Annotated in this window: 52 protein-coding genes (1 of these 52 running past the window's edge); 42 read left to right on the top strand and 10 right to left on the bottom strand. The window is 50.9% G+C overall.

Annotated elements, in window-relative coordinates:
- Positions 1–369 precede the first annotated feature (369 nt).
- From NFR55_RS06530 to nifJ, 3 genes are all read right to left on the bottom strand, one after another.
- Positions 370–1,221, bottom strand: coding sequence for a DUF3737 family protein (locus NFR55_RS06530; protein ID WP_251547474.1), 852 nt, complete (start codon positions 1,219–1,221; stop codon positions 370–372).
- Positions 1,222–1,259: 38 nt separating this feature from the next.
- Entirely contained in the window at positions 1,260–2,669 is a 1,410-nt protein-coding gene (locus tag NFR55_RS06535; RefSeq protein ID WP_251547476.1) for a hypothetical protein, read from the bottom strand.
- A gap of 96 nt (positions 2,670–2,765) precedes the next feature.
- Positions 2,766–6,296 (bottom strand): pyruvate:ferredoxin (flavodoxin) oxidoreductase, encoded by a 3,531-nt coding sequence (nifJ, locus tag NFR55_RS06540; protein WP_251547478.1) that lies wholly within the window; start codon positions 6,294–6,296, stop codon positions 2,766–2,768.
- 236 nt (positions 6,297–6,532) lie between these two features.
- Here nifJ and NFR55_RS06545 point away from each other — a divergent pair, with 236 nt between their 5' ends.
- The 6 genes from NFR55_RS06545 to NFR55_RS06570 all read left to right on the top strand — a co-directional run bounded on the left by NFR55_RS06545 (position 6,533) and on the right by NFR55_RS06570 (position 15,501).
- A complete protein-coding gene (locus NFR55_RS06545) occupies positions 6,533–9,388 on the top strand; it encodes an InlB B-repeat-containing protein (RefSeq protein ID WP_251547480.1) in 2,856 nt (951 codons plus the stop codon).
- 123 nt (positions 9,389–9,511) lie between these two features.
- Positions 9,512–11,785: a leucine-rich repeat protein gene (locus tag NFR55_RS06550; protein ID WP_251547483.1), complete on the top strand. Its 2,274-nt coding sequence runs from the start codon at positions 9,512–9,514 to the stop codon at positions 11,783–11,785.
- Between the two features lie 84 nt (positions 11,786–11,869).
- Positions 11,870–12,685: a GLUG motif-containing protein gene (locus NFR55_RS06555; protein ID WP_251547485.1), complete on the top strand. Its 816-nt coding sequence runs from the start codon at positions 11,870–11,872 to the stop codon at positions 12,683–12,685.
- 152 nt (positions 12,686–12,837) lie between these two features.
- A complete protein-coding gene (locus NFR55_RS06560) occupies positions 12,838–13,383 on the top strand; it encodes an RNA polymerase sigma factor (protein WP_251547487.1) in 546 nt (181 codons plus the stop codon).
- A 93-nt stretch (positions 13,384–13,476) separates the two neighbouring features.
- Positions 13,477–14,436, top strand: a complete 960-nt coding sequence (gene pfkA / locus NFR55_RS06565; RefSeq protein ID WP_251547489.1) for a 6-phosphofructokinase — start codon at positions 13,477–13,479, stop codon at positions 14,434–14,436.
- A 111-nt stretch (positions 14,437–14,547) separates the two neighbouring features.
- Positions 14,548–15,501 carry a DUF2238 domain-containing protein gene (locus NFR55_RS06570; RefSeq protein WP_251547491.1) on the top strand — a complete coding sequence of 318 codons (954 nt, stop codon included), beginning with the start codon at positions 14,548–14,550 and terminating at the stop codon, positions 15,499–15,501.
- A 142-nt stretch (positions 15,502–15,643) separates the two neighbouring features.
- Here the strand turns inward: NFR55_RS06570 and NFR55_RS06575 are convergent, their stop codons facing one another.
- Positions 15,644–16,525 carry an ArsR/SmtB family transcription factor gene (locus NFR55_RS06575; RefSeq protein WP_251547493.1) on the bottom strand — a complete coding sequence of 294 codons (882 nt, stop codon included), beginning with the start codon at positions 16,523–16,525 and terminating at the stop codon, positions 15,644–15,646.
- Between the two features lie 115 nt (positions 16,526–16,640).
- Here NFR55_RS06575 and NFR55_RS06580 point away from each other — a divergent pair, with 115 nt between their 5' ends.
- From NFR55_RS06580 to dnaA, 7 genes are all read left to right on the top strand, one after another.
- The gene (locus NFR55_RS06580) at positions 16,641–17,459 is read left to right on the top strand and encodes an amino acid kinase family protein (protein ID WP_251547495.1); all 819 of its coding nucleotides are present in this window, start codon (positions 16,641–16,643) and stop codon (positions 17,457–17,459) included.
- Positions 17,460–17,469: 10 nt separating this feature from the next.
- Positions 17,470–18,405 carry a YitT family protein gene (locus tag NFR55_RS06585; RefSeq protein ID WP_251547497.1) on the top strand — a complete coding sequence of 312 codons (936 nt, stop codon included), beginning with the start codon at positions 17,470–17,472 and terminating at the stop codon, positions 18,403–18,405.
- Between the two features lie 37 nt (positions 18,406–18,442).
- The gene (locus NFR55_RS06590) at positions 18,443–19,342 is read left to right on the top strand and encodes a YitT family protein (protein WP_251547499.1); all 900 of its coding nucleotides are present in this window, start codon (positions 18,443–18,445) and stop codon (positions 19,340–19,342) included.
- 52 nt (positions 19,343–19,394) lie between these two features.
- On the top strand, positions 19,395–20,495 hold the full coding sequence (recF, locus tag NFR55_RS06595) for a DNA replication/repair protein RecF (protein WP_251547501.1): 1,101 nt from the start codon (positions 19,395–19,397) through the stop codon (positions 20,493–20,495).
- Positions 20,492–21,646: a hypothetical protein gene (locus NFR55_RS06600; protein ID WP_251547503.1), complete on the top strand. Its 1,155-nt coding sequence runs from the start codon at positions 20,492–20,494 to the stop codon at positions 21,644–21,646. Before recF ends, NFR55_RS06600 begins: the two co-directional genes overlap by 4 nt.
- A gap of 74 nt (positions 21,647–21,720) precedes the next feature.
- Entirely contained in the window at positions 21,721–22,302 is a 582-nt protein-coding gene (locus NFR55_RS06605; RefSeq protein ID WP_251547505.1) for a TetR/AcrR family transcriptional regulator, read from the top strand.
- Positions 22,302–23,651, top strand: coding sequence for a chromosomal replication initiator protein DnaA (dnaA, locus tag NFR55_RS06610; RefSeq protein ID WP_251547506.1), 1,350 nt, complete (start codon positions 22,302–22,304; stop codon positions 23,649–23,651). Before NFR55_RS06605 ends, dnaA begins: the two co-directional genes overlap by 1 nt.
- A 99-nt stretch (positions 23,652–23,750) precedes the next feature.
- Here dnaA and NFR55_RS10590 read toward each other — a convergent pair whose 3' ends face one another.
- Together NFR55_RS10590 and NFR55_RS06615 are read right to left on the bottom strand one after the other, a co-directional pair.
- Positions 23,751–24,041 carry a helix-turn-helix domain-containing protein gene (locus tag NFR55_RS10590; protein ID WP_420851542.1) on the bottom strand — a complete coding sequence of 97 codons (291 nt, stop codon included), beginning with the start codon at positions 24,039–24,041 and terminating at the stop codon, positions 23,751–23,753.
- 20 nt (positions 24,042–24,061) lie between these two features.
- Complete coding sequence (locus NFR55_RS06615) at positions 24,062–24,262, bottom strand: helix-turn-helix domain-containing protein (RefSeq protein ID WP_251547508.1); 201 nt, start codon at positions 24,260–24,262, stop codon at positions 24,062–24,064.
- Between the two features lie 131 nt (positions 24,263–24,393).
- Between NFR55_RS06615 and NFR55_RS06620 the strand changes: the two genes are divergently transcribed.
- The 14 genes from NFR55_RS06620 to NFR55_RS06680 all read left to right on the top strand — a co-directional run bounded on the left by NFR55_RS06620 (position 24,394) and on the right by NFR55_RS06680 (position 38,655).
- On the top strand, positions 24,394–24,801 hold the full coding sequence (locus NFR55_RS06620) for a hypothetical protein (protein WP_251547510.1): 408 nt from the start codon (positions 24,394–24,396) through the stop codon (positions 24,799–24,801).
- 9 nt (positions 24,802–24,810) lie between these two features.
- A complete protein-coding gene (locus NFR55_RS06625) occupies positions 24,811–24,972 on the top strand; it encodes a hypothetical protein (protein ID WP_251547512.1) in 162 nt (53 codons plus the stop codon).
- Between the two features lie 265 nt (positions 24,973–25,237).
- A complete protein-coding gene (gene rpmE, locus NFR55_RS06630) occupies positions 25,238–25,444 on the top strand; it encodes a 50S ribosomal protein L31 (protein WP_251547514.1) in 207 nt (68 codons plus the stop codon).
- Between the two features lie 372 nt (positions 25,445–25,816).
- Positions 25,817–27,628 (top strand): peptide chain release factor N(5)-glutamine methyltransferase, encoded by a 1,812-nt coding sequence (gene prmC / locus NFR55_RS06635; RefSeq protein ID WP_251547516.1) that lies wholly within the window; start codon positions 25,817–25,819, stop codon positions 27,626–27,628.
- Positions 27,629–27,670: 42 nt separating this feature from the next.
- Positions 27,671–28,741 carry a peptide chain release factor 1 gene (gene prfA / locus NFR55_RS06640; RefSeq protein WP_251547519.1) on the top strand — a complete coding sequence of 357 codons (1,071 nt, stop codon included), beginning with the start codon at positions 27,671–27,673 and terminating at the stop codon, positions 28,739–28,741.
- A gap of 181 nt (positions 28,742–28,922) precedes the next feature.
- A complete protein-coding gene (locus NFR55_RS06645; protein ID WP_251547520.1) occupies positions 28,923–29,519 on the top strand; it encodes an epoxyqueuosine reductase QueH in 597 nt (198 codons plus the stop codon).
- 79 nt (positions 29,520–29,598) lie between these two features.
- Positions 29,599–31,422: an excinuclease ABC subunit UvrC gene (gene uvrC, locus NFR55_RS06650; RefSeq protein ID WP_251547522.1), complete on the top strand. Its 1,824-nt coding sequence runs from the start codon at positions 29,599–29,601 to the stop codon at positions 31,420–31,422.
- Positions 31,423–31,549: 127 nt separating this feature from the next.
- Positions 31,550–35,641: a M60 family metallopeptidase gene (locus NFR55_RS06655; protein WP_251547524.1), complete on the top strand. Its 4,092-nt coding sequence runs from the start codon at positions 31,550–31,552 to the stop codon at positions 35,639–35,641.
- Between the two features lies 1 nt (position 35,642).
- Positions 35,643–36,455 carry an HAD family hydrolase gene (locus NFR55_RS06660; protein ID WP_251547526.1) on the top strand — a complete coding sequence of 271 codons (813 nt, stop codon included), beginning with the start codon at positions 35,643–35,645 and terminating at the stop codon, positions 36,453–36,455.
- A gap of 4 nt (positions 36,456–36,459) precedes the next feature.
- Positions 36,460–37,455: an HPr(Ser) kinase/phosphatase gene (gene hprK / locus NFR55_RS06665; RefSeq protein WP_251547527.1), complete on the top strand. Its 996-nt coding sequence runs from the start codon at positions 36,460–36,462 to the stop codon at positions 37,453–37,455.
- 17 nt (positions 37,456–37,472) lie between these two features.
- The gene (locus tag NFR55_RS06670) at positions 37,473–37,706 is read left to right on the top strand and encodes a polysaccharide deacetylase family protein (RefSeq protein ID WP_251547529.1); all 234 of its coding nucleotides are present in this window, start codon (positions 37,473–37,475) and stop codon (positions 37,704–37,706) included.
- Between the two features lie 14 nt (positions 37,707–37,720).
- On the top strand, positions 37,721–38,038 hold the full coding sequence (locus NFR55_RS06675; protein WP_251547531.1) for a polysaccharide deacetylase family protein: 318 nt from the start codon (positions 37,721–37,723) through the stop codon (positions 38,036–38,038).
- Positions 38,039–38,079: 41 nt separating this feature from the next.
- Positions 38,080–38,205 (top strand): hypothetical protein, encoded by a 126-nt coding sequence (locus NFR55_RS10535; protein WP_275556918.1) that lies wholly within the window; start codon positions 38,080–38,082, stop codon positions 38,203–38,205.
- 117 nt (positions 38,206–38,322) lie between these two features.
- Complete coding sequence (locus tag NFR55_RS06680; RefSeq protein ID WP_251547533.1) at positions 38,323–38,655, top strand: EexN family lipoprotein; 333 nt, start codon at positions 38,323–38,325, stop codon at positions 38,653–38,655.
- 57 nt (positions 38,656–38,712) lie between these two features.
- Here the strand turns inward: NFR55_RS06680 and NFR55_RS06685 are convergent, their stop codons facing one another.
- Positions 38,713–39,303, bottom strand: coding sequence for a hypothetical protein (locus NFR55_RS06685; RefSeq protein ID WP_251547535.1), 591 nt, complete (start codon positions 39,301–39,303; stop codon positions 38,713–38,715).
- A gap of 264 nt (positions 39,304–39,567) precedes the next feature.
- On the opposite strand from NFR55_RS06685, the gene NFR55_RS06690 reads away from it, so the two are divergent.
- The 8 genes from NFR55_RS06690 (at position 39,568) to NFR55_RS06725 (ending at position 48,653) form a co-directional block, all read left to right on the top strand.
- A complete protein-coding gene (locus NFR55_RS06690) occupies positions 39,568–40,494 on the top strand; it encodes a homoserine O-succinyltransferase (protein ID WP_251547537.1) in 927 nt (308 codons plus the stop codon).
- Positions 40,495–40,738: 244 nt separating this feature from the next.
- Positions 40,739–42,157 carry a pyruvate kinase gene (gene pyk / locus NFR55_RS06695; RefSeq protein ID WP_251547538.1) on the top strand — a complete coding sequence of 473 codons (1,419 nt, stop codon included), beginning with the start codon at positions 40,739–40,741 and terminating at the stop codon, positions 42,155–42,157.
- Between the two features lies 1 nt (position 42,158).
- Complete coding sequence (locus tag NFR55_RS06700; protein ID WP_251547540.1) at positions 42,159–42,827, top strand: response regulator transcription factor; 669 nt, start codon at positions 42,159–42,161, stop codon at positions 42,825–42,827.
- Between the two features lie 16 nt (positions 42,828–42,843).
- Entirely contained in the window at positions 42,844–44,130 is a 1,287-nt protein-coding gene (locus NFR55_RS06705) for a sensor histidine kinase (RefSeq protein WP_251547542.1), read from the top strand.
- Positions 44,131–44,322: 192 nt separating this feature from the next.
- Positions 44,323–45,105: a nucleoside hydrolase gene (locus tag NFR55_RS06710; RefSeq protein WP_251547544.1), complete on the top strand. Its 783-nt coding sequence runs from the start codon at positions 44,323–44,325 to the stop codon at positions 45,103–45,105.
- A gap of 90 nt (positions 45,106–45,195) precedes the next feature.
- The gene (locus NFR55_RS06715) at positions 45,196–46,368 is read left to right on the top strand and encodes an NAD(P)-dependent malic enzyme (protein ID WP_251547546.1); all 1,173 of its coding nucleotides are present in this window, start codon (positions 45,196–45,198) and stop codon (positions 46,366–46,368) included.
- A 275-nt stretch (positions 46,369–46,643) separates the two neighbouring features.
- Entirely contained in the window at positions 46,644–47,651 is a 1,008-nt protein-coding gene (ilvC, locus tag NFR55_RS06720; RefSeq protein ID WP_251547548.1) for a ketol-acid reductoisomerase, read from the top strand.
- A 93-nt stretch (positions 47,652–47,744) separates the two neighbouring features.
- Positions 47,745–48,653: a tyrosine-type recombinase/integrase gene (locus NFR55_RS06725; protein ID WP_251547550.1), complete on the top strand. Its 909-nt coding sequence runs from the start codon at positions 47,745–47,747 to the stop codon at positions 48,651–48,653.
- Positions 48,654–48,669: 16 nt separating this feature from the next.
- Here the strand turns inward: NFR55_RS06725 and NFR55_RS06730 are convergent, their stop codons facing one another.
- Both NFR55_RS06730 and NFR55_RS06735 read right to left on the bottom strand, forming a co-directional pair.
- Complete coding sequence (locus NFR55_RS06730) at positions 48,670–49,803, bottom strand: hypothetical protein (protein WP_251547552.1); 1,134 nt, start codon at positions 49,801–49,803, stop codon at positions 48,670–48,672.
- 2 nt (positions 49,804–49,805) lie between these two features.
- Positions 49,806–50,195 (bottom strand): metal-dependent transcriptional regulator, encoded by a 390-nt coding sequence (locus NFR55_RS06735; RefSeq protein ID WP_251547554.1) that lies wholly within the window; start codon positions 50,193–50,195, stop codon positions 49,806–49,808.
- A gap of 148 nt (positions 50,196–50,343) precedes the next feature.
- Here NFR55_RS06735 and NFR55_RS06740 point away from each other — a divergent pair, with 148 nt between their 5' ends.
- The 4 genes from NFR55_RS06740 to NFR55_RS06755 all read left to right on the top strand — a co-directional run bounded on the left by NFR55_RS06740 (position 50,344) and on the right by NFR55_RS06755 (position 54,490).
- The gene (locus NFR55_RS06740) at positions 50,344–50,556 is read left to right on the top strand and encodes a FeoA family protein (protein ID WP_251547555.1); all 213 of its coding nucleotides are present in this window, start codon (positions 50,344–50,346) and stop codon (positions 50,554–50,556) included.
- Positions 50,557–50,764: 208 nt separating this feature from the next.
- Positions 50,765–50,989 (top strand): FeoA family protein, encoded by a 225-nt coding sequence (locus NFR55_RS06745; protein ID WP_251547558.1) that lies wholly within the window; start codon positions 50,765–50,767, stop codon positions 50,987–50,989.
- 18 nt (positions 50,990–51,007) lie between these two features.
- Positions 51,008–53,293, top strand: a complete 2,286-nt coding sequence (gene feoB, locus NFR55_RS06750; RefSeq protein ID WP_251547560.1) for a ferrous iron transport protein B — start codon at positions 51,008–51,010, stop codon at positions 53,291–53,293.
- Between the two features lie 48 nt (positions 53,294–53,341).
- Positions 53,342–54,490: an ABC transporter substrate-binding protein gene (locus tag NFR55_RS06755; RefSeq protein WP_251547562.1), complete on the top strand. Its 1,149-nt coding sequence runs from the start codon at positions 53,342–53,344 to the stop codon at positions 54,488–54,490.
- A gap of 8 nt (positions 54,491–54,498) precedes the next feature.
- On the opposite strand, the gene NFR55_RS06760 is transcribed toward NFR55_RS06755, so the two are convergent.
- The gene (locus NFR55_RS06760; RefSeq protein WP_251547564.1) at positions 54,499–55,320 is read right to left on the bottom strand and encodes a prolipoprotein diacylglyceryl transferase family protein; all 822 of its coding nucleotides are present in this window, start codon (positions 55,318–55,320) and stop codon (positions 54,499–54,501) included.
- A gap of 113 nt (positions 55,321–55,433) precedes the next feature.
- On the opposite strand from NFR55_RS06760, the gene hisH reads away from it, so the two are divergent.
- From hisH to NFR55_RS06775, 3 genes are all read left to right on the top strand, one after another.
- Complete coding sequence (gene hisH, locus NFR55_RS06765) at positions 55,434–56,063, top strand: imidazole glycerol phosphate synthase subunit HisH (RefSeq protein ID WP_251547566.1); 630 nt, start codon at positions 55,434–55,436, stop codon at positions 56,061–56,063.
- Positions 56,060–56,815, top strand: coding sequence for an imidazole glycerol phosphate synthase subunit HisF (hisF, locus tag NFR55_RS06770; RefSeq protein ID WP_251547568.1), 756 nt, complete (start codon positions 56,060–56,062; stop codon positions 56,813–56,815). Before hisH ends, hisF begins: the two co-directional genes overlap by 4 nt.
- A gap of 91 nt (positions 56,816–56,906) precedes the next feature.
- Positions 56,907–57,671 carry the 5' portion of an ABC transporter ATP-binding protein/permease gene (locus NFR55_RS06775; RefSeq protein WP_251547570.1) on the top strand. The gene runs 2,154 nt beyond the window's last position, so 765 of the gene's 2,919 nt are visible here — the first part of the coding sequence; the start codon lies at positions 56,907–56,909; the stop codon falls past the right edge of the window.

Below are 57,671 nucleotides of genomic sequence, written 5' to 3' on the forward strand. Positions count from 1 at the left end.
AACCGGGTTTTACATGTCATTGCGAGAAGCGGAGCGACGAAGCAATCTCAGCCATGAGAAAGCGGCAGATACTGTACATGTTCCATGTATGAGATTGCCGCGCTCGTAAACTCGCTCGCAATGACATTGAAACCGAGGGGGGAGATTGCCGCGGGTGCAAGCACCCTCGCAATGACAGGGGAACGAATATGCACCCTCGCAATGACAGGGGAACCGGGTTTTACATGTCATTGCGAGAAGCGGAGCGACGAAGCAATCTCAGCCATGAGAAAGCGGCAGATACTGTACTTGTTCCATGTAGGGGATTGCCACGCTCGTAAACTCGCTCGCAATGACATTGAAACCGAGGGGGGGGATTGCCGCGGGCAATTACTTAATTTTGCGTATCACGACTTCTCCGAAACAGTCCGTGGCCTCGTTGCCGCGGATTATTTCTCCTACGGAGTCGGCGACTATTTTGCCCGACTTGGGATTTTCCACCGAGTCTATGCGCCCTTTTATATCGGCGTAAACGTCGGAATATTCGAACGCGCGGTCGCAACCCGTCATGGTGCAATTTTCGAGCTTAAGATTTTTGCAGTAGCACAGCGGTTGCGTGCCTATAATTTCGCAGTTTATAAGGGTTAAGCCGTTCGAGTACCAGCCGAGATATTCACCCTTTAGCGTGGAGTTTTTCACGGTTATGTTGTCGCAGTGCCAAAACGCGTCTTTGGTGTCGAGATAGCTGTGAGATATCTCCACGTTTTTCATGTACTGAAACGAATATTTTCCCTGCATGCGCAGTCGGTCTATTTTTACGTTTTCGGTTTCGAACAAAAAGTACTGCGAGTCCATAACGCAGTTTTTTATTTCTATATCGCGGCAACGCCAACCGAATTCGGGGGAGCGAACCGAGCAGTTCTCCAAACTTACGCCCGAGCACTCGCGTAGGGTTTTAATTCCGTCTATTGTGCAATTGCGCATTTGTCCGCTTGTGCAGTACCAAAGCGGGGCGCGGGTCTTTTCGTCTAAAAAGCAGTTTTCAACGGTAAAGTTTTGCGCGTGCCACAGCGGATAGCGGAGCGAAAACGAACAGTCGGTAACCGCTATGTTGCGGCACTCTTTGAGCGCGGACTCGCCGTCGGCAGGGCCTGCGAAAATACAGCTTTGCACGTCGGCGTCTACGAGGTGATAGAGTGCGCGTTCGCAGTCGTAGGTGTTGTGTGATATCTTTTCCCTCATTTTTAAGTCCTCTTCGGTTTTTTGCTATTATACAATATTTATGCGGTTTTGTCAATCTCCGAGCTTTCGTTCGGTTGAGTGCGAGCAAACTCCGTAAAATATCTTCGCGCCGCAAAGAATAGCGAAAAAGCTATAAACAGCGGAGCTACGATAAACGCGTTTTTCATGATAAAGAACTTTTCGGGCGTGAACGCTCGCATGTATACCAGCCACTGTCCCGTTTCGAGCAGGCAAAAGGCGGCGAGCATATCTTTGTCGCGCTTAACCGAGAGATACACGGCGAGAAAGGTTTCGGCGAGGTAGTAAAATCTGTCGAGCATTTTGGGCATGAAGAATACCGATACGAGCGGCAAAAGAGCGCACAGGAAAACGGCTTGTTGCGCCGAGAGCGTGCGCTTGGAAACGCGGAGCGCGTAAACTATTATGAGCGAATCCGCCGCGGCGGTAAGGCACAAGAACAGCGCGAGCAGTGCGTAATAGGCGGGTGTGCCTTTGGGCACGTGGTAAAAGGGCAGGGAAAGATTTGCGCACATGCCGTTTATGTTGTGTACGGCGTTTCCCGCCGTGGATTGGTTTAGGTAAACCTTGATTACTTTGAAGAAACTTCCGCCGAACAGCGCGGGCAGTCCGCTTGCGGCAAAGAAAACTACGGGCGCGAGCCATATCCACCGCCACAGCAAGTACGGCTTTCCGCTTTGGTCTTTCGACAGCAAAATTACCAGTCCCGCGGGCAAAACGAGCAGGAATTGCATTTTGAAAGCGAGTCCCAAGCCTATGAAAACGTAGCAGGGTACGGATTTGTGCTTGAGCGCGAAATACACCGCCGCAACCGCGCACATGGTATACTGCGCGTCGCACTGCGCCCACTGCGAGGAGTTTGCGAGAAAGACGGGCAAAACCAAAAACATGCCGAGAATTACAAACGAAAAGTTTTCTTTGCGAACGAGCGCAACGAGTTTTACCGCGAACACCGCCGTTGTTATCTCGAAATAGAACGAAAGAGTTTTGATTAAATAGAGGTCGGATAGCGGCAGTCGGGAAAACATTATCAAAAAGTAGTTATAAAGCGGCGGATAGTTGCCCACTTGCTTTACGAAACAGTCTTTTACGGACAGCGTTTTATATTCCGCCACCCAACTCGTGAGTATGGCGTAGTCGCCGCTTTCGAAATTCGCGAACAGCACGCGCAAAATATAAGACGCGCCGAGCAAAACCGCAACAGCCGCGAGTCGTTTGCTTTTTCCGAGCGACTTTGCGGCAACCGCGAATATAGCCGCGAGCGGCAACAGAGTAGCCGAGTAAATAAACAGGCAGTCGGCAATACCGCTATGCGGAACGCGGAAAACGCGAAAGTTAAACAGCCAATAAACGGCGAACACAGCCGCGCACGCTATAATTATTATATTGCGCGGGTCGAGCTTGTTTTTTGTTTGTGCGGACAAATTCATACGCACAATTATACGCCATATCTTCGCAATTTGCAACTAAAATAAACGCAACGAAAAAGACTCCGACGTATCGGAGTCTTTCCTTTTGCGAGCCGATTAGTTGCTTGCTTTTTTCTTGTAGGTTTCGAGTCTTGCTTTGGCTTCAACCTCGGCGCGTTCGAAGAGTTGTTGCGCGATTTCGGGGTGAGTCTTTTGCAAGCTCTTGTAACGGGTTTCGCCGGCTATGAATTCCTGATAGTTGCCCGTGGGGTCTTTGCTGTCGAGCGAGAACGGGTTTTTGCCCTGCTCGGCAAGCTCGGGATTGTAGCGGTAAAGCTGCCAATATCCGGACTCGACCGCTTTCTTCATTTCCGCCTGACCGTTAGACATATCTATGCCGTGGTTTATGCAGGTTGCGTAAGCGATTATAAGGCTGGGACCGTGGTACGCCTCCGCTTCGGCGATTGCCTTTATAACCTGACTTTGGTTCGCGCCCATAGCCACTTGCGCCACGTACACGTAGCCGTAAGACATAGCCATCATGCCGAGGTCCTTTTTCTTGGTGCGCTTTCCGGAAGCCGCGAATTTGGCAACCGAGCCGGTGGGGGTGGACTTACTCGACTGTCCGCCCGTGTTGGAGTACACCTCGGTGTCTACAACGAGCACGTTAACGTCTTCGCCAGAGGCGAGCACGTGGTCGAGTCCGCCGTAACCGATATCGTACGCCCAACCGTCGCCGCCGAAAATCCAAACGGATTTTTTAACGAGCACGTCCTCGGCGTCTTTAACCGCGGCGAGAGCGGTTTTGAGCTCGCCTTTTGCGGATTTGATTGCCGCGGGAAGAGCCGCTTTGACTGCCGCCGCCGATTTCTTGCTGCCCTCGGCGTCGTCGCTGTTTTTAAGCCAATCTTCGAGCGCGTCTTTCATTGCGCCGTCCGCGCCCGCCGCGATAGCAGCTTTCACGTCCGAAACGAGTTTTTCTTTGCGAGCCTTGTAGGCAAGGTTCATGCCGTAGCCGAACTCGGCGTTGTCTTCGAACAGACTGTTCGCCCATGCCGGACCGTTGCCTTCGGCGTTTGTGGTGTAAGGGCAGGTGGGGGCGGAGCCGCCGTATATAGACGAGCAACCCGTGGCGTTGGCAACAACCATTCTGTCGCCGAACAGCTGGGTTATGAGTTTAACGTAGGGCGTTTCGCCGCAACCCGCGCAAGCTCCCGAGAATTCGAACAAAGGCTGACGGAACTGACTGCCTTTTACCGACTCGGGCTTGAACTTGGTGGACACGTCGCGAACGGGGAGCTTAACGGAGTATTCCCAGTTGGCTTCCTCGGTTTTGAGGCTTTCTTCGAGCGGTACCATTTTGAGGGCCTTTTCTTTGGCGGGGCACACGTTCGCACAGCTCGAGCAACCCGTGCAGTCGAGCGGCGAAACCTGCATGCGGTAGTTGAGCCCTTCGAGTCCCGTTGCGGGCTTGGTAACAAAGTTCTTGCCGCCTTTTGCCGCTTGCTTGTCGTCGGCGAGTACGGGACGGATGCAAGCGTGCGGGCAAACGAGCGAGCACTGGTTGCACTGTATGCAGTTTTCGGGTATCCACTTGGGAACTATGGGCGCAATGCCGCGCTTTTCGAACTTGGTCGTGCCGGTGGGTACGGTGCCGTCGGCTTCGAACGCCGATACGGGGAGTTTGTCGCCCTCTTGCGCTATTATGGGTTTAACGAAATTGTTGAAATACTTGTCGTCGGTGGTGTTTACTGCCGCCGCGCCGTTGTTTGCGGTTGCCCACGACGCGGGATATTTAACCTCTACGAGTCCGGCTATGGCGTTGTCTACGCAGGCGTAGTTCATGTTTACTACCGCGTCGCCCTTCTTGCCGTACGCCTTTTTAATCATCTGCTTCATGTAGTCGGCGGCTTGCTCGTAGGGAATGATATCCGCGAGCTTGAAGAACGCCGCTTGGCACACGGTGTTAACGCCCTTCTTCGCGCCGATTTCGTTAACTATCTTGAGCGCGTCGAGGGTGTAGAGCTTAATGTGCTTTTTGGCAATCTGGTTTTTCATGGACGCGGGCAGTTCGCTGTCGAGCTGTTCGGTGGTCCAGTTGGTGTTCAAGAGGAACACGCCGCCGTCTTTAAGGTCGGAAACCATATCGTAGCGCGTAACGTAAGATTGGTTGTGGCACGCAACGAAGTCGGCTTGGTCTATAAGGTAGGTGCTCTTAATGGGGGACTTGCCGAAACGAAGGTGCGAAATGGTTATGCCGCCGCTCTTTTTGGAGTCGTAGCTGAAATAACCCTGCGCGTACATGTCGGTGTGGTCGCCTATAATCTTGATGCTGTTTTTGTTCGCGCCTACCGTGCCGTCGGAGCCGAGTCCGTAGAATTTGCAACGAACGGTGCCTTCGGGGGAAGCGTTTACGAATTCGGTTACTTTGAGCGAGGTGCCCGTTACGTCGTCTTCTATGCCAACGGTGAAATGGTTTTTGGGCTGAGCCTCTTCGAGATTTTTGTAAACGGCGTTAACCATGCTCGGATTGAACTCTTTGCTGCCGAGACCGTATCTGCCGCCCACAACCTTTATATCGTTTCTGCCGTTTTCGTAAAGAGCGGAGCAAACGTCGAGGTAGAGGGGTTCGCCGAGCGCGCCCGCTTCCTTGGTGCGGTCGAGCACGGCTATCTTTTTAACCGACGCGGGGATTGCGGCAAGGAAATCTTTTACCGAGAAAGGACGGTAAAGGCGTATCTTGAGCAAGCCCACCTTTTTGCCGCGTGCGTTCAAGTAGTCAACCGTTTCTTCGGCGGCTTCGCAACCCGAACCCATCATTATGATTATTTCGGTTGCGTCTTTCGCGCCGTAATACTGGTAAAGCTCGTACTTTCTGCCCGTGAGCGCGTAAACCTTTTCCATCATGTTCTTTACGATTTCGGGAGTGGCGTCGTAATACTTGTTGGCGGCTTCGCGGTTTTGGAAATAGATATCGGGGTTTTGCGCAGTGCCCTTTTGCACGGGGTGCTCGGGATTGAGAGCGCGGGACTTAAAGTCCTTTATGTCTTCCATTATGCCCGCTTCTTCGGCGAGCTTTTTGATTTCGTCGTACTCTATTCCGTCTATCTTGCTGATTTCGTGACTGGTACGGAAACCGTCGAAAAAGTGAAGGAAGGGAACTTTTGCTTTAAGAGTGGCAAGGTGAGCCACAAGCGCGAGGTCCATTGCTTCCTGAACCGAGTTGCTCGCAAGCATCGCAAATCCGGTCTGGCGGCAAGCCATAACGTCGGCGTGGTCGCCGAATATGGAAAGCGCGTGCGCGGCGAGAGCGCGAGCCGATACGTGGAACACGCAGGGCAGCATTTCGCCGGCTATCTTGTACATGTTGGGTATCATGAGCAAAAGCCCTTGGCTCGCCGTGTAAGTGGTGGTGAGCGCACCCGCGGTCAAACTGCCGTGCACCGCGCCCGCGGCACCCGCTTCCGACTGCATTTCGGCAAGGCGCAACGGCTGCCCGAACATGTTCACTCTGCCCGTAGCCGCCCACTCGTCGGCGTATTCCGCCATGGGGGACGAGGGGGTGATGGGGTAGATTGCGGCAACTTCGCTGAACGCATACGCTACGTGCGACGCGGCGGTGTTGCCGTCGATGGTCATCTTTTTCATACATACCTCCAAATAATGATATGGTTATTGGTCAAACGTATATATTATAAAACTAACCGAAGAAATAGTCAAGTGATAAAACAAGGTATTGATTTTTGGCTGTGGGTGTGATATAATTAAAAATAAGGAAAAATATTTTTCGGAAATTCGGGACAAAATCGCGTTTTTAGGGGTATAACTTATGTAGAGAGTTGCTTGCTTGTAAAAACGCAGACAAAATTCGGTAAGGAGGGCGTATGAAATTCTTTAAGAGCAAACTGTTTGTTTGGTTAATCGGCGCGGCAGTGTTTGTAACAACGTTGCTTTTGTTGCTTCTTATTCCGTTTTGCAGACACGGCGGTTTCGAAGCGCAAGAAGCGGTGTATCGCGCGGGCGAACACGGAAGATTAAGAATAGAGCAAACAAACGGCGAAGCGGTTTCGGTCGTTTCGTTCGATAAAGGAAAGTCGCGCGACTCGGTAATTGCAATTCCCGACGACGGATACGAATTCGTTATGTGGTCGGACGGGAAAACGGACAAAGTTCGGCGCGACGACTTTAACCTCAGAATAGACGTAACGGCGCATTTCAAAATAAAGGAATATACCGTGGAATACGTTTTCAAACGTGGCGGTTACATAATTTCGGAAGGCGGGCACACGCAGAAAGTGCCGCACGGCGAAAATGCCGTTGCCGTAACGGCTGTGGCGGAATACGGCTATGAATTCGTACAGTGGAGCGACGGTGTAAAAGCTCAGTCGCGGTGTGAAACGAACGTGCGCGAGAATAAAACGATAACAGCCGAGTTTGCGCCAAAGAGCGTAAATCAAAAATTTGTGCTGGGCGATGGCGCGTATTTTTTGGTTTGCGAGAATATAAACGGAGTAATGACAAGTAGGGAAACAAAAGAGCTCGAGGAAATTTTGTATTATGACGGCAGGGGTAAGGATTTGCGCGTTTATCTCGAGACCGGTTACGAATTCGACAAATGGTCGGACGGCAATGCCGTTATGAACAGAACCTATTACTATAACGAAAGCGGCGAACCGCTTTACGGAACCGCGAAAAAAATATTATACAAAGCGGAATATTCGGCAAGCACGGGCGGATATATAGAGGGTAAAACTTTTCAGGAAACGTATTACGGCGAGCAGGCTACTTCCGTTACCGCGATACCGCTCGAGGGGTACAAATTTGTAAGGTGGTCGGACGGTAAGCCGAATGCCGAGCGCACCGACCTTATCGAAAAGAATTTGAAAGTAATGGCGGAATTCGAAAAAATCGAATATACCGTAAGGTATTCGGCGGGCGAGGGCGGGTATATTAACGGACGGGAAAATCAAATCGTAACGCATGGAAACTCTACAACCGAGGTTACGGCGGTGCCGGAAAGCGGGTATGCTTTTGTGTGTTGGTCGGACGGAGTTACCGAAATAACGAGAAGCGACAGCGAGTTTAACGAAGAAATAACCGTATTTACCGCAACGTTTACTGATTTGTTTGCGGGCGGCAACGGCACGCCGCAATTGCCTTTTGTGATTTCTACGTCTTCCCAGTTTATGAATATGCGCCGATATCCGAACGCAAATTACGTGCTTACCGGTGATGTGAACGGCAGGAACATAAAACCCGTATTCGACAGCGACGTGCCGTTCGAGGGCAATTTCGACGGGCGCGGATATGCAATAAAAGATTGTGATATATATGATGACCCAAGCGGCTATGCGTCGCTTTTCGGATACGTTGGACAAAATGCGACGATATCTTGTTTGAAAATAGAAGGTTTGCGTATTTCATTTTCTAATCGTAATAGAGACGGGGAGATATATGCGGGCGCACTTGCGGGCGTTTGTTTGGGAACCGTTCATAGCGTAAACGTTTCGGCAACAATCAACATTTACGGTAATGCGACTGCAAAAGCGATTGTGGGAGGTATGGCGGGCAAGCTATTCGGAGACGCAAGAAACTGCACAACCGACGTGAATATAAGGTTAACGGAGCATTCTTCGGTATATGTCGGCGGCTTTGCGGGCAAAGCGAGCGGAAACATAACGAGCTGCGAGAGCAAAGGCGAAATAACGCTTAGAAGAGAGGATATGGCGGCGGACGAGTGCAACGCCGTAGCGGGTGGTTTTATAGGCGAAGCCGACGAAAACAGCGCGGGCGATTATTCTTCGCATTCGTCGGTGAATATAACGTCGGAAATGAACGCTTGCGTAGGCGGTTTTATAGGCATAACCCGTGCGGCGGTTCGCTCGAGCCATGCAACGGGAAACGTAATTACCGAAATAGGAAAAGCGGGCGGATTTATTGGAAAAGCCGAGAGCGCGGCGGGCGGAATAATCGGCTGCTACGCAAACGGTAACGTTAGCGGAACCGATGCGGGCGGGTTTGCCGAAACGATAAACATAGCAAGCAGTGATAAAACGGTAAATTTGTGTTACGCTACGGGGGTGGTGGTTGCCGAAAAAGACGGCAGCGGTTTTTGCAATAATATAACGGCGAAAACCGTCGGTTGCTATGCTATGGGTAACGTTACTTCAGAGAATGCAAGCGGGTTTGCGAATATTTTCAATGGAGAAATCAGACAGTGCGGTTATAGCGGTCAAAGCGTTTCGGGTAAAGTTGCGAGCGGTTTTATATCGAACGCGAGCGGCACTGTGGAACGCTGTTATTCGCATGGAACCGTTACTGCGCACGCTGAGGGAGTCGGGTTCGTAAATACAAGCAACGCCGAGATTAAAAACTGTTATTCTCAATGCGATATTTTGTTTGAAGAAAACGTTTCGGGCGATTTGCGCGCTGCGGGTATTGCGGTTGAAAACGGCGGCGGAATTGTAAATTGCTACTTTTCGGGCAAAATAAGCGTGTCCGCAAGTTCCGCAATTACGGCTTACGGCATAGCGTTTGCGGGCGATATATATAACTGCCATTGGCTGTATTATAATAACGGCGCGGCGCAAAACGGTTATGCTGCGGATAGCGACGGCGCAGTTGATAAAGCAATGAAATACGAAATCGCCGAAGATATGTATTTTCTTGCCGATACATTGAATGAAGGTCAGTTGCCTTATTGGAAAAACATAGAGAACAATTTTCCGATTGTGCGCTAAAAACAAATAACAGAAAAAAGGAAATAATTGTAAATTACAAAAAATATCAAAAATATCGGGACAAAGACACTGTTTTTTCGGTATACGTTTATGTAAGTATTTACACATAGAGGAGGTAAAATTATGTGTACTAAAAGAAAAAACAGCACTTTTGTTCTATTGTTGTTTGTTTTGCTGCTTTGTGCGTGTTGTGCAACTGTTTTCGGAGTGCAAACCGATGCGTGGGCGCAAGAGTCGTCGGGGCTTGCTTTTGTGAAAACAAGCGAAACAACTTGTAGCGTAAAACTATTGGATAAAACCGTTACAACGGTAAGAATTCCTCGAAAAGCCGAAATCGACGGAAATGTTTGTACGGTTACGTCGGTCGCTACAAACGGGTTTGCAAAAGCGACCAAACTTGAAAAAGTACAACTCCCGCCGACTATAAAAGCAATAGGAAATTCGGCATTTTCGGGGTGCACGAATTTGCGCGGTATAATGTTGTCGGAAACCGAAAGCATTGCCGCAAACGCATTTAACTCTTGTAAGAGTTTGGAATATATAATTTTGCCTAATACAGTTACGTCTATAGGCTCTACGATTTTTCGCGGTGCCCCGCAAGTAAAAGTTTATGCTCGCGTTAATGTGGCTCAACCGGGTTGGGCAGCTAATTGGAATTTGGTTGCAAGCAATACTTATGCTGAGATTGAGTACGGCAGTTCTTTCAATCCGGAAATAGAATATAAAAAAGTAAACGGTGTACAAACTTATAGTGAGGAAGCTCCCGATTATCCATCTATGGGATTGGAGGGCGAACACTATGTTGTAGCGGATTTTCAATTATTTGAAAATGGGGACTGTGACGTTTATATTCCCGCCGGTTATAAAGGCGAAGCTGATACGCAGGCTTATCCGGTAATGAGAATAGCCGCAAGTGCTTTTAATCTAAACAATGTGAAAACATTGACTGTGGGATATTCGGAAGAACCTATCTATATCGGTACTGAGGCATTTATGGAATTTGCCGCAAATAGAGTAGTTATAAATCGCCCGGTTATTTTATGTGATGAAATAGCGCACGAGAATGTTGACGAGCAAGTCGACGAAGAACCGAAAGAAACATCGAAAAACGTTTTCGGTATGGCGTCAGTTGATACGATTGTGCTACCCGATAATATTGAAACTATAGGCGAAAGCATGTTTAATGGTTGCGCGGTGAAAGATATCTTGTTTGTAGAACCGTCTTCTGACGTTGTGGAAGAAGATATAACAAGTGAATATGCGGGCACGGGCATAGTGGTATTGCCTTTAGCGGTTAAGAAAATAGAAGATAATGCTTTTGACGGTGTGAATAGTCTTTCCGAGGTGCGTTTAACAAACAATATTACCGATGTGGGTATTGGAGTTTTTGCAGGTTGGACGAATTCGGAAACCGTAAAAAAACAAATAATAGTTCCTTACGATGCAAAAAGCGATTTGCCTGCGGGGTGGAATTCTTTGTGGGATACCGGCTGTGATTTTACTATTATTGTTTATAAGGCAACTTATAGTATTACATACGTATTGAGCGGCGGCGTGAATGCCGACAACCCCGTTTCTTATAAATCAATAGACGATATTCTGCTTAAAGACGCTACTCGTGTGGGGTATGTATTTGCCGGTTGGTATGACAATGGAGAATACAAGGGCAAACCGATAGAAAGAATAAGAGGAATGTCGGGCGATAAAACTTTTTATGCAAATTGGCGCGCTATAGAATATAGTGTGGAATATAATGGAAATTCTCCGATTGACGTTCCTGCGGAGTCCGCAACAGGAACAACAACGCATACATATGACGTGGAAAGAACGTTGGCTATGAACGGCTTTTCTTTAGACGGGTGGTTATTTGACGGGTGGAACACCGAAGCCGACGGAAGCGGTGTTCGGTATGAAAACGGCGCGACTGTAAAAAATCTTTCGGCTACACAAGGAGCGATTGTGAGTTTGTACGCGCAATGGACTCCCATACCTTATAAACTCACTTTTGAAACCAAAGGCGGGGATACAATAGCCGAAAAAATCGTACATAAAGGTTTGCCTATAGGCGACTTGCCTGTTGCCGTTCGTAAAGACTGCGAATTTATAGGTTGGAGCACGAATGAATACTGCGATTGTAATGTGAATGCAACGGATAAACTGAATAAAGCCGAAAACATGACGGTATATGCGCAGTGGCGGTATTGCATTACTTTTTACTATAATAACGGAAGCGGCACCGAAAAAGTGAAAGGGAAACATAACGATAAAATTACGTTGCCCTCTCCGTTTTTTGGCGGCCATAAGGGTGTTTGGCAATCGGGCGGAGTAAACTATCAATTCGGTTCGCAGTACACTTTTGATAATGCGTCGTTTAATATGATAGCGGATTGGACCTAAAAGACTTTTGAGGAGTCGCGTAATTCGGCAGGAGAATATGAGATATGGACCAAAAGACAGTTTCTGTGGTTGCGCAATTACGCTATGAATGGAATGAAATTCAGCTTGAAGACAGATTTGGAATATAGATTTCTTGCTAATTGGCAACCTATAGAGGAGTTTAACGGCACTTTATACGGCAACGGACACAAAATCACTTACAGTCATGTTGCGATTGAAAGTGATTTCGGTTTCATAACAACCAATTACGGAACTATAGACGGAGTGCGTTTTTCGCCGTCGATAGGAATGAGCGCAAATGCCGATAAAATGAAATCATTCATTATAGGCGGTGCGGTTGCCGTAAACAAAGGCATGTTGAGAAACGTAGAGGTTCTCAAAAATATCAATGAACCGACAATCTCATCTTCTTATGTTGAAACGGATATTGCGTTTAAGGAATGCCTTTACAATGTAGGCGGAGTTGCGGGGCATAATTACGGCACGGTGGAAAATTGCAAGAACTATGCTTCTATAGGCGGAACGGCTCATATAGGCGGAATAGCGTCACTTAATATGGAGGGTGCAAAAATAATCAACTGCGAAAACCACGGCAAGATATTATATAATAAAGCCAGCGCGTTGGATGCTTGCATCGGCGGTATTGCCGGCACTGTGCGCAAAAACGGAACCGTAACGGGTTGCAAAAATTACGCTGTAATTTCGTGGGCTATGCGTATATCCGCTTCTCGTTCTACCGCGCCCCGTATAGCTCAATGCGTGGGGCAGTTGAGCAATAGCGCAACTTATAGCGGAAATTCGGCTTTTGGCAGTGTAATTATAGATAATAATGTTTTGCTCTATGCCACGAATTACGAATTGCAATATGTTAAAAATGCAGACGTTGGGTATAGGTTTTAATTGAAAATTTCATTAAAAAACAGCGGGCGGGGAACACCGTCCGTTGTTTTTTTGTAATACTTAAAAATTCGGTGTTCAATTAACTTGATTTATGCGTGCGGATATGTTATAATATGTCAAATAAAATACGTTTACGGAAGAAGGGTTTTATAATGTCGAAGTATCGCAAACAGGTGAATAAATGTTTGGAAAAGATGCGTTTCGGCGACGAGAGCGGGCTTAAAGAATTGTTTTCGTGTACTTTGCAAAATTTGCTCGGCGTTGCCAAGTGGTATTTGTACGACAAGTCGTTTGCGGAAGACGTGGTTGCGGAAACTTACGAGAAAGCGGCGCGCAGTATAAGTTCTTTCGATTGCAAACAGGACGGCTACAATTGGCTGTACACGATTGCCAAAAACACGGCTTTTACCTACAACGAAAAACACGGGAAAATAACGCAGTCCGAGCTTTCGGCCACGGACGGAGTTGCTTTGCCCGAAAGCGAGGTTGCCGCCTCCGACTCTCGGCTTGACGCGAGAGCGGCAATTGAGTCGCTCGGCGAACCCGACGGGCAAATAATGTTTCTCCGCTTTTACGAAAAAGCCACTATAAGAGAAATTGCCGACTCGGTGGGAATGAGCAAATCGGCGATACAGTCGAGAATAAAAGACAATGTGAAAAAGTTGCGCGAATATTTCGAAAGGCTCGAACAAAAATAAATAAAAAATATATAGGTTAAAACGTTGTTTTAATTTATTTTTAATGGTATAATATAATCGGAGCATTTTGGTAAAGGAGTGTCTGGAATTAAAATGAAACGTATAGCAATTCTCACGTCGGGCGGCGACGCACCCGGAATGAACGCGGCAATTCGCGCCGTGGTACGGTACGGGATTTTCGCGGGCATGGAAGTTATGGGCATAGAGCGCGGTTACGCGGGGCTTTTGGAAGGAAAGTTTCTCGAGATGAACATGCGCAGCGTGTCGGATATAATACAGCGCGGCGGCACTATTTTGCGTACTGCGCGTTGCCTCGAAATGAAGACCAAAGAGGGGCAAAAGCGAGCGGTTGAACAGCTCAAAGAGCACGGGATAGAGGGCGTAATAGTTATAGGCGGCGACGGGTCGTTTATGGGCGCGAAAGCCATAAGCGAGCTGGGCTTTCCGTCTATAGGAATACCCGGCACTATAGACAACGACCTTGCGTACACCGATTACACGCTCGGGTTCGACACGGCTTGCAACACCATACTCGACGCAATCAATAAGATACGCGACACAATGAGCAGTCATGACCGCGTATCCATAATAGAGGTTATGGGGCGCAACTGCGGCGACCTCGCTTTGTACGCGGGATTGGGCGGCGGCGCGGAGGTAATAATCGTGCCCGAACACAAGATAGATATAGTGCGCGTTTGCGAACGGTTGGAGGCGAGCAAACAGCGCGGCAAACACAGCGGCATAGTGGTGCTCGCCGAGGGCGCGGGCAAAGCCGATGACCTTGCCGAAAAGATAACCGCACGCACGGGCTTGAGCATAAGGAGCACGGTGCTCGGTCACTTGCAACGCGGCGGAAGTCCGAGCATGAAAGACCGCTTTTTGGGTACGAGCATGGGCGTGTACGCCGTGCAACTGCTCGAAAAGGGCATAGGCAACAGAGTTGTGGGCATACGCAACAACAAACTGTACGATGAAGATATCGTCACCGCTTGTTCCATGAAGAAGAAATTCGATTTGGACCTTTACAACATGGCAAGCGTTGTTGCGAGATAGGCGCGGTGCGTTCGCAAAATTCGAATAATGAAATAAAAGAAGATGAAAGGTTTCGATTCATAAGAGTCGAAGCCTTTTAGTTCGCAAAAATCAAGCGGGAGATAAAAGGTAATGGAAGAAGAAAAGAAAAAGCTCAAAAAGGAAAAGAAGGAGAAAAGAGCCGAAATCGACGCGTCGCAACTCGATACGAGGGCGGTTCGCATCACGTACTGGGTGTTTCAGTCCATAATAATACTCAATATGCTCATATCTTTGCTCGGCATAATTTTCGGCAAGAGCGGGCGAGAAAAGAGCATAGCCGACTTTATGCTCGCCGCGATTGGGCTTATACTGTTGAACGTGCCCACATTCATGCAGAAAAAGTTCGGCTTGTATATACCGCCCGCCATATACATATTTATAATAGTGTTCATCTGGGCGCATTTCATTTTGGGCGAAGTGGGCGGCGCGTACAAAAAGAGCATGGTGTTCGATAAAATTCTTCACACCACGAGCGGACTCGCCATAGCCATAGGCGGCTTTTCGCTCGTCAACTTTTTGAACAAATCCTCTTCGGCGTACATGAAACTGAGTCCGCTTTTCGTTGCGCTGTTCTCCTTTTTCTTCGCGCTCGCTATAGCCGTGCTGTGGGAGATTTTGGAGTTTGCCTGCGACTGCATAATAGGCACGAACATGCAACAGTATCTGCCGCCCGCCAATCTCGAGAACATAGTGGGCAACCCGCCCGCGCAGGGATACGGGCTAATCGACACAATGGGCGACGTGATTGTTTCCACTGTTGCCGCCGCCGTGGTGTGCGTGATAGGATACATAACGCTCAAAAAGAAAAAGCCGGCTTTCAGCAGGTTTTTGTTCCGCAAGATAACCGACTACGACACCGCCATTAAAGAGGCAACCGAGGCGGGTGACGAAAAACTCGTAGTCGCGCTCGAGAAAGCCAAAGCCAAGTTCGAAAAGAAACACGCGGATTACGAAACCGAGGAAGAAGACAGCGGCATGGAGCAAACGGAGAACGCGGAAGAAGAAAAAGACCCCGAACAAAATTCGGGGGGGGGTACTGATTGACAATAACGGTACGGGTTCTATGTATGGGATTGGACTGCTCGTAAACTCGCTCGCAATGACGCGTCGTTTAACTTGTCATTGCGAGGAGGGCGTAGCCCGACGCGGCAATCCCTTACATGGAACTCGAGCAGTGTGAAATATTTCAGCAGCCTTCGTCGTATTCCACGGTGTAGCCGAGGTCTATGGAGTAATCGCCGAGGTTTTTGCCGAACAGCGCAAATCCCGAGTTGCTCGCGAGCGTAAAGGTTTTGAGTTCCTTTAGGGCGGCGAGCGTGATTTCGGAGATTTTTATGCCGTCCCAAAAACAGCCGCGGCTGTTCACCGAAAGGGTTTTCAAACTGCCGTATTGCGGATAAACCGTATCGAACCAATCGGGATTGAGCGCACCGCGCCTGTCGCGATTTTCGTCAGGCAGAGTTGCCGAGCCGAGCATGGTATCGCCTATATAAAAAGATATTCTGCCCGAAAGAGTGTCGCCGAGTGTGGCAACCGCGCTTATTTCGAAATGAAAACGAATTTCGGATATAACCGTTTGGGCGTGCGGCGGAGTGGGCAACGTATACGTGAGCGAGCCGCCCGAGAGCCACAGCCCCAGGCAATCGGCGTGTTCGGGATAGGTGAAATACCGAGGGTCGTCGGTTTCGCCTATAAAGCCGTGCGCACCAACGAGAGCGCAACGCCTGCCCGACGAAGCGTTTCGGTATTGCCCGACGGGAATGGTGAACGAGTGCGATTTTTCGGGAAGGAAAGAAGCTACGTCTATGAGTATTTTATCGAGCGCGATTGCGCAAACTTTTGCAGTGCCGCGCTTTCCCGGCTCTTCGGATATTCGTATGAGTCCCACGCTTTCCAACTTTTTCACGTGTGGAGTGAGCGCACCGTTCGTTAGGTGTAGATTGCGAGCGAGGTCGCTCAAAGTAATCGAGCGGTGCTCGAGTATTTCCGAGAGTATATCCATGCGCACCTGGCTGCCTATGGCTTCGCACAGCGAGTACGCGTCTTTGAGCGCGGAAAAGTGTTTCATGAATTAAGTATACCACACTTAAAGCGATTGCGCAACACGAATGAGAGAAATAGGCGCAAACAAATTATCCGCCTTGCTTGACACCGCAATTAAGGTGTGATATCATTATTAAGCTATGATAGAATTGGTGGGTAAGATAGGGTCTATGGCACTCGTCGACAGCGTGCATCACGATATAGACTACAACAAATTCGCAAGGCTTTCGGCACAGCTCCGCCCCGGCATGATATGGGTGTCGAGCGGCGCAACCGAGATAGGCAGGTTGGATTATATACGCCGTTCGGGCGCGGAACTGGACGGCTCGCCCGACGAGGTGAAAATGGATTACGCTTCGCAGGGTCAAACTATACTCATGCAGACTTACCGCAATTTTATCGACGCCAAATATTCGGTGCGGCAGGTGCTTGTGGAGCACGCGCATTTCAACGACTCCGACAAGCGCGAGAGCATAAGGCGCATGCTCATGCGCGCGCCCTCGCAAAACGCTATACCGATTATAAATTACAACGACGCCGTGTCGTTCGAAGAGAACCGCAAAATGGAGATACGCAAGTTGCGCGGCGAAAAGAGCGCGGTTGTGGAACTTGTGGACAACGACGAAACGGCGGCGCAGATAGCCTGTTTGGTGGGCGCGAAAACTTTGCTCATTTTCTCCACGCTCAGCGGCATATACGAGGACGTGCGCCGTCCCGAAACGCTCATAAGCGAAATATCCGCGCCTACGGCGGCGGAGGTGCTCGACAAAATAGAGAACGCGAAAAAGCTGTGCGAAGGGGCGTCGCGAGCGGGCGCGAACGGGGCGAAAGCCAAACTCGAATACGTAAAGCCCTGCCTAAGCCGCGGCGTGCGCGTAATAATAGCGAGCGCGGAGTACGATATAGCCGACGTGCTTTCGGGCAAAGCTCCCGCCACGCGCATATACGTGAAAGAATAGGAAACGCTTTATGGTTACGAAACAACAATTGAATAACGCCGAGGCGGAGCGCAGTTTGACAAACAAAAAAAAGCTCACGCCGCGCGATTTTGCTTTTACCGCCGCGGGCATATTGCTGTCGGGAATTTTGCAGGCACTCAGCGTGCAGTGTTTTATAGTGCCCAACGCGTTCGCGCCCGGCGGCATTACGGGCGTTGCCTCTATTTTGGAATACATTTTCAAATTCAACGTGGGCTACTTTTTGCTCGCGATGAACGTGCCGTTCATAATTTTGGGCGCGATATTCGTTAGCCCGAGGTTCGGCATAGTTTCGGGATTGTCTATAGTGTTATCGTCGCTTCTTACCGTGCTTATAGAAAAGACGGGATTTCCGCCTTTGTTTTTCGGCGCGGACGCGGGCGAGCGCACCATAGCCGCAATTGCGGGCGGCGTGCTCGGCGGAGTGGGTTCGGCAATAATGCTCAAGCTCGGCGGAAGCCGCGGCGGAACGGATATACTCGCCGCCATAATTCAGCGCAGGTATTCCGCCACCAACATAGCTTGGTTTATATTCGTGCTCGACGGAATTGTGGTGCTCGCCTCCGTATTCGTGTATCCCAACCCCATAGTGCCCATAATGCTCGCTCTTATAGAGATATACGTTGAAAGCAAAGTTACCGAAGTTATTTTGCAGGGCTTCCAATCCGCTCTCAAGTTCGAAATAGTCACCAAAGACCCCGAGGGGCTTTCGCGCGATATTATGGAAAATTTGGCTCGCGGCGTTACCATGCTTCCCGCAAAGGGCATGTATACGGGGAGCGACAGCGCGTTGCTTATATGCGTGGTGCGCAAGCGGCAGATGACTCAGTTTAGAGAAATACTCAAGCGGCACGAGGGCACGTTTGCATACGTGAGCGGCGCAAACGAGGTAATGGGCGAGGGCTTCGGCTCTGCTCACAAGCTGTGATAAAATCAAATGATAAACAGGGAAAAGAGGTAAAAAGATGGATAAACGCTTGGTGCGTACCGAGGTAGCCAACTACGTTATAATTTCGGTGTTGGCTGTGGTGATGGCTTTTAATTACAAACTGTTTATAGTGCCCAACGATTTCGCGCCTGCGGGACTGAGCGGTATAGGCACAATGATACAGTACAAACTGCATTTCAGTATAGGCTGGTTTTCGCTTATCATAAACGTGCCCCTTTGCTTGCTTGCGTTTTTCTTTGTAAACCGCGAGTTTTCGGTTAAGTCGCTCGTGTTCGTGGTGGTGTATTCGGTTGCGTACCTTGTGCTTCAGCAGTTCGACACCTCGCGTTTCGAGTACGACGCGGGCGGCGTGGACACCATTTTTCCCTGCCTTATAGCCGGCATAATAAACGGATTTTTGTTCGGCGTGTGCGTGCGCAGAAACGGAAGCACGGGCGGCACCGACGTTGTGGCAAAGTTCGTTAACGTAAAAGTGCCGCGGCTCAACTTTTTTTGGGTGACGTTCGCGATTAACGCGGCGGTTGCGGCGGCGTCGTTTTTCGTGTACGCCGAGTCGGGCGAAAACGGGCAACTGATTTACGATTACCGACCCGTAGTGCTTTGCATGCTCTACAGTTTCACCACGAGCTTTGTGGGCAACTTTATGCTCAAAGGCTCCAAAACGGCGTATAAATTCGTGGTTATAACACAGCATGCCGAGGATATAGAGCAGGAGATACTGCAAAAGCTCAACCGCGCGGCGACGAGGTTGCACGGCACGGGCGCGTACACCAAAGCCGAAAAAGAGGTGCTTATTTGCGTTGTGGGCAAGCATCAGGTTATAGACTTTCAGAATATAATAAAGAACTATCCCGACACGTTTTCGTTTGTGGAAACGGTAAACGAAACGATAGGCAATTTCAGAAGGAGCAAGTAAACCGCGCGCAAAAATTTGCAATCGGGCGAGCCTTGTGATATAATTAGGATATATGATAGTCAAGCGCGTCGAACTGAACGACTACAGAAACTACGGGCGGTTGCTCGTGGATTTTTCGCGCGGCATAAACGTGCTGTGCGGCGACAACGCGCAGGGCAAAACAAATCTCCTTGAGTCGGTGTATTTCGGGAGCGTGGGGCGCAGTCCGCGCACTCCTCGCGATAAAGAGCTTATAAAGAAGGGGTGCGACCGCGGAAAAATCAAGCTCACTCAAGAGGACAGGGGCGGCGAGAACACGGTGGAAATATACCTCGACCGCACCGAAAACAAGCGCGTGGCGATAAACGGCATGCCCATATCGCGCATGGGCGAGCTTATGGGCGTGATAGCGGCGGTGTATTTTTCGCCCGACGAAATGCGCATTATAAAAGACGCTCCGGGCGACAGGCGGCGGTTTATGGATATTGCTTTGTGCCGCATGAGCAAGGCGTATTTTTATCTTTTGGGCAGATACAACAAAATACTCGCTCAGCGCAACCGTTTGCTCAAAAGCGGCAGGGCAACCGACGACGTGCTCGACGTATGGGACGCGCAACTTGCCGCCGAGGGCGCGAAGATAGTAAAAACTCGGCGCGGATACGTGGAGCGGTTGGGCGCATACGCCAACGAGGCGCACGGATATCTCACCGACGGCAAAGAGGGCTTGATTTTGGAATACGAGGGCTTTGCGGGCGAGGACGCGGACGAGATAGAAAAGAACTTTTCGGCGGAACTTATGCGCAACCGCGAGCGCGACAAAGCGTTGTGCTTTACCTCCTGCGGCGTTCAGAAAGACGATATCGCCGTAAAGATAGGCGACGTGGACGTGCGGGCTTACGGTTCGCAAGGGCAACAGCGAACCGCCGCGCTCAGTTTTAAGCTCGCCGAAACCGAACTGCACTATGCGCAAAGCGGCGAGTATCCCGCGCTACTGCTCGACGACGTGTTGAGCGAACTCGACCCCTTTCGCCAGCGCAAGCTCATAGAGCGGAGCAAGAGATATCAAACTATAATAACGTGCACGCATCTGCCCGCCGAAATATCTTCGGCTCTGGGCGAATTCGCGCTTTATTCGGTGCGCGGCGGCACGGTGGAGAAAACGGGCAAATTATGAGAATAGATTTTTCCAAACGCTCCCGTTCGTTCAAAACGGACGAGCGACCCGACGACCTCGGCAAACTGATTTACGAATTCGACGACAGCCACACCGCGTACGATATGTCTAAAGACAGGCGAAAGCGCATACCAAAATCGCCGGGCGGGATATTTATGCTGTGCATTCTCGCGTTTTTGGCAGGGTGGTTTTTATACAGCTTTATAAACGTAACTTTAAGCTCGGGATTTTTAATGGCACTGTTGACTCATTTGTCGGGGTTTTTCGTGCTTTTCGTTGCGGGCGCGATAATAGTGCTGTCGGCGTTCGGGCTGTGGGGCAAATTTGCGAGATTTGCCTTTAAGCACAAACTCGCTCGCGGCAAAAACGCCGCCGACCGCAGGCAACTCGAACAGCTCAAAGAGCAACTCGAGGAAGCGGACGAACGCAAGCCTTTGCGCAACGCGATAAGCATATACGAAGACTACATAGTTATAGTAAACAACGGCAACGAAAAAATTTACGACCGCAGCAGACTCAGGGGCGTGCGCCTTACAAAGTACGGGTACGGCAAAAAGGTCACCTTTACGTCCGAGCTCGGGGATAGCGCGTATGCCTCGGCGGTGCTCAATCGCGAAGCGGTAACGGAAATAAACCGAATATTTCGCGATTATATTATTAAGCCGATTAAGTACAAGTACAAAGAGCCCAAAGACAGATACAAGCACGAGCGGGTGCGCAAAGTGCGCGACTGGCAGTGCAACACGAGCGCGGGCACACTCGTGGGTCTTACCTTTTTTATGCTCGTTATTATGGGCGTAGGCATAACGCTCATTTTGCTCCACTGCTACGTTACGGCTCAAATACCCGTGTTTTTGGGCATATTCTTTTTGGCGGGCGGCGTTTTGGGAATGTTTACGGTATACGAGTTCGTGCCCATAATAAAAGCGTTCTTCATTCCGTTCGGGTTCGGAGTTTTGCTGTCGGTATGCCCCATGGGACTCTTGTCGGCTATATTCGGAGCGCAGGGCATAGCGTTTACGCTTAAGAGCGTATTCGGAATTTTTTCGCCGCTCAGCGCGGGGATTGTGTTTTTGAGTTTGATGGGGCTTCTCATATTGCTGTATTCGTTCGTTGCGCTTTATAAGTACATAAGGTACGGCGATTACTGAGCGCGGCGGATTTTGGATTGACAACTTGCGGGTATGTGTGGTATACTGTAGCTTCGTTCGAGGAGGGTTGATTTGTGCAGTACAAAAAGGACGAAGTGCGCGACAGAATACTTAACGCGGCGCGCAAAGAATTTCTTGCGCGCGGATTTCGCGGCGGCAACATAAGCGCGATAGCCGAGGCCGCGGGCGTGCCCGTGGGCAATTTGTACCGATATTTTAACGGCAAGTCGGGCGTGCTCGACGCCATAGTCAAGCCCGTATACGAAGCTCTCCCCAAACTGATAGGCGAGCTTCAGCAGGTTGAAACGCTCGACTCGGTTACTCTCGGGCAGATAATGCCCGTACTCAGTCACGGACTGCTCGGCTTTTTCAAAGAGTTCGGCAAAGATATGCTCATACTTACCGACTGTTGCGAGGGAACGCGTTACGAGGATTTCGGCAAGGAGCTTTCGAGCAAGGTTGCTCGCATTATAAAGAGCAAACTGTATTCGGAGAAATGCGACGCGCAAGAGGAGGCGTTTACCGAAATTTTGGGCAACGCGTTTTGTTGCTCGCTGTTCGACGCGCTCCGCATGGATTTGAACGACGCGCAAAAGCAGTCGGTGGTGGAAAAACTTTTGAAATTCTATTTCTACGAAGTGGATAAGAGGAAATAATGAAGGTAAAAGAACTTTGGGACAAGATGCTCACCAATCTCGAAATAGAGGTGAGTGCGGTGAATTTCGACGTTTGGATTAAAACGCTCGAGCCTATAGGCGTTATAGACAACCGAATGGTGCTCATGGTGCCTGCCGAGGGAAACAGACAGTTTGTTGCGGACAAGTTTTCCGAACAGCTCACTTTTGCCATGCAGGAAGCCGACCCCGCGATGACGGGCATACTCATAGTCCGCCCCGAAGACGCCGACATATACCGCGAAAAAGACGACAAAGAATATACGGTGGAAGAAGAGTCGGAGCCCGTTCCCAAGGTGGAAGCCAACGTAATCAATCCCAAGTACAATTTCGAAAATTTCGTTGTGGGCAAATCCAATCAGTTTATGTACGCCGCCGCTCGCGCGGTTGCCGACGAGCCGGGCTCGAGATACAATCCGCTGTTTATATACGGCGGGGCGGGACTCGGAAAGACGCACATTATGCACGCCATAGGCAACAGCGTGAGAATGAGTCATCCGCACTTAAAGGTGCTTTACGCCTCGAGCGAAAAGTTCGTTAACGAATTTATAGCCTCTATCCGCACCACAAAGGGCAAAAGCACCAATTTCCGCGACAAGTACCGCAGCGTGGACGTGCTCATGATAGACGACATACAGTTTATCGCCGACAAGTCGGGAACGCAGGAAGAAATGTTCCACACCTTCAACGACTTATACAACAACAACAAGCAAATTATTCTCACCTCAGACCGCCCGCCCAAAGAGATATCGCCGCTCGAGGAAAGGCTTAGGTCGCGGTTCGAGTGGGGGCTTATTGCCGACGTTCAGCCGCCCGACCTCGAAACCCGCATAGCGATACTGCAAAAAAAAGCGCAGGCGGAAAAGTGCAATATTCCGTTCGAGGTGCTTTCGCTCATGGCGGAAAAGGTGTTCAGCAACATTCGCGATATGGAGAGCATACTCAACAAGGTTATCTTTTTGAGCCGCCTGTATAACGCGCCGCCCTCTTGCGACCTTGTGCGCGAAGCGCTCAAAGACTACAGCGAGGTTGCCGAAGACAGCGTTACCGCCGACCGCATAACCGAGTGCGTGTGCCGCTACTACAACGTAAAAAAAGAAGATTTGGTGGGCAAGAAGAAAACCAAAGAGATAGTGGAGCCGCGGCAAGTATGTTTTTACCTCATAACCGACATGCTCGCGTTGCCGCTCAAAACCATAGGCGAAATGTTCGGCGGCAGAGACCACACCACCATAATGCACGCCCGCGACAAGGTTGCCGAAAAAATGCAGACCAACCAAAAAACCAAAGTGGAAGTGTCGGATATAAAAGACATGATACTTAAAAAGTAACGCAAATCCCGTTTGCCTTAAGCAAGCGGGATTGTTTTATTCCGTAATTTCAATTAAATCGTTTGGCGAGTATAAAACATTTCAAATTTAATATGGTATTTATTTAGTATTTTTCATCAAGTCAATAAAAGAATTTTTTCTATCGGCAGATAAATTGCTTAGTAAATTTATAATTTCTTTGTCTTGTTTATAGTTGGTGTAATTTTCCGCGAAAAATTCAGCGCAAGAAATATCGAGCGCGTCTATAATTTTCAAAAGCATAGGGAGCGACAGCATAAAATTGCCGCTCTCTATTTGGTTTATATAAGTACCGCTTTTTTCTATCCGTAAACTCAATTCTCTTGCGGAAAGTTTTTTTCGTTTCTGAAATAACCTATCCGCTGTATCAATTCATGTAACGTCATGATTTTTCATTCCGTAATTTCAATTAAATCGTTTGGCGAACACTGTAAAAGTTGGCAAAGGGCTTCAAGCGTTTCGAATTTAATTCCTTTGGTTTGCCCGTCTATCATGCGCTTAAGATTGTAATAGCTCATGCCGAGTTCTTTACTTAGCCAATAGCGTGATTTTAATTGCTTTTTTAACAGTTTATCAATATTTAATTTAATCATATGATTTCCCTATATAGTATCTACAAGTATTATACTTATAAAAACGCTTGCTATATTATATGTATATGTGGTACTATCTATAGGTGATATATTGATATAATTTTGCGTATGCGTATTTGAAGGAGAAGTTCATGCTTAAAAGGTTGTATGTTGGTCTTGTAATAATTAGTTCGTTAGCATTATGTTCTTGTAGCGTTGGTCCGCAACCTCCGTATCTTATTGAACCGGGAGTTTATGGTTTACAAAAGGCTATAATTTCAGATTTGACTTTACTGGAACGATATGAAATTGTTTCCGATGATATTTTTGGCGATAAGGAAATATGGGATAAATGGTATTGGATATTCAATTTATCTATGCCGGTTAAAGAAAATGCCGAATATGCAATCAGTAATTCGAAATGGTATTATATTTATAAAGGAATTGCGTATGAAATAGTGGGAAACAATTTATTCAAGGTGAGTTTTATTGATTGGCGCGGTAATATTCATGATTACAATATTGAAGTAATATTGGAAAAGCAAATTGTTTACGCGTAAATATTTTGTATGAGGGTATGTGCTTTTATAGGTCATAGAACCGTTAAAGATATAGAAAAAGTTTCTTTTGCTATAGAAAACACGGTTGAGAATTTAATTGCGAGCGGAGTGACGGAGTATCCGCACATAATGCGGGAAGATTGTCGTATGTTAAAAGAAATCAAGAAATGATAGATAAAAGCGATATATGCGTGTTTTATTATAATGAAAAATTAACATATAAATATCGTTCGAGCGGGACAAAGTGGGCGTACGAGTATGCAAAAAGAAAAAATAAAAAGCTAATAAATGTCTTTGAACCTTGAAAATTCGAAATTTAAGAATATTTATCCATAATTAAGGCAAGGCGCAGTTTTGTATTGAAAAAACACTTGACATATGGTTTGCGTAGTGATAAAATAGATAGGCTAAGATAATTCAAGGAGAAATACGCGGAATGAAAGAGAATATACATCCCGATTATCACGAAGTTACAATGGAGTGCGCTTGCGGCGCAACCTTTGTGACCGGCTCTACCAAAAAGGGCGACGTGGTAAAGGTTGACGTTTGCAGTAAGTGCCATCCTTTCTACACGGGCAAGCAAAAGCACGTGGATACGGGCGGACGCATAGATAAATTCAACAAACGTTATAACAAGAAATAGATAACGAATACAAAAAGCGGAAGAGAGCATTGTTTTGGCGTGCTCTCTTTTTATATAGTTTTCGAGTTATGCGTCATTGCGAGGCACGTAGTGCCGAAGCAATCCCAGTCATGAGGAAGGCAAAGCCGCTGTACATGTTCCATGCGGGGGATTGCCGCGTCGGGCAAAGCCCTCCTCGCAATGACGGGTAGTATGTCAATGTCATTGCGAGGCACGTAGTGCCGAAGCAATCCCAGTCATGAGGAAGGCAAAGCTGCTGTATCTGTTCCATGCGGGGGATTGCCGCGTCGGGCAAAGCCCTCCTCGCAATGACAGGGAATACCGAAACGCTTTCGCAATATCAAATAGAAATCAAAAAAAGGACAAAAGGAATTGTCGGATAAAAAGCAAAAACAAAAAAACGTGAAGCGCACCATGATAGGCGGTCAGGCTCTTATGGAAGGCGTAATGATGCGCGGCAGTACGAGCATGGCAATGGCGGTGCGTTCGCCCGACGGGAGCATTATGCTCGAAACTTCGCGGCTCAAGGGGCGCAGGTGGTACTCCAAAGTGCCCATTGTGCGCGGCGTGGTGAGTTTCGTTTCGAGTTTGGTTACGGGCATGGGCACGCTCATGCGCAGTGCGGAGGTGAGCACGCCCGACGAAGAAACGCCCGGCAAGGGTTGGATGGCGTTTGCCGTGATAGTGGGCGTTTTGCTCGCGGTGGGGCTGTTTATACTGTTGCCCGGATTTTTGGGCGACCTCTTGTTCAAAGAGCTCATAAACCTCAAGAGTTTGGTGGGATACAAAACCGCCATACTGCTCGAAAGTTTGTTTGAGGGCATACTGCGAATACTCATATTCGTGCTCTATCTTTTGATAGTTTCGCGCATGAAAGACATACGCCGCACCTTTATGTATCACGGCGCGGAGCACCGCACAATCAACTGCTTTGAAAAGGGCTACGATATGACGGTTGAGAACGTGCAAAAATGTTCCACCCGCCACAACCGTTGCGGCACTACGTTTTTGTTTTTCGTAATGGTAATATCCATACTCGTGTTTGCGCTCGCGCGTTGGGCGCTAAGCTATATTAAATTATCCGACGGCACGAGTTGGAGCGACAATCGCTGGATACTCACGGGAACGCGGCTTGCGCTGTTGCCGCTTGTGGCGGGACTGAGTTACGAGCTTTTACGCGGTTTGGCAATGCTGCCCGACAATTGGTTTACGAACGCGTTGCGTGCGCCCGGGCTTGCGCTTCAGCGTTTAACCACCTATCCGCCCGAAGACGATATGGCGGAGGTTGCGCTCAAGAGTTTTCTCGCGGTGCTCGAGATGGACGCCGACCAAAGCATAAAGGCGGTTAAGTTCGGCGAGCACGAGCCCGACGCGGTGCGCAGAGAAACGGTTACCGCGCTAAAAGTTTACGGACTCGACGAGCGGGAGGCGCAAGCCGAAACCGACTGGATACTTTGCGCCGCGCTCGGCATGAAACGCAACGAGTTGCGGGCGGTTAAAAAAATCGGGCACGCGGACTACAAGAAAGCGACGGATATTCTCGAAAAACGGCTTGCGGGCGAACCGCTCGACTACATTTTGGGCGAAAGCGAATTTTACGGCAACAAAGTAAAGGTTACGCGCGACGTGCTCATACCTCGCATGGAAACGGAGATACTCGCCGACGAACTGATAAAGCGGATAGGGGAGCGCGAAGTTCGCGTGCTCGACCTTTGCACGGGCAGCGGCTGTATCGCGCAGGCTATCGCCAAAGCCACGAGGGCGCACGTGGTTGCCGCCGATATATCGGAGTCCGCGCTCAAAACGGCGGCGCAAAATCTTGCGGGACTTAACGCCGAAACGGTGCTTTCGGATATGTTTTCGGGCATAAGCGGAAAGTTCGATTACATTGCGAGCAATCCGCCGTACATTCGCGCCGCCGATATGGAAACGCTTGCGCCCGAGGTGAAGGCGCAGCCGCACATCGCGCTTTGCGGAGGAGAGGACGGGCTTGATTTTTACCGCAAAATCAAGGAGAGTTACGCCGAGTTTCTCGAGCCGAACGGCGAACTCATAATGGAAATAGGGTATGACCAAGCCGAAGACATAAAGAAGATATTCGGCTCGGAGCATGTGCAAATAATAAAAGACCTTGACGGCAACGACAGAGTGGCGATATGCAAGTGCCCTCGCAATGACATGTAAACCGAATACCGACATCCGAGAGTTAAAAAAGAGTAGAAAGAAATGAATATAGAAAAGTTAAAAAGCATTAAAGAAAAATACGTTGCGCTCAGCGAGCAGATAGTAAAGCCCGAAATTATAGCCGATAACAAAGAGTGGACTCGGCTCGTTAAAGAGCACTCGCAAATTGAGCCCGTGGTTACGGCTTACGATAAGTATGTAAAAACCGAATCGGATATAGAGGGGGCGAAAGCCATGCTTGCGAGCGAGCGCGACCCCGAAATGCTCGAGCTTGCCAAAGAGGAGTTCGAGGAGAAAAAAGCCGAGCTTGAAAAGATAGCCGAAGAACTTAAAATACTGCTGTTGCCCACCGACCCCAACGACGAGAAAAACGTAATCGTGGAAATTCGCGGCGGTGCGGGCGGCGAGGAAGCCAACCTGTTTGCGGCGGAACTCGTGCGCATGTATAAGATGTGGGCGGATAAGCACCGCTTAAAGGTGGAGGACGTGGACGTGAACGAAACCGAGCTGGGCGGCATAAAAGAAGCCGTGTTTCAGATTTCGGGCGAAAGCGTGTACCGTAAGCTCAAGTTCGAGAGCGGAGCGCACCGCGTTCAGCGCGTGCCCGAAACCGAAACGCAGGGCAGAATTCACACCTCTACCGCCACCGTTGCCGTCCTTCCCGAAGCCGAAGACGTAACGGTGGAAATAAACGAAAAAGACCTCAAAATAGACACCTACCGCTCGGGCGGCGCGGGCGGTCAGCACGTAAACAAAACCGACTCCGCCGTGCGCATGACCCATTTGCCCACGGGCATAGTGGTGCAGTGCCAAGACGAGCGCAGCCAAATAAAGAACCGCGAAAAGGCAATGCGGGTGCTCAAGAGCAAACTGTACGATTATTATCAATCGCAGGCGGACGCGCAATACAGCGAAAACCGCCGTTTGCAAGTGGGCACGGGCGACCGCAGCGAACGTATTCGCACTTATAATTTTCCGCAGGGCAGAGTTACCGACCACCGCATAAATCTCACCACCTACAACATAAACGCGTTTATGGACGGCAACATAGACGAGATGTTGGAGGCGTTGAGAGTTGCCGACCAAACCGCAAAACTCAACGCCGGCGAATAAGGGTGCATCTTGCCGCTGCGTGTTTTTCAGCCGCACAGGGCAGTACCCGAAGTACAGCCCGTGCGCGGCTTCAAAACCAGCTGCGGCAATCTGCAACCCTTCTTCGCCGGCTCGGCATTATTGTCATTGCGAGGGCACTTGTGCCCGCGGCAATCTCTTGCACGGAGCATGTAAAGCAACTGTGAACGCGAACTACAACAAACTATTCAGCGAATATCCGCGCGGCGGCAAACTGTTGCTGCACGTTTGTTGTGCGCCGTGTTCGGCGGGCGTGGTGCATAGACTTCGCGGATTTGACGCAATACCCTACTATTACAATCCCAACATGGATACGGCGGAGGAGTACGAACTGCGATACGCGCAGTTTTGTAAGCTCGGCTTAAAGCCCGTAAAAGAAATTTACAGTCACGCGGAATTTTTGCGCGTTGCGGACAAGCTCGAGAACGAACCCGAGGGCGGGGCGAGGTGCAGGGCGTGCATTGCTTTGCGGCTCGAGCGCACGGCGCAAAAGGCGAAAGAGCTGGGTGCGGACTTGTTTTGTTCCACGCTTTCGGTAAGTCCGCACAAAGACGCCGAGTTTATAAATCAAACGGGTTTCGCGCTCGAAAAAAAGTACGGCGTAAAATATTTGCCCAACGACTTTAAGAAAGAAAACGGATTTGCGGTTAGCACGCGGCTCAGTAAAGAGCTCGGGCTGTACCGTCAAAATTATTGCGGTTGCGAGTTTGCAAAAGCAATTAAGCATGAGATTGCTTCGTCACGTTGTTCCTCGCAATGACAATGCCAACCGCCCATCGTTGCGAGCGGCGTAGCCTAATCCCAAACATTTGAAACAAAACTTTCCAAACGGTGTAAAAATGCGGAGCGAACTTCTTAACGAAAAAATAAAAGGCTTGCCCGAAAACCCCGGCGTGTATATAATGCGAAACGCCGTGGGCGAAATAATATATATCGGCAAAGCGGTGGTGCTTAAAAACCGCGTGCGCCAATATTTCAACAATTCGCCCAAACTGCCCAAAGTTCAGGCTATGGTGGATAACATAGCCGATTTCGAGTACGTGATTACGCTTACCGAAAAGGACGCGCTCACGCTCGAGGCAAACCTCGTTAAAAAGCACAAGCCCAAATACAACATACTCTTAAAAGACGACAAGCACAGCCCTTATATAAAGATAAACACCGCGCTCGAGTTCCCCGCGCTCGAGGTAACGCGCAAGCTCAAAAAAGACGGCTCGAAATATTTCGGACCGTACTTTAACGGCATAAACGTGCGCGACGTGGTAAACATAATAAAAACCGCTTACGGAATGCGCACTTGCAATCCGCGCATGAAGGTGAACAAAAACAGCCGCGAGTGTTTGGACTGGTTCATAGGGCTGTGCAAAGCTCCTTGCACCGCGCGGGTAACTGCGGAGCAGTACCGCGAAACTGTGGAAAAGGTGATAGCCTTTCTTTCGGGCAAAGACGATACTGCGGAGTCGTTGATAGAGGAGCGCATGAACCGCGCCGCCGAAAACGAAGATTTCGAACGCGCCATAACGTATCGCAATCAGCTCGGAGTGCTCAAAAAACTCAACGAGCGCACCGTTGCCAACCTCGGCAATATCACCGATATTGACCTGTTCGGATACGTTTCGGACGGCTCGGGCGCGGCGGTGAGCGTGTGCATAGTTCGCGGCGGCAAAATGATGGGAGTGCGCAACTATTTCGTTACCGACGCGGGACTGGGCTACTCGGACACGGTGACCGGCTTTATGGGTCAGTATTACCGCAAAGACTCGTTCATTCCGCCGCTCGTTTGCCTGCCCGAAGAGATTGAGTCGGCGGAGGCAATCGGCGAGTCGCTATCGCAGTTATCGGGAAAAAAGGTGGAAATCGCGTTCCCCAAAATAGGGGCTAAGCGTTCTCTCATTGTGTGCGCCGAGCAAAACGCCGCCGACTTTTTGGAGAAATCTTCGGCGGACTACAAGCGCAAAGAAGATATGACTTCGGGGGCGTGCGAGCGGCTTGCGGGCATACTCGGAATAGCGAGCGCGCGAAGAATGGAGTGCTACGATATAAGCAACATAAGCGGGGTAGACAAAGTATCGAGTCAGGTTGTTTTCATAAACGGTGAGCCGAGCAAAGCCGATTATCGCAAATACAAGATTAAAACGGTGGAGGGAGCGAACGATTTCGCGAGCATGGAAGAAACGCTCAAGCGCAGATTTTCGCGAGCCAAAGAGGGCGACGAAAAGTTTGCCGAGCTTCCCGACCTTATAGTGATAGACGGCGGCAAAGGACAGCTTTCTTTTGCGCACGAAGCGATGCTCTCGCTCGGTTACGACGTGCCCATGGTGGGACTCGCCAAGCGCGAGGAAGAAATTTTCACGGTGGGTTCGAGCACGCCCATATTGCTCTCAAAGCAGGATAACGCGCTCAAACTTTTGCAGAGAATACGCGACGAAGCGCACCGCTTCGCAATCACGTATCACCGCACTTTGCGCAAAACCCGCTACGTTTCCATGCTTGAAAAGATACCCGGAGTGGGACCCAAAAAGGCGAAAATACTGCTTGCGGCGTTTGCCGATTTCAACGATATCAAAGAGGCGGACGAGGAAACGCTTTGCGCGGTGGACGGAATAGACAAGCGATGCGCCCGCAGTGTGTGCGAATATTTCAAGAACAAGGCGGAGGAGTAAAAATTCGCCTTTTTCCGAGCAAAAATTTCCTTTGAAAAACAGTCGTTTATAAGTTTGCAAAAATATAATAATATGGTATAATTGTTTCGTATGAATTCGAAAATTTTTTCATAGGAGATTTTTTTTCGTGCAAGAAAATAAAAACGCGTCCGAGAAAAATATTACGCCGGCGAGAAGAGTTCAGCCGGCGACTAAACCGAGTCCCGTAGCTCCGAGAGCGGCGGGCGCTCGCGTTGCGCCCGCGCCCAAAGCGGCTACGGCAAAACCCGCGGCAATGAGACCCGCCGCGCAACCCGTGACTAAACCCGCGGCGAACGTAAAACCCGCGCCCAAAGCGGCGGCAAAACCCGCCGCGCCTATGCCGCGTCCCGCGACAACCGCCGCTCGCGTTGCGGCTTCTTCGCGCCCTACGCCAGCGCAATCCAAACCCGCACCCGCGCAAACCGCGCCCAAAGCGGCTACGGCAAAACCCGCGGCAATGAAACCCGCCGCGCAGGCAAAACCCGTGCAGTCCGCAAAGCCGTCGGGTTCGGACGGGCACATAAACGATTTGAAGCAAAAACTTGCGGCAAGAAAAGAAGCCGTTGCCAAAAGACCGGTGAAAGCGGCGGACGAAAATCCGTCTGCGGAGGGCGGTTTTGCGGCTTCGGTAAAGAACAACGCCAAAAAGTACGCCGTTGCGGCGTTTGCGCTTATATTCGCGGTAATAGTCGTTTGGATTATGGTGGCTCGCGGATGCGCCGACAGTGCGCTTGCGGGCACTCCGTTCGAGGCGCAGTATAAAGTTATAACCAAAGTCGGGTACGAAGCCGACTACAAAGGCACGGTGAAAAGGAACATACCCGCCGAAACCCGCGACGAAGGGCTTGAAAGCGGTTATCCCACTTTCGGCTATACGTTGCGCGACGTTTTGGGAATCGGCGACGACAAAGTGGCAATGCGCAACGCCCTTATCGCCGAGGCGAATTATTTGTGCTCGGTAAACACCGCCAATGCGGGCGGAGGCGGCGGCTACAACCGCATGGACGCCGAGGGCTACTTATACATGAACGACGAGCCTGCGAGATACGCGAGCGGCGAGCACCGCAAACTGTACAAACACACCTCGGCAACGGGCATGTATTTGGGCGACGTTTCGGACGACGAACCTGCCGTGATAAAAGAAATAACCATGAAAAAGCGCGGTTACAACGGCTATGCCGTAACCGGCTTGTACGCGCCCGCAGGCGAGGTTATAAAGGTACAGATTAGCGAAAAAGACATGGAAGCCACGGGCGGCATAGTCGTGCACATAGGGCAGGCGTTGTATAACGGGCAGGCGAACAATATTTGGGCGGCTAAAAACGCCATGAACCGTTTTCCCGTGATACTCAACACCATGGTTATAAACAAGAGCCTCGCCACACTTTCGGACGGAGTTTACACCGCATATGTGGGTTCGTTCGTGGGCGGACCGATTTACGTGCGCAACACCAACGCTCCGCAGTTTTCCGTTACCATATCGGGCGGGGTAAAATATCCGCATTTCATTTTGGGATACACCACCCCCGAAGATTACGCCGACAGCAAAAAGAGTTCCGCGCCTTATTTCGACCTCGAAGTGTGGGATTACGGCGTGTTGCATTCGGGACCGAGAAAGTACGCCGACGCGTTCACGTACGACCAACTTTACGACGCGGCGATTTTGTGGGACAAAATTTCGCTCGTTTCCACGCAGGTGTCGTCGCAGGGTATCGTGTTTTTGTACGACTCTTTCGTGGCGGCGGGAGGCGCGGTTGCTTTCCCGGGCAGGCGTTCGGTTAACTGCCCCATGGACTGGATGCGAGGCTCGCTCCACTATCAGTCGTTCGTAAACTCGGGCTCGTGGGGAAACGTGCACGAATACAACCATAACTTTCAGGGTTGGGGACTGGGCAACGGCGGCGAGGTGACCAACAACGCGCTCAGCCTTGTGGAATACAGCCTGTTTACCCGCATTTCGGCTTCCCGCAAGCTCGGCATGGCGGGCGACGGCATGGGCGGATGGAACCGCTACACGAGCGCGCCATGGGCGCTCGACCAAATCACGGCTAAGCATTTTTCCAACGGCAGGCGGGGGCTTGCCAACTATGCCGTTATGTTGCACAGCTTCGGGCAGGAAGCGTTTATTCGCGCGGTTAAGTCGTCGGGCGGTCAGTCTATAGACAAGTGGTACAACGCGTGCGTGAAAGCCACGCAGTACGATATGACCCATTTCTTCACGGAGGTTTGCGGGCACGCAGTATCCGACGCCGCCGTGGAAGCGGTGCGCGAGAAAAACTATCCCGCGTTCGTGCCCGTTTCGTCAATTTATCAAACGGGCGGCAGTTATATCTACAACGGCGAAAGAGAATATTTCACAACCATGCAGCCGTACGTGATAGCGTTCGGCAAAGATTTCGAGCTCGATTTGGGCAGATACAAGACCACGGGCGGAGTGAACGCCGCGGGCATGTACGAGAGCGGCAGCATAGTGCTTCCCAACGGGTTTAGCTACAATATTAAAAACATATCCGCGCCAGAGCACGGCTCTATAAGAAAGAGCGGCGAAAACAAGTATATTTACACTCCCGACGAAAACAATTTGCGTTCGGGCAAGATATACGTAACAATAGAGATAACCAAAGACGACGGAGCGTTCGAGGTGGACGACGTCGAACTCGTGTTCGAATTCGTGCAGTCGCACGAGCTCAACAAGACCGTTTTGGAACACACGATTTACGATTACACGCAGGACGAATACCAAACCGCGACCGAGGCGTACGAGGCGGGTTACGCGGGCTATACCCAAAAGCAGTCGGGCGACCACGCAAACCCCATAAATCCCAACAACAATAAAGTGGTGCAAAACTCCAACTCCGAGGTTTGGTATATAGATAAGATAAGCGCGGACGGCACGCACGAGCAAGACGGCGTTGTGGACGAGGGCGTTGTGGCTCAGGCGATAGAATTGCGCGGAAAGCTGTACGCCGAAGAGGCGGCAAAATACCGCATATCGGTGCGCGGCAGAAGCACGGTTGCGCTTTACGTATCTTTGGACGGCGGCAAAAACTACGAGAAAGCGGCGTGGTACGAAAGTACCAATTCCGCGTTTGTGGGTTTCCCCGTAAACGTGGACGGCGGATACAAAGACTACGAGTTGCCCGCGCAAAGCTGGGTGTATTTCAAAGCCGTGCTCTTGCGGCGACCTCAAGAGCCGCGAGGCGCGTTCGTGGGCGTAGGCTGGGGAAAATTCGTGCCGAGCACGGGCATATTCGATGAAAACGGCGAACTTATAGGCGAAACGCCCGAAACGGTGTCGGTAGACTACGCCAACGCATACCGCAGTTCTTACGAGTTCGACTCCTCGGAGTTCGAAACGGAGTATTTCTATACGAGAAAATACGCATACAATTATTCCGACGTCAGGCAGTACGGCGACAAGCAAAAAGTGGTGTCTTCCAACTACGTGCCGTGGGACAACAACAACGAACTGTTCAACATAAACAATTTGTTCGACGGCAATCCGCAGACAAATATCCATTTCGGGCAAAAGTTCGGCGTGTCGGCGTCCAATCCCGGCATACTCAACGTGGATATGGGCGAAACGGTCAAAGTCAATTCCATGACTTTGTACGGATATACCGCTTCCAACTCCAACAACATAGGCATGCCGCGCGACTTTGTGTTGCAGGGCAGTTTGAACGGCGAAGAATTCTTCGAGGTGGGCAAATTTACCGACTGCTGGAGAAGCGGCAAAAATCTCACCGTTACTTTCGACGAAGCCGAATTCAGATATTACAGGCTTTACATTACCGCGTCGGACAACGGCAGAATTGCGCTCAATCGCATAGATTTCGCCCACACGTTCTCGCTAAACGGAGCGAGTCAGTACGCGCCCGGAAACAAAATGTTTTCTTATAAAGGCGATTGGCGCACCGAAGTTACGTTGTCTTCGTTCGGGCACGTTTACGCGGGCAGAAAGAACGCTTCGGCGGAATTCGAATTCGAGGGCACGAGAGTGGCGGTGTTGTCGTCTAAGCGTTTCGGGTCGGCGTTCGAGGTTTATATAGACGGAAAACGCGTAAATTCCATATCGCTTAAAGAGGACGACAAAGACACGGCGGTTACCTTTATTTCGCCCGAACTGAATGAGGGCAAGCACAAAGTGCGCATTAAGTGCACGGGTAACGCAAACATAGATTCGATTTTGGTGTGGTGACATGCGATACAAACTTGCGGTAAGCGATTTCGACGGAACTCTGCTTAGGGGCGACGACACGGTTTCGGAGCGCACCGTGGCCGCCATAGAGAGCTTCAGGGCGGCGGGCGGCATATTCGGCGTTTCTACGGGAAGGGCGTTTGCGTCTATAAGGCAAAGACTGGGCGAGCTGGGGCTTAGCGGAAACTTTCCCGTTATGTGCTGTCAGGGCGCGCTTTCGGCGGACTACGAAACGGGCGAAATCATAACGCAAACGGGCATGGACCGCGAGTCGGCGGCGGAATTTTTGCGCAGGGCGGAAAGGCGCGGACTTACGGGACAGTTTTACACGGCAAAGAACGTGTACGTGCCCGAGCTAAACGAAACCAACAAAGTATATTTCGAAACAAACCGCATAGAGCCTGTGGAGGCGGGCGTGCTCAGCGAGTGCGCCGCAAAGTGTAACGAGCCCATACTCAAAGTGCTGTGCTACATAACGCCTCAAATCAGGGAGGAAATGTTTCCGCTCTATGCGGGCATAAAAAAGGTGAAAATGTTCACGTCGGGCGCGTACCTTTTCGAAGCGGTATCCGAAAACGCGGGCAAGGGCAACGGGCTCATAGACGTTTGCCGCAGGCTGGGCGTGCCCGTTTCTCAAAGCGTTGCTTTCGGCGACGAACTCAACGACGTGGATATGATACAAGTCGCGGGCTTGGGTGTGGCGATGGGCAACGCTCGCGCGGAAGCAAAAGCCGCGGCGGATACGGTAACCTCGTCTTGCGAGCGGGACGGAGTTGCCGAAATACTCGAAAAAATAGTTGCGGGAGAGTTATAAAACAATGGCTAAGATAACCAAAATGGCAAAGATTTCGCACCGCGAGGTTGACGAAAACGAAACCGACTTAAACATAGACGAATTTTGCCGTCAGCTCGGTTTGGAGGTTTTGCGGAGGGGAAAGAACGAAAACATTCATTTTTCCACCTTTAACATCAATCGCCCCGGGCTTCAGCTTGCCGACTATTACGACCACTTTGTATACAAACGCGTGCAGGTGTTCGGCGAGCAGGAATCGGCGTACTTAAACGGCATGGAGCCGGATAAGCGCATGCGCGCGTGCGACAGGCTGTTCGGCTACGATATTCCCTGCGTGGTGATAACCTCCGCGCTCGAGCCTTGCGCCGAACTTATGGCGTGCGCCGAAAAGTACGACCGCATAGTGCTCAGGAGCAGACAGCGCACCACCATGTTTATGAACGAGTTGAGCATATTTTTGAACCGCTTGCTCGCTCCCACCCAAACCATACACGGAGTTTTGGTGGATTTGTACGGCGTGGGCGTGCTCATAATAGGCAAGTCGAGCGTGGGCAAATCCGAAACCGCGCTCGAGCTTATTCAGCGCGGACACCGCCTTGTAGCCGACGACGCCGTGTGCATTAAGCGCGTTAACGACAAGCTCATAGGCATGGCTCCCGGCGTGATACGCTACTTTATGGAACTGCGCGGCATAGGCATTATAGACGTGCGCCAAATGTACGGCGCGGGCGCGGTAAAGCTCACAAAGGCGATAGACCTCGTGATACGGCTCGAAACCTGGGACGAAGAAAAGGAATACGACCGACTCGGCAACAAAAAAGAGCTCCACAACATTTTGGAGGTGGAGCTTCCCATGCACACCGTTCCCGTAAAGCCGGGCAGAAACCTCGCCATAATTTTAGAGGCGGCGGCGAGAAACTACAGGCTCAAAAGCATGGGCTTCGACACGGTTGCCGAACTCGACAGCCGCATGCGCAACCATGACGAGCGCGAAGACATGGATATGTTTTTGGATTTGTAATACGGAGATAAGCAAAAATGTGGAATGGAAAGAATAAAGCTATTACGTTCAGTTTCGACGACGGCGTAACGCAGGACAAACGACTTGTTGAAATGCTCGATAAATACGGGCTCAAAGCTACGTTTAATATAAATTCGTCTATACTCGGTTTTCCGGGCGAATTACAGCTCGACGGCAAAGCCGTAAGGCACGATAAAGTGCACGCGAGCGAAGTTAAAAGCATTTACGCGGGGCACGAGGTGGCGGAGTAAACAACGACGAGCGCGTGGCGAAACTCGTGAAAGAGCATACGGGAATAAAACTTGCCCGTACCATAGTTTCCACATATAATTTCGATATGCAAACCGACTTGATAAGATTTAATCCCTCGGTGCATTGGTGCGAGGCGGACAAAATGTTCGAGCTCGGCGAGAAATTCCTCGCGCTTAAAGCCGACAAGCCGCAACTTTATTACGTTTGGGGTCACTCCTACGAGCTTGACGGCGGCACGATAGTTTGGGATAAGTTCGAGGAGTTTTGCAAAATCGTTGCGCATAAAGAAGATATATTTTACGGCACTAACTCCGAGTGCCTGTTCGAGTAGCCCGAAATCTTTTTGAAAAAATTTTTCAGCAAATTTCGAACATGTACAATTACGCCAACGTGCAAAGCGCGGCGGGCGTGGGCATGACAATCCCCTGCGTTATCCTGTTCTTTATATTCCAACGCACTCTTATAAACGGCATAACCGTAGGCGCGGTTAAGGGCTGATAAAATAGCATAGGGGTAAAATTCGAAAAAAAGTTCAAAAAAACGCTTTCATTCGGTTGACAAAGTCGGGGGGGGGTATATAATGTCCTTACCAAAAAAGGGAGGACGTATAGTCAAATGAAGAAAGTGGCAAAAGTGTTGTGTTTGTTGGCGGTTGCGCTGTGCGTGGGATTTTCGCTCGCGGCGTGCGGCGAGAACGCGGAAGGCGTGTACGAGTATTCCGCCAATGGCATGACGATGACGTTGGAACTTAAAGAAGATAAGTTCACGATGAAGATGACGGCGAATGAGGAAACCAAAGATTTGGGAACGGGCACGTACAAGGTTGACGGCGACAAAATCACTCTCACCATGGGCTCGACTTCCATAACGGGCACTCTTAAAGACGGCAAGATAACCATTGCCATGGAAGGCGAGGGCAGCACGGAAATAACGTACACCAAGAAATAAACCGAGCTAAATAAAAAGAACGGAAGGCGATTGCTTTCCGTTCTTTTTCTTTTGGAGTTATAAAGTTTCTCTTATGCGCTGTTCGAGCATGGCGCGTTCGTCGGTTTTGATTTTGGCAACGTAAGCGAGCAGTAATTGCGAGAGTTTGCGCGGCATCTCCAACTTTTTGGAAGGGTTCTTTTTGAGTATTTCTATAAACAGTCTTTCGAGCGCGGTTTTGAGCGTGGGGCCGTATTTTATGCGTTCGTTTTTTACGAGGCACTTTAATATATCGTCGGCGGCGTCGGTCTTGTTTGACGAAAGCAGGTCTACCAAAATATTAAACGCAGTGCCCGTGCCTGCCGACGGCGAGTATTGATAAACCGCGCGGCGAACGGCGGGAAGGTCGGATATTGCCTTTACCGTTTTTTGAGCGGCTTTTTTGTAAAACAGGTCGAGCGCGGCGGCGCCGATTGTTTGGGCGGCTTCTTTGTCCGATGCGAGCGTTTGTTCGCGAGTGGACGCGAGATAGTCCCACACGTCGAGCGCGAGCGCGTAATCGTGGTTTATGAACGAGGTGAGGTGTTTTTTCACGTTCGCTTCGGTGAGGCTGTCCGCCTTGCTCATGGCTTCAAACAGCGAGAGGAATTTGAGTTGTTTGGGCGTCATGTTCTTTGTTCTCCTTTGCGTGATATCATCTTTATTCTTACGTATATATTATACGGTTTTTTATGATTTTTTGCAAACTTTTAATAAGGGTTTTTGCATAAATACGTTGTAAAATCACCGTTTGAGGGCGTTTTTTACCTCGATTTGACATATGCGCATGCGTTGCCGCCGAATTTCGGGCGATTTTTGTGCGTTTGTCGGCGGCAAGTTTGTTGACAAAACGCGCTTCAAATGGTATAGTAAACTTATAAAAAGGAGATAAGAATGCCCGTAAAAGTGCCTCGCGGATTGCCGAGCGCGGCTGCGCTCGCGAGCGAAAATATTTTCATAATGGACAGCGACCGCGCCGAGTTTCAGGAGATACGCCCGCTTAAGATTGCGGTGCTTAATCTCATGCCCAACAAGATAGACACAGAAACTCAACTTTTGCGACTGCTTTCCAACAATCCGCTTCAGGTGGAACTCACCCTTCTCAAAACGGCGTCTTATTCCTCGAAGAACACGGCTCGCGAACATTTGGAAGCGTTTTACCGCACTTTCGACGAAGTCGTGCGCGAGGGCATGAAGTTCGACGGACTGATAGTTACGGGCGCACCCGTGGAAAAACTGCGATATGAAGACGTGACATACTGGGACGAACTCAAGCGCATTATGGACTGGGCGGAACACAACGTGTACTCGTCGATGTACATTTGCTGGGCGGCGCAGGCGGCGATATATTATTTGTACGGCATAAACAAGCACGTGGTATCGAAAAAAATATTCGGGATATTCCGCGCTCGCGTGCTCGACAAATTAAATCCGCTCGTGCGCGGTTTCGACGACGCGTTCGACGCTCCGCACTCGCGGCACTCGCAGATAGCCGCATGCGATTTGCACGCCTGCCCCGATATAGACGTGCTTGCCGAGAGTGACGAGGCGGGCGTATATCTCGCCGCCGACAAATCTTTGCGCAAGGTGTTCGTTTTCGGGCACGGCGAATACGACGCGGACACTCTGCACAACGAATTCGTGCGCGATTCGGCGGGAGGGCGGATAGATACCGACTTGCCGCGGCATTATTACAAAAACGGCGAACTCGGCAATCTGCCCGATATGACCTGGCGGGCGCACGAGTCGCTGCTTATAGGCAACTGGCTGAACTACTGCGTATACCAAGCCACGCCTTTCGATTTGGAAAGCATAAAGTAATAGTACGGGTATCATGCGGGGGATTGCCGCGGGGCAAGCCCCTCGCAATGACAAAGCAAAAACACGTCATTGCGAGAAGCGAAGCGACGAAGCAATCTCAGCCGAAAGAAAGGAATAGCCGCTGTACGGGTTTTGGCGAAAGAGATTGCCGCGGGGCAAGCCCCTCGCAATGACAAAGCAAACCCGCAATGACAAAGCAAACCCGCAATGACGATAAAGCGAAAAAACAAACAAGGAGAACAAAATGCGTAAAACCAAAATAGTGTGCACGCTCGGACCTGCTACCGACAACTATCAAACTCTCAAACGGCTCGTGAAAGCGGGCATGAACGTGGCTCGCATAAATATGTCGCACGGCTCGTACGAAGAGCACGCCGCGCGTATCGAAATGGTGCGAAAGGCTCGCGAAGAGCTGGGGCAGGCGGTTGCCGTAATGCTCGACACCAAAGGACCGGAGATACGGGTGCGCACGTTCGAGGGCGGCAAGGCGTATCTTACCGACGGCAACTATTTTACGCTCACCGCCGAGGAGTGCGAGGGCAACAACGCCCGCGTATCCATAACCTACAAAGACCTGCCCAAGTTCGTCAAGAGCGGCGACGTAATACTTTTGAACGACGGGCTCATAGAGCTTAAAGTGGATATGGTTGCCGAAAAGGAGATAGTATGCGTGGTAACGCACGGCGGGGAGCTTAGCAATCGCAAGAGCATTAACCTGCCCGGCGTGTTTATAGATATGCCGTACGTTTCCGAGGTGGACCGCGCCGACCTGTTGTTCGGCATAAAACAGGACGTGGACTATATAGCCATGAGCTTCGTTCGCAACGCGCAAGACGTTAAACTCGTAAAAGAGCTTATGAACGCAAACGGCGGCGAGAAAATACAGCTCATAGCAAAGATAGAGAACCGCGAGGGCGTAAACAACATTAAGGAAATTACCGACGAGTGCGACGGCGCAATGGTTGCGCGCGGCGATATGGGCGTGGAGATACCCTTCGAGGAGTTGCCCGCGCTTCAAAAAAAGATAATAAAGTTGTGCTACAAGCAGGGCAAAAAAGTTATAACCGCGACTCAAATGCTCGAAAGCATGATAAACAATCCCCGACCCACCCGCGCGGAAATAAGCGACGTGGCAAACGCCATTTACGACGGCACTTCGGCTATAATGCTCTCGGGCGAAACCGCGGTGGGAAAATACTGCGTTGAAACGGTAAAGACCATGGCGAAAATCGCCGAAAAAACCGAGAACTCGATACACTTTAAGAACCGTTTCAAAACGCTCGACCCCGAAATCAAGACCATAACCGACGCTATCAGTCACGCTACCGTTGCGGCGTCGTTCGACTTAAACGCAAAGGCTATAATCGCTCTGAGTCAGTCGGGATTTACCGCTCGCAAAGTTTCGCGCTTTCGCCCCGACTGCGTTATAATAGCCGCCACGCTCAGCGAGAAGGCGTATAATCAGCTCGCCATGAACTGGGGAGTCGTGCCCGTGCTTACCGAACTGCAATCCGATTACATGAAGATGATTTCCCACTCGGTACAACGCGCCAAAACCACCGGCTGCGTGAAAAACGGCGACTTAGTGGTAATTACGGGCGGTATTCCCGTAGGCTTAACGAGCAATACCAACACCATGCGTATAGAGATAGTTGGAGAATAAGATGAAGATACTTATAGTCGAAGACGAGGCGAGCATAGCGCGGTTCGTGCAACTCGAGCTCGAGCACGAGGGATACGCCACCAAATGCGTTGCCGACGGCAGAGAGGCTCTCGACGAGGCGGTAAACAACGAATACGACCTAATTGTGCTCGACGTAATGTTGCCGTCGCTCAACGGCATAGAGGTGCTGAGAAGGCTAAGGCAGGTAAAGCAAACGCCCGTGATAATACTTACCGCCCGCGACCAAATAATGGACAAAGTGGCGGGGCTCGACCTCGGCGCAAACGACTACATGACCAAGCCGTTCGCCATAGAGGAGCTTTTGGCGAGGATACGCGCAAACGTGAAAAAGCGCATGACTCCGAGCGGCAACGCGCTCGAATACGGCAAACTCAAGATGGATACGGAGGCGCACACCGTAAGCTACGGAAGCGACGCCATAGACCTCACCAAAAAGGAATTCGATTTGCTTGTTTACTTGCTCGAAAACCGCAACGTGGTTATATCGCGCGAGCAGGCGTTGGACGCGGTGTGGGGTTTCGATTTTTACGGCAACACCAACGTGGTGGACGTATACATAAGATATTTGAGGAGCAAGATAGACGACGTTTACGGCGTGAAAATAATTCAGACGGTGCGCGGCTCGGGCTACGTGATACGCGACGTATAATGCGGCGGCAAGCGGTATGAACAAATCCGAACGCAATAATAAAGGCAGAAAACAGGCGCACGACGGAGCCGTAAACGCAACGTCGGTTTTTCCGAGCGAGGAAAACGCGGGCGACGGCGCGGACGTAGAGCGCACCATAAGCTCCATAAAGAAAGAGAAAGAAGAGGCGGCGAACGTTTCGAAAAAGAAGAACGGATTTATTACCGCCGTTAAGATTATCTTCTTTCCCGTAACGGGCATAGTTTGGTGCGTGCGCAAAATGTTCCGCACCATAAACATGCCGCTCACCGCGAAGATGACTCTTATATACTCGCTCATATTCGCCATAGTGCTTGCGGGCTTTACGGTGTTTTTCATAGCGAGCATGGATAAAACCGCGGGCGAAGAAATGAAGGGCTATATAAGCACTTTGATTATAACGGCTTCTGTGCTTGTGGTTGTGGTGAGCGTTTTGTACGCCGCCATGGTTTGGATTACGAGTCAATTTATGCTCAAGCCCATACGCACCATTACCGAGAGCATAGACGAGGTGACGGGCGACAATCTTTCGGCTCGGCTCGAGCAGGTTGACAGCCAAGACGAACTGATGGAGCTTACCAACCGCATAAACGATATGCTTAATAATCTCGAGCAGTCGTTTTTGCGGCAACAGAATTTCGTTGCCGACGCGAGCCACGAATTGAAAACGCCCATATCGGTTATACAGGGCTACGCCAACATGTTGCGCAGGTGGGGCAAAGACGACCCCAAAATTTTGGACGAGGGCATAGAAGCCATAGCTCGCGACAGCGAGAACATGAAGCGCATAGTGGAACAGCTTTTGCTCCTTGCCAGGCTGGGCAATTTTAATTTGAACTCGTCGCGTTTCAATCTCTCCGAGGTGGTGGAAGAAACTGTGGAGAGCTACAAAATGGTGGACTCCGCGCACGAAATTCTTTGCGTATGCGACGAAAACGCCATAACTGTGGAAACGGACAAAAATCTGTTCACCGAATGTTTGCGAGCCATAATAGACAACGCCATTAAGTACACGCCCGAGGGCGGCGGCATTACGGTGGGTTGCCGCATGCGCGAAAAGTTTGCCGAGATAACCGTAGCCGATACGGGAATAGGGATATCGGCGGAGGATTTGCCGCACATATTCGAACGGTTTTACCGTTGCGACAAAGCCCGCGGCAGAGCGAAAGGCTCTACGGGCTTGGGGCTTTCGATAGCCAAGAGCATAGCCGAAACCATGGGCGGAGAAATAGAGGTTTCGAGCAACGTGGGCGTAGGCACTACGTTTACTATAAAGTTATACTAACGGGTTCAAAGTAAGAGATTGCCGCGCTCGCAAAGCTCGCTCGCAATGACAGGAAAACGCGCAACCCGTCTGATTTAAGTAAGGGATTGCCGCGCTCGCACGGCTCGCTCGCAATGACAGGAAAACGCATAACCCGTCATTGCGAGGAGCGTAAGCGACGAAGCAATCCCATACGGTAGAAAGGAGTGAAAAATGAAACTTGTTGTATTTGCCGATTACGGGCTTGACGACGCGTGCGCAACCGTGTACGTGCTCGAAAACCGCGAGCGTTACGAGGGCGTATATATTGTGCCCGTGGGCGGAAACGTGGAGGCGGCTCGCGCTCTTACCAACGCGAAAAAACTTCTTGCGGCGGCAAAAGCCGACGGGATATCGCTCGATGGCGTTTGCATTGCCGACACAACGGCGTGCGCCCAACCTTTTTGCAGGCTTCCGTCGGTGCACGGAAACGACGGCATGGGCGATTTGTTCGCCGACTGCGAGTCGCCCGTTTCGGTTGTGCCGTATGAAAAACTCGCCGATATGCTCGACTGCGAATACGAGGTTTTGTCGCTCGGACCGTGCACCATGGTTGAACGCGTGCTTGCAACGGCTGAGAAACAGCCCGCGGGCGATATTGTAATAATGGGCGGGTGCAGAGCCGAAGAACCCAACTACAACGGCTACGAATTCAACGAAGCTCTCGACCTCGAGGCTTTCGTAAAGTCGCTTGCCCGCCCGCACATATGCGCAACTTTGGATACCTGTCGCGTGCCCGAGTTCAATTATATTTCGGCGCGGCGCACGGGCGAAAAACTGCTTGACAAACTCATAAACCGCTCTATAGAGCTGGCGGCGGCTCGGCACAACGACCGCTGTTATATTTACGACTACATTGCCGCGCTCGCGCTTTTGCACAGGGAGCGTTTCGGCGTGCGCACGGCGGACTACCGAGGAGTTTGCGAAATACGCGAACTGTATTTGCTCGGAGAGTGAAAATCGCTTTACTTAGCGGGCGGGAAAGTTGTATAATTTTACACGGGCGGACTTGTGCCGCGCAAAATAATTTTACGTAGCGGAGAAAAAATGAATTACAGAGAACAGTCGCTTATCAAGCACGGAGAATGGAAGGGCAAGATTGAAATAGTTTCGCGCGTGCCGGTGGGCAGCAGGGACGAACTTTCGGTGGCGTACACGCCGGGCGTGGCGGAGCCCTGCCTTGCAATAAGCAAAGACGTAAACAAGAGTTTCGAGCTCACTCGCAGGTGGAACACCGTGCCCGTAATAACCGACGGCACTGCGGTGCTCGGTTTGGGAGATATAGGACCGGAGGCGGGCATGCCCGTTATGGAAGGCAAATGCGCGCTTTTCAAGGCGTTCGGCGGGGTGGACGCATATCCGCTCTGTATTAAGAGCAAAGACGCCGAAGAGATAATTCGCACGATAAAACTCATGGCGGGGTCGTGGGGCGGAATTAACCTCGAGGACATTTCCGCGCCGCGCTGTTTCGAGATTGAAACGCGGCTCAAAGCCGAACTCGATATTCCCGTATTTCACGACGACCAGCACGGCACGGCTATAGTAACCGCGGCGGCTCTCATAAACGCGCTTAAGCTTGTGAACAAAAAGCTCGGCGATATCAAAGCGGTAATAAACGGCGCGGGCGCGGCGGGAATTGCGATAGCCAAATTCCTCTTGAACATGGGCGTGAAAGATATTACCATGTGCGCGAGCAAAGGCATTATATGCGAGGGCGATACCTCGGTAAATCCCGCTCAGCAGGAGATAGCCAAAGTAACCAATCGCCGCAAACTTACGGGCAAACTCGCCGACGCCATGCGCGGCGCGGACGTGTTCATAGGAGTTTCGGTTGCCAACTGCGTAACGCCCGAAATGGTAAAATCCATGGCGGACAAAGCGATACTTTTCACTTGCGCAAATCCCGTGCCCGAAATAAACCCGCGCGACGCTCTCGCGGCGGGCGCGGCGGTGGTGGGAACGGGTTCGAGCGAGTACCCCAACCAAATCAACAACGTGCTCGTATTCCCCGGGCTTTTCCGCGGTGCGCTCGACGTTAGGGCAAACACCGTAAACGCGCAAATGATGATTGCGGCGGCGCAGGGCATTGCTTCCTGCGTGTCGGACGCCGAACTTAAGCCCGACTACATTTTGCCGCTTGCGTACGACAAGCGGGCGCACGACGCCGTTGCCGCGGCGGTGGCTAAAGCGGCAATCGAGTCCGGCGCGGTGAGAAAGTAAAATAGTCATTGCGAGGGCGCACGCGCCCGCGGCAATCTCATGCGTTACGTGTAACGGCAGTATTGTTTCTCATGGCCGGGATTGCTTCGCTTCGCTCGCAATGACGGAAGGAGAACTTGCAATATAACGTCATTGCGAGGGCGCATGCGCCCGCGGCAATCTCATACATTAGACAAATATGTAAAATGTATTCAAATAAATTGACAAATTTGCATTGCGGGCGTATAATAGTCAAAATATACGCTCGCAATTACATTTTCGGAGGTTTAACATATATGGCAAAGATTTATTACGGCAAAGACTGCAAACTCGAATTACTCGCTAAAAAAACGGTTGCTATAATCGGCTACGGTTCGCAAGGACACGCCCACGCGCTCAATCTCAAGGAGAGCGGCGTAAACGTGGTTGTGGGGCTTTACAAGGGGTCTAAGAGTTGGGAGAAAGCCGAGAAGGCGGGGCTTACCGTGCTTACGGCGGCGGACGCGGCGAAAAAGGCGGACGTAATCATGATACTCACGCCCGACGAACGGCAGGCGAAACTTTACCGCGAGGACATAGAACCCAATCTTACGGCGGGCAAAGCTCTCGCGTTTGCGCACGGCTTCAACATTCATTACAAGCAGATAGTTCCGCCCGAAAACATAGACGTGTTTATGATTGCGCCCAAAGGGCCGGGTCACACCGTTCGCAGCGAATATCTCGAGGGCAAGGGAGTGCCCTGCCTTGTGGCTATTGAGCAAAACGCGACCGGCAAGGCTCTCGATATCGCGCTTGCGTATGCGGCGGGAATAGGCGGCGCACGCGCGGGCGTGCTCGAAACCACCTTTAAGTGCGAAACCGAAACCGACCTTTTCGGCGAGCAGGCGGTGCTTTGCGGCGGCGTTACCGCGCTTATGAAGGCTGGCTTCGAAACTTTGGTTGAAGCGGGTTACGACCCTCAAAACGCCTATTTCGAGTGCATACACGAAATGAAGCTCATAGTAGACCTAATCTACCGCGGCGGCTTTAAGTTCATGCGCTACTCCGTTTCCGACACCGCGGAATACGGCGATTACCAAATAGGCAAGCGCATTATTACCGAAGAGACCAAAAAGGAAATGAAAAAGGTGCTTTCCGAAATTCAAGACGGCACGTTTGCATCCGCTTGGATAGCCGAGAACAACAACGGCAGGGCGCACTTTAACGCAACCCGCAGACTGGAAGCCGAGCACCCGCTCGAGAAGGTGGGCGAGGAACTGCGCAAAATGTATTCGTGGAGCGACGACGACAAATACAACAAATAACAAACCTTTAGTTTATAATAAAAGACTGTGAACGCAAATCCGTTCGCAGTCTTTTTCGTTGCGCCGATATTCTAAATAAGGAGATATAAACAAATGAAGTACAAACAGTGGCTGTATGATTGGCTGGAGAGCGGTGCGCTCGCGGCGGTAAAGCCGCGCACTGCGGAAGCGTACGCCGACGCGGTGCGTCTGAGAATTGTGCCCGAGCTGGGGGAGTGCGAGCTAAGCGAACTCACCGCCGACGTATTGCAGTCGTTCGTGCGGCGAATAAGCGAAAGATATTCGCCAAACACCGTGCTCGGCGCGGTAACCGTGGTGAGAGCTTCGCTCAAGCGTGCGCAAAAAACGGGCGTTTTGGAGCGGCAGTATTCCGATTGCATAATCTGCCCGCGAGTTACCGAGCGCGAAATATTCTGCCTTACCGTTTCCGAACAAAAGAGGATAGAAAAATACGTGCTTTCTTCGAGCAAGAAAAAGTATTTCGGATTTGTGCTGTGCCTTTACACGGGATTGAGAATAGGGGAGCTTTTGGCTCTCGAGTGGCGCGATATAGACCTGTGCGACGGCTACTTATCCGTGAACAAGACCTGCCGCGACTCGTGGCGGGGCGGGTATTCCAAAATAGTGAGCACGCCCAAAACCAAAACTTCGCGCAGGGTGATACCCCTACCCGTCAAACTTTTGCCCTATTTGAGAAAAATGAAAAAGTCGGCGTGCGGCGCGTGCGTATTCACCACCGAAAGCGGCGGCGCGGTTACGGTGCGTTCCTTTCAGCGTTCGTTTCAGTGCATGCTCCGCAAACTGGGGATAGAGCATCGCGGAGTGCACGCGCTACGGCACACTTTCGCCACTCGCGCACTCGAGTGCGGCATGGACGTGCGCACTCTTTCCGAAATACTCGGGCACAAAAATCCGAGCGTAACGCTCAACCGCTACGCTCATTCTTTGCTTCCGCACAAAGCCGCCATGATGAACCGACTCGGCAAGTTGTTTGCGGAATAAATTAAACGCGAATAAATTAAACGCTGCGGCGCAGTGCGCGTATCTTGTTTCTGCGCGGATAAATAAACGCCACCGAGAGTATCGCAAGCGCGATAAAGCACGCGCCGCTAATCCAAGTCATAGTGGAGAGTGCGCCGCATACTGCCGTTATGCCTTGCACGGAGTCGGCGAACAAGGATGCGAAAAGGGGTATTACGCCGAACAGCAGGCAGGGGAAGAAGCCCGTCAGTTTTACGTACCAAGTAAGGAAAGTTTTGTTTTTAAGCAGTATGTGTAATCCCGAGAGCAGGGCGAGCAACAGCCACATAATCGCGGGTACTATCACAATGCCGAACACAATCCAACAAATCAGCTTAAACGTAGCAACGTCGCTTTCTTCCAAAGGCATATATTCGTTTGCGAAATATTCGGCGAGTTCTTCGTAACTGTTTGCCGTTATCGGTTTTTCGGTCTCGCTCGTGCCTTTGCTTATAGTGGAGCAAACAAAGTATTCCATCGAAAACTGCGAGTCGGGCGTGGCTTTGCCTTCTTGAACTATTTCGTCGAACGCTTTGTCGGCTTGGGCGTCAAAATCGTCGGCAAGCTGCAAATCGAAAGTTTGGGCTAATTTAATCGCAGACTGCTTGAATTCTTTTCGCGCGGCTTCTTCGTCCGTTTCCGCAGTTTTTATAAAGCTCGAAAGTTCTTCCAAATCGAGGTTTGCGAGTTCTTCTTTGGCTATATCGGTGCCGTCGCCGAGACCTAATACTACAACCATGCCCGCGCCCACGCCTACCGTGAACGCGTCTTCGAAAAGTCCGTTATCCACAAACGAGGTTTTAACCAAAGTATTTACGGGATTTTCGTCGGACGCGAAAGTTGCGAAATCGAAGGGGGTAAACGACAGTTTCAAATCGCCCGAATTTGCCACGAGATACATAGCAACGTCTTCTTCGTTCATGGAGGCGTAATCGTCGTCGTAGTCGCCTTCTTCGCGTTGCGCGGCAAGCATAAACTCGCCCATGTCAAACGAGAGAAAGGGGGTAAACAGCAGAGTGAGTCCCGCTACGAGCGCGAGCACGCAAGTGATAATGTTTATGGGAATAAACGCGCGTTGCCGCTTTTTGAGTTCTTCCGCGGGGGTGGGTACGTTTGTTACTTCATCTTCCATAATTAAATCTCCTTTCGGCTATTCATATAGTTTTTAATGCAGTTTAGAGTTTCGTCGCAAAGGTCGTGCTCTATTTTGCAACAGTCGATTTCGGCGTTTTGCGGACTTACTCCGAGGGATTGCAAAAAGCCGCGCAACAGTTTGTGTTTTTCGTATACGCGTTCCGCCTCGGCTTTTCCCGCCTCGGTAAGAAATATATCGCCGTAGTGCCGCTTTATCAGCAGTTGTTTGTCCGCCAAACTTTCGAGCGCGTTGGTCACCGCGGGCTTTGATACGCCGAGCATTTCGGCAATGCTCGTAACTTTTATGCGCTCGCCGCGCAGAGTGAGCACAAGCGCGGCTTCGAGATAGTCTTCCGCGGAAACGGTGAGTTGAGACGATTTACTTTCCATATACAAAATTATATCACGTTTTTCCGAACTTGGCTACAAAATAATCGTACAAAAAATTTATTAATTGCGGTTAACTTTTTGTTGACAAAATCGAAAACCCGATGTATAATGTTAACTGTAATTAAAAATGTTAACGGAGATTAAAATTATGCCTATAGCGTTTGCGCCGCGCGGCGAGATAATGAAGGTACGCAAAGTGGGAGCTGCCGAGAGGGTAAAAAAACACTTGAGCGAACTCGGGATAACCGAGGGCGGAAACATAACGCTCGTGAGTTCGAGCGGCGGCAACGTGATAGTCACGGTGAAAGATGGCAGGCTTTGCCTCGACAAAACGCTCGCGGCAAGTATACTGGTTGGGTGACAGTACGTGTTCCATGCAGGGGATTGCCACGCTCGTAAACTCGCTCGCAATGACGTGCGAGGGCAACGTGTTCCATGCAGGGGATTGCCACGCTCGTAAACTCGCTCGCAATGACGTGCGAGTTTGAGGTCATTGCGAGGAGGGCGTAGCCCGACAGCCCAATCTCAGCCGAGAGAAAAATACGCAATATAAAAAAGGAGAAAAATATATGCAAAAATTTTTAAGCGCGTTAAAGCCGGGCGAAAGCGGCAGGGTTGTTGCGGTGAACGGCGAGGGGCGGATAAGGCGCAGGCTGTTCGATATGGGAGTTACTCCCGGGGCGGAAATAAGCGTAAAAAAAGTCGCGCCGCTCGGCGACCCCATAGAGGTAACTTTGCGCGGATACGAGCTTACTTTGCGAAAGAGCGAAGCGGCTTGCGTGGCAACGGAATAAGAAGGAGGAGATTGCGATATGAAAACGTTTGCACTGTGCGGAAATCCCAATTGCGGCAAAACCACGCTGTTTAACGCCCTTACCGGCTCTACGGCGCACGTGGGCAACTGGCCGGGCGTTACCGTGGATAAGCGGGAGGGCACGTATAAGAAAGGCAAAGAGCCGCTCGGCATAATGGATTTGCCGGGGATATACTCGCTTAGTCCGTATACTCCCGAGGAAAAAATCGCTCGCGATTACATACTCGGCGGCGGCGCGGACTGCATAATAAACATAGTGGACGCAACCAACCTCGAGCGCAATTTGTACCTTACTTTGCAGCTTTTGGAAACGGACGTGCCCGTGGTCGTTGCGCTCAACATGATGGACGAGGTGGAAAAGTCGGGCGATAAGGTGGACGTTGCCGCGCTCGAAAGAGAGCTCGGCGTGCCCGTGGTTGCGGTGTCGGCGACGAAAGGCAGGGGCATAAAAGAACTTATGGAACGCGCCGCCGCGGTTAAAGCCGAGAGAAAGGGCGTTTGCCTGCTCGCGGGCGAACTTACGCAAAAGCGCGGCACGGAGGACGGCTCGGCTCATAACGAAATCGCGGCTTGCGACGAAAACGCCGATACGGAGGCGAAACTTGCCGCCGATAGGTACGATTTTATTTCGAGTCGTCTTGCTCCTCTTAAGACCAAAGCAAAGAGAGAAAAGCTCACAAAGTCGGACAAGATAGACAAAGTGCTTACTCACAGGGTATGGGCGATACCGCTGTTCGCGCTCGCGCTGTTCCTTATATTTCACCTCACTTTTTCCGAAAACCTTTTCTATCTGAACGGGTTTACCGAGGGGCAAGCCTGGATGCCGTCGCTCGTTGAACTCGGGCTTGCGGCGGAAGAAAACGGCGAAATAATATACAACAATTTCGGCGTTGAAATACTGGCGATATTTTACGACGGCGCGGTGTTTTCGCCGGGCGTGATACTCACTAACTTTTTGAATTTGTTCTTAAATCATATTTCGTCGGGCGTTGTAACCCTTATGGAGAACGGCGGCGCGGCGGCGTGGGCAACCGGTTTCGTGGGCGACGGCGTACTCGGCGGCATATTCGCGGTGCTCGGATTTTTGCCGCAGATACTCGTGCTGTTCATGTTCTTTTCTTTGCTCGAAGATACGGGATACATGGCGCGTATAGCCTTTGTGCTCGACAGGCTGTTTAGAAAATTCGGGCTTTCGGGCAGAGCGTTTATGCCCATGATTATGGGGTTCGGGTGCTCGGTGCCCGCCGCGATAAACACTCGCACGCTCGCCGACGAGCGGGAGCGAACGGCAACTTTGCGGGTGATACCGTTTTTCTCGTGCGGGGCTAAACTGCCCATACTGCTCGCCTGCGGCGGTGCGTTGTGCGCTAAAATAGGGTTCGGAAACGCCGACCTCATTACGTATTCTATGTATCTTTTGGGCATAGCGGTTGCGATAGTAAGCGTGCTCGTTATGCGCGGCACCACGCTCAAAGGCGAAACGCCGCCGTTTATCATGGAGCTTCCCGCGTACAGGTTGCCCAAGTTCAAAAACCTAATGCTTCACCTGTGGGATAAAACCAAACATTTCGTGAAAAAGGCGTTTACCGTAATTTTCGCCTCCACAGTGATTATATGGCTTGCCTCGCACCTGAGCTTTAGTTGGAAATATCTCGAGGACGAAGCCATGAACAATTCCATACTTGCGCAAATAGGCAGCTTTATTCAGCCGTTGTTCACGCCGCTCGGGTTCGGCTCGCAACTCGGCGAATTCGGTTGGGTGTTTGCCGTTGCCGCCATAACGGGGCTAATAGCCAAAGAAAACGTGATTGCCACTTTCGGCACTCTCGCGGGCTGTATCGCCGCGCTCGGCGCGAACGTGGGCGGGATATTCGTGCCCGATACTCTTGCGGGCGTAGAGGGCGTGACCGACGCCGCGGCTATGATTTCGGCAACGGGCATAACCGGCGCGGGCATAATTGCGTTTATAGCCTTTAACATGACCACAATCCCGTGCTTTGCCGCATGCGCCGCAACCAAAGGCGAACTGCCCAAAGGCAAGTTCAAATTCACTTTGCTGTTTTGGATAGTTACGAGCTACACGGTCGGCGCGGCGGTATACACAATGGGCAATTGGTGGTGGAGCGCGTTTATATGGGCGGCGGCGGTAGGCGTTGCTATTACGCTTATTGTTCTCGCTAACAAAGGTATACTGCGCTTTAAGAGAGCGGGCGCGCGCCGCAATAAGAGCAAAAAGACGGGCTGCGGCGGTTGTTGCGGCGGTTGCTCGGGTTGCGGCAAGTAATAGCGGTAAGTTTGGATAAAACGGGCGCGAGCTACGCAAAATAGAGGCATGAAAAAGTTTATTTGCTTACTCATGTGTTTGCTGTGCCTCTTGCCTGCGGCGGGGTGCTCTGAAAAGGATACGCCCGCGCCGCGGGTGTGGTGCATTAAGCCCTCGTCCGCGGCGGCGGAAAGCGAGCTTAAAATGATGCTCCGCACCTTCGACGCCGACGCGTATCTTTCGTTTGTGCCCGCAAACGAGCTCGATTCGCGGTTGCAAAACGCAATGGAGCGCGACGAAGCCCCCGACGTGTTCATGGTGTTTGCGGACTCGCTTCCCGACCTTGCCGAGGAAAAGAAACTCGCCGAGATAGGCGACAGGTTGCGGCTAAGCAAGATTAAGGCGGACGAGCTTCTCGACTCCGCCCGCCGCGCTTGCGTGTATCAGGGCAAGAGCTGGGCGGCTCCGCTGTTTACCGACGTGTACATGCTCGCAACCAACCGCTCGCTCGTATCGGTTGCGCCCCAAACCGTAGCGCAACTGAAAGATTCGGCAAAATCGCTCGAAGAAAAGGGGGTGTCTTCGTTTGAAAAGATATCGCCGCAAAAGCAGTCGCTTTTGTTCGAGGCGGCCCTGAACGAGCACGGCGGAAAAATGCTCAACTCGCGCATGACTCGCTTGGAATTCGTTTCGCCCGAGGGCGAAGCCGCGCTTTCCGACTTAACGGAAATTTTCAAATCGGTTGACGAGAGCGCGGAAGCCATGGGCGAGGACAAGGCGGCGTATTCGGTGATGACTATGCTCGAGCGCAGGGCGTACGCCGCGAAATATCCCGACGCGGAAATAGAGCTTTCGCCGCTTTTGGGAGTGGACAGGTTGCAGACCGTTGCGCTCGCAATGAGCGAGAGTTGCAAGAACCAAACCCGAGCTTTCAAGATACTCGAATTCTTGCAAACCGAGTCGGATAAAATTTCCGCGCTGTATAAATGCAACTCGGCGCAAAAGGAAATAAAGGCGGTGGACTCCGACGACGAAGCCGCGATAACCAGTCTTTCCAAAGCGTCGCCCGCGCCCGACCTTTGCGGCTACGAGGCTCTCACGCTTACCTATATACCCGCCGCAATAGAAAAGGCGGGCAAAGGCGTGCCCGCCGCGGATTGCCTTGACGAAGCCGCCAAAGCCGCGTCGTCTTGTATTTGGAAGGGAAAGAGAGAATAATGTATTGTTTATTCTTCGGGAGGAGCTTGCTCCTCTCTTTTTTTGTCTTTCGCTTTGGCGAAGGGTATTATGTTAAACACATATACGAGTATTAAAAGCGTTACGGAAATTATGCAGAGCACGAGCACTTGAAACTGCGAGGGCGTAAGACCGGGTACAAGTTTGCCGCGTTCGTCGTTTCTTATAAACTCTATCAAAAAGCGGAATATTGCGTAAGATATGCCGTATACGGGAAGGAGGGGTTTGTATATATCGAACTTAAGCAAAATCACGAGCATAGCAACGAGAAGCAAAGCCAAAAACGCCGCTTCGAACAACTGCGTGGGATAAGCTCTGCCGCCCGTGGCAATATACTGCGAGCGGTGCACGAGGTTGGGGAACTGCACGCCGAACGCGCCGAGAGTGGGTTTGCCGTAGCAACAGCCGGCGCAAAAACAGCCGAGCCGCCCGAACATATGACCGAGCACGATGCACGGCGCAACGAAAGAGCCGCATTTGAAAAAGTTTCGTTTCACCGCGGGCTTTGCGAATATGAGCGTGCCCGAAATAAAACTTACCACGCCCGTAATGAGTCCGCCCATAAAGGTTAAGCCCGAGAACTCGAAAATTCCCGTTTCTATAAAGTCGTAAAACGCCTGAAAGAGAGCCGCGCCGCCTATGCCGAGCGCAATGCTCACTATGCCCAAAAGGGAATAGAAAGTATACGAGTCGTCGTCCACATGCTTTTTTGCGCATATGAACTTAAACAGCAAAACCGCGCCGAGCAGTCCGAGCGCGAGCAAAATGCCGTACATGGGGAGGGCTTCCACTCCGAAAAGATAAGGATACATAACTATATAATAACACCGCGGAAGCAAAATGTCAATGTGAGAGCTTAAAAATTTGACAAGCCGAGGCTAAAACCTATATAATATATAGAAAATTACGGGCGGGAGGCAGACGCTTGAACAACGCGAAAGGAAAAACGGCGGTAATAGATTACGGTGCGGGCAATCTTCACTCGGTTATGTGCGCGCTCAGGCGTGCGGGCGCGGACGCGTTTGTGGCCGAAAGTCCGAGCGAACTGTGCGATTGCGGCGGAATAATACTGCCCGGCGTGGGCGCGTTCGGATACGCAATGCGTTCGCTCCGCGATTCGGGGTTCGATATAGCTATAAAAGGCGCGGCGAAGCGCGGCGTGCCTTTGCTCGGGATATGCCTCGGCATGCAAATTCTGTTTTCGGAGAGCGAGGAGAGTCCGGGCGAAGAAGGGCTTAACATACTGCCCGGCAAAGTGACTTTATTGAAAGCCGAGGGACTCAAAACTCCGCACATGGGTTGGACGGATATATTCGACTGCGGCGGCAGACTTTTGCAAGGAGTGAATAGCGGCGAATTCATGTATTTCGTGCACTCGTTCGGCGTGCACTCCGAGGGGTGCAGAGCGGCGGCGGCACAGTACGGCGAAATATTCGACGCGGCGGCGGAGCGCGGCAACGTGTTCGCAACGCAGTTTCACCCCGAAAAGAGCGGCGAGTCGGGCGCAAAGATACTGCGCAATTTCATGCGAATATGCGAGGAGGAAAACGCATGACGGCAAAGAGAATAATTCCGTGCTTGGACGTGAAAGACGGCAGAGTGGTAAAAGGCGTGAATTTTGTTAACCTTACGGACGCGGGCAATCCCGCCTGCGTTGCCGAGGCGTATCAAAAGGCGGGCGCGGACGAAATAGTTTTTTTGGATATAACGGCTTCGGTGCGCGGCGCGGAAACGGTTGCGCACACCGTGTCGGCGGTTGCCGAGCGGCTCAGCATACCGCTTAGCGTGGGCGGCGGCATACGCACCGAATCGGACGCGACGGCGATACTTCGCGCGGGCGCGGACAAAGTATCGGTAAACACGGCGGCGATACGCGACCCCTCGCTTATAAACAGGCTTGCGGACAAGTTCGGCAGGCAGTGCGTTGTGGTTGCGATAGACGCCAAAAAGCAGGGCGAAAGGTATCGCGTATACTCGCAGGGCGGCAGGCGGGAAGAAGAGCTTGACGCGCTCGAATGGGCGAAAGAGGCGGAAATGCGGGGCGCAGGCGAAATACTGCTCACGAGCATAGACCGCGACGGCACCAACAAAGGCTACGAATGCGAGCTTACCCGCGCGGTGAGTGCGAGCGCGAAAATCCCCGTTATCGTCTCGGGCGGCGCGGGAAACATGAGCCACTTTGCCCAAGCGTTCACTTTTGCGCAAGCCGACGCCGCGCTCGCCGCCTCGGTGTTTCATTATCATAAGATAGATATAGGAGAGTTGAAAAAATACCTGCGCGACAACGGCGTTTGCGTAAGAATATAAAAATAACATAAATCGATTTCAAACGCTTGACGGGGGGGGGTAGTATTCGAGTATACTTTATTTGTAATCTTATAAATAAAGGGAGGATGAAATGCTCGAAGCAAGGCACTTACGAAAGACGTATAAAACAAAGCGCGGAACGGAAACCAAAGCTCTCGACGACGTTTCGGTTACGTTTGCCGAGAAAGGAATGGTTTTTATTCTCGGTAAGTCGGGAAGCGGCAAGAGCACGTTGTTGAACGTGTGCGGCGGACTCGACACCATGGACGGCGGCGAAATTCTCATAAAAGGGAAATCGAGCGCGGATAAGGGCGATTTCGACTTTGACAGCTACCGCAACACCTTTGTGGGCTTTGTTTTTCAGGAATACAACATACTCGAAGAATTCACGGTAGAGGAAAACGTGGCTCTCGCGCTCGAGCTTCAGCACCGCAAGCGCGACCCCGAGGTAATCGAGAAGATACTCGACGACGTGGAGATGAAAGAGTATGCCCGCCGCAAGCCCAACACGCTCTCTGGCGGTCAAAAACAGCGCGTTGCCATAGCCCGCGCGCTCGTGAAAAATCCCGAGATAATAATGGCGGACGAGCCGACGGGCGCGCTCGACTCGAACACGGGCAGGCAGGTTTTCGACACGCTCAAAAAGCTGTCGGAAAACAAGCTCGTGCTCGTAGTGTCGCACGACCGCGAGTTTGCCGAGCAGTACGGCGACCGCATAATAGAGCTTAAAGACGGCAAGATAATTTCGGATATGACCCGCTGTGCCGACGAGCAGGCGGACGGGAAAAACGTGCGTTTCGTGGGCACGGACACCGTTTGCGTGCAGTCGGGCGCAACGCTCACGGACGAAGAATTT

Source organism: Pumilibacter intestinalis (genome assembly GCF_943193005.1).
Classification (GTDB): Bacteria; Bacillota; Clostridia; order Christensenellales; family Pumilibacteraceae; genus Pumilibacter; species Pumilibacter intestinalis.

Bases quoted from the DNA above. Each gene is read 5' to 3' on its own strand.
- NFR55_RS06575 (WP_251547493.1), bottom strand. From the start codon at position 16,525: ATGAAACACTTTTCCGCGCTCAAAGACGCGTACTCGCTGTGCGAAGCC.
- NFR55_RS06600 (WP_251547503.1), top strand. From the start codon at position 20,492: ATGAGAATAGATTTTTCCAAACGCTCCCGTTCGTTCAAAACGGACGAG.
- prfA (WP_251547519.1), top strand. From the start codon at position 27,671: ATGAATATAGAAAAGTTAAAAAGCATTAAAGAAAAATACGTTGCGCTC.
- NFR55_RS06580 (WP_251547495.1), top strand. From the start codon at position 16,641: ATGATAGAATTGGTGGGTAAGATAGGGTCTATGGCACTCGTCGACAGC.
- feoB (WP_251547560.1), top strand. From the start codon at position 51,008: ATGAAAACGTTTGCACTGTGCGGAAATCCCAATTGCGGCAAAACCACG.
- NFR55_RS06715 (WP_251547546.1), top strand. From the start codon at position 45,196: ATGAATTACAGAGAACAGTCGCTTATCAAGCACGGAGAATGGAAGGGC.
- pyk (WP_251547538.1), top strand. From the start codon at position 40,739: ATGCGTAAAACCAAAATAGTGTGCACGCTCGGACCTGCTACCGACAAC.
- hisF (WP_251547568.1), top strand. From the start codon at position 56,060: ATGACGGCAAAGAGAATAATTCCGTGCTTGGACGTGAAAGACGGCAGA.
- NFR55_RS06690 (WP_251547537.1), top strand. From the start codon at position 39,568: ATGCCCGTAAAAGTGCCTCGCGGATTGCCGAGCGCGGCTGCGCTCGCG.
- NFR55_RS06710 (WP_251547544.1), top strand. From the start codon at position 44,323: ATGAAACTTGTTGTATTTGCCGATTACGGGCTTGACGACGCGTGCGCA.
- NFR55_RS06755 (WP_251547562.1), top strand. From the start codon at position 53,342: ATGAAAAAGTTTATTTGCTTACTCATGTGTTTGCTGTGCCTCTTGCCT.
- pfkA (WP_251547489.1), top strand. From the start codon at position 13,477: ATGAAACGTATAGCAATTCTCACGTCGGGCGGCGACGCACCCGGAATG.
- NFR55_RS06535 (WP_251547476.1), bottom strand. From the start codon at position 2,669: ATGAATTTGTCCGCACAAACAAAAAACAAGCTCGACCCGCGCAATATA.
- NFR55_RS06730 (WP_251547552.1), bottom strand. From the start codon at position 49,803: ATGGAAGATGAAGTAACAAACGTACCCACCCCCGCGGAAGAACTCAAA.
- NFR55_RS06745 (WP_251547558.1), top strand. From the start codon at position 50,765: ATGCAAAAATTTTTAAGCGCGTTAAAGCCGGGCGAAAGCGGCAGGGTT.
- NFR55_RS06560 (WP_251547487.1), top strand. From the start codon at position 12,838: ATGTCGAAGTATCGCAAACAGGTGAATAAATGTTTGGAAAAGATGCGT.
- hprK (WP_251547527.1), top strand. From the start codon at position 36,460: ATGGCTAAGATAACCAAAATGGCAAAGATTTCGCACCGCGAGGTTGAC.
- NFR55_RS06620 (WP_251547510.1), top strand. From the start codon at position 24,394: ATGCTTAAAAGGTTGTATGTTGGTCTTGTAATAATTAGTTCGTTAGCA.
- NFR55_RS06530 (WP_251547474.1), bottom strand. From the start codon at position 1,221: ATGAGGGAAAAGATATCACACAACACCTACGACTGCGAACGCGCACTC.
- NFR55_RS06585 (WP_251547497.1), top strand. From the start codon at position 17,470: ATGGTTACGAAACAACAATTGAATAACGCCGAGGCGGAGCGCAGTTTG.
- NFR55_RS06705 (WP_251547542.1), top strand. From the start codon at position 42,844: ATGAACAAATCCGAACGCAATAATAAAGGCAGAAAACAGGCGCACGAC.
- NFR55_RS06615 (WP_251547508.1), bottom strand. From the start codon at position 24,262: ATGATTAAATTAAATATTGATAAACTGTTAAAAAAGCAATTAAAATCA.
- NFR55_RS06625 (WP_251547512.1), top strand. From the start codon at position 24,811: ATGAGGGTATGTGCTTTTATAGGTCATAGAACCGTTAAAGATATAGAA.
- ilvC (WP_251547548.1), top strand. From the start codon at position 46,644: ATGGCAAAGATTTATTACGGCAAAGACTGCAAACTCGAATTACTCGCT.
- NFR55_RS06545 (WP_251547480.1), top strand. From the start codon at position 6,533: ATGAAATTCTTTAAGAGCAAACTGTTTGTTTGGTTAATCGGCGCGGCA.
- dnaA (WP_251547506.1), top strand. From the start codon at position 22,302: ATGAAGGTAAAAGAACTTTGGGACAAGATGCTCACCAATCTCGAAATA.
- NFR55_RS06660 (WP_251547526.1), top strand. From the start codon at position 35,643: ATGCGATACAAACTTGCGGTAAGCGATTTCGACGGAACTCTGCTTAGG.
- NFR55_RS10535 (WP_275556918.1), top strand. From the start codon at position 38,080: ATGTACAATTACGCCAACGTGCAAAGCGCGGCGGGCGTGGGCATGACA.
- NFR55_RS06725 (WP_251547550.1), top strand. From the start codon at position 47,745: ATGAAGTACAAACAGTGGCTGTATGATTGGCTGGAGAGCGGTGCGCTC.
- NFR55_RS06550 (WP_251547483.1), top strand. From the start codon at position 9,512: ATGTGTACTAAAAGAAAAAACAGCACTTTTGTTCTATTGTTGTTTGTT.
- NFR55_RS06670 (WP_251547529.1), top strand. From the start codon at position 37,473: ATGTGGAATGGAAAGAATAAAGCTATTACGTTCAGTTTCGACGACGGC.
- rpmE (WP_251547514.1), top strand. From the start codon at position 25,238: ATGAAAGAGAATATACATCCCGATTATCACGAAGTTACAATGGAGTGC.
- NFR55_RS06760 (WP_251547564.1), bottom strand. From the start codon at position 55,320: ATGTATCCTTATCTTTTCGGAGTGGAAGCCCTCCCCATGTACGGCATT.
- NFR55_RS06685 (WP_251547535.1), bottom strand. From the start codon at position 39,303: ATGACGCCCAAACAACTCAAATTCCTCTCGCTGTTTGAAGCCATGAGC.
- uvrC (WP_251547522.1), top strand. From the start codon at position 29,599: ATGCGGAGCGAACTTCTTAACGAAAAAATAAAAGGCTTGCCCGAAAAC.
- NFR55_RS06555 (WP_251547485.1), top strand. From the start codon at position 11,870: ATGAATGGAATGAAATTCAGCTTGAAGACAGATTTGGAATATAGATTT.
- nifJ (WP_251547478.1), bottom strand. From the start codon at position 6,296: ATGAAAAAGATGACCATCGACGGCAACACCGCCGCGTCGCACGTAGCG.
- NFR55_RS06735 (WP_251547554.1), bottom strand. From the start codon at position 50,195: ATGGAAAGTAAATCGTCTCAACTCACCGTTTCCGCGGAAGACTATCTC.
- NFR55_RS06740 (WP_251547555.1), top strand. From the start codon at position 50,344: ATGCCTATAGCGTTTGCGCCGCGCGGCGAGATAATGAAGGTACGCAAA.
- NFR55_RS06700 (WP_251547540.1), top strand. From the start codon at position 42,159: ATGAAGATACTTATAGTCGAAGACGAGGCGAGCATAGCGCGGTTCGTG.
- recF (WP_251547501.1), top strand. From the start codon at position 19,395: ATGATAGTCAAGCGCGTCGAACTGAACGACTACAGAAACTACGGGCGG.
- NFR55_RS06570 (WP_251547491.1), top strand. From the start codon at position 14,548: ATGGAAGAAGAAAAGAAAAAGCTCAAAAAGGAAAAGAAGGAGAAAAGA.
- NFR55_RS06590 (WP_251547499.1), top strand. From the start codon at position 18,443: ATGGATAAACGCTTGGTGCGTACCGAGGTAGCCAACTACGTTATAATT.
- NFR55_RS06680 (WP_251547533.1), top strand. From the start codon at position 38,323: ATGAAGAAAGTGGCAAAAGTGTTGTGTTTGTTGGCGGTTGCGCTGTGC.